The sequence below is a fragment of the Bacteroidota bacterium genome (assembly GCA_016706865.1).
Classification (GTDB): Bacteria; Bacteroidota; Bacteroidia; order Chitinophagales; family BACL12; genus UBA7236.
Window position 1 is genome coordinate 461,371 of record JADJIS010000002.1, and the last position, 57,671, is coordinate 519,041.

The following is a 57,671-nucleotide window of genomic DNA, read 5'->3' on the forward strand; positions in this document are numbered from 1 at the left end:
CAGTATGTATCTGGGTGGATCTGTTTACCATGTTAATGAACCCAACCAATCTATTGGTGCCGAGGATGATAAATTATATATGAAGTATTCCGGTCATGCCGGTGCCCAAATTCCAGTGGGAAAAATGACTTCGGTGGTGCCCGCTTTTATGATGAATGTTCAAGGACCTTATACCGAATATTTTGGGGGAGCAAATCTTAAATTTTATTTGGAAGGAATGGAGTGGAGTTCAACCGCAATATCATTCGGAGTTTGGCAAAGGGTTGTGGGTGATGTGGAAGCTGCTACAAAAGCCGAAGCAACTATACTTGCAGCGCGATTGGATTATGATAAAATTAGTTTAGGTGTGAGTTATGATGTAAATATTTCTTCTCTTGCAGAGGCAAGCAAAAATAATGGCGGTCCTGAAATTTCGCTTTCTTATATTACAGGTTTACCTCATCGGGAAAGAAGAATACCTTGCCCCAAGTTTTAATAAAAAGAATTGTATCCTAAAGGATTGGGATATATATTTTCTCTATAAAAATCGAACTATTTTATTGTTTTGGCATTTATATTAAGTGCACTTGCGTATGTTAAAATACTGTTTTATAATCGGATTATTTTTTTCTGCATTTATTGCACGGAGTCAAAATACTGCCCCAGTTTCACCAATAAGTAAATTGAATGCCGGTGAAATTTCGAATCTGGAGTTTAGTGTTTATAACGGAGATACAGTATATAAAAAATACACAAAAAAATTGCAGGTAATAGAACAAAATGATACTATTGTTTACGTTGAGATATTTGATGTTAATCGATATTGGTATCTGGAAAGATATCTTTTAAAAAACGGAAAAAGAATTAAAAGCGGCTGGCAACAGGAATTTAATATTGGAGGATTTAATACCTTCGACCGTTTTTGTTCTGAAGAAACCGGCAATTGTAATAAGGTTAATTCTTATACCTATTATCCCAATGGAAATATAATTGCCATTGTAAAAACGGTAAAAAATAAAAAAGAAGGTTTGAGTTCATTTTATCACAATAACGGACAATTAAAAAACACCATCGAATTTAAGAACGATAAACTTTGGAATGTAGTTGCCTACTTCGACCAAAATGGAAATATTTTGGATCCGGGTAATTTTTGTGATGGTAATGGTCAGGTGAACGTATATTCCGTAACAGGGAAGTTGATAAAGATCAAAACGTATAAGAATGGGAGGGAGAGATTATTTAAGATTCGAAGGTAGAAGTAATGGAAGATTCGAAGGTAGAAGATTCGAAGAATCGAAGGGAAGGTTCTAAGGAGCATCCTTCGCTAAAGCTACGAATGCTGAGAAAGGAAGGAAGGTTGGTAAGGTTGAAAAAAGGTTTTAGGTCTTATGCCGTTAGTGAGACCCTCGCTGGGAGCGAGAGCCTCACTATCATTTGAAGAAATTTTTGCAATTCTATCGTTTATTCATTGTCATGCCCTATTTCCCATGTCCTATGTCCCGTCATGTGTCCTTATCCTGTGTCCTATGTCCTATATAACTACCACGGACTAAAGTCCGTTGTTACAAGATGGACCGTCCTTTCAGGACTTTTGATTATTTACAGATTGAAAATTCATATCCAATTTTATAATTATATCCTACCAAATTTATCCTTTTTAAATCCGCCCGATCCAACGAAATTTTAAAATCCCACCTTTTGTTTTCCTGATACCTGATACTTGATACCCGCTACAATTTTGTCCTATGTCCCTTTTCCCATGTCCTACGTCAAGTCATATGTCCTATGTCATATGTCCTGTGTCCTAAAAAATGCATTGATCCCCATGCTTCCTCAACCAGCTTTCTGCTAATTCATAACCCGGCATTGCGCGTTCCACTTGTTTCCAGAAACGATGGCTGTGGTTGTGTTCTACGAGGTGGGCGAGTTCGTGAATTAAGATGTAATCAATTACTTCGGGAGGCGCGAATAATAAACGAATGGAGATATTAATATTTCCATCCCAGGAACAACTTCCCCAATTGGTAATACTATCGCGAAGCGTCAATTTTTTTATGGGTTTTTGAAAGTGCAGATCATTTAATATTTGTACGCGTTGTGCTATGGCAGGTTGAAAATGATTGCCAATTAATCTGCCAACCAAATATGTTTTGTGTTTTTGTTCTTGTGTGGGAGACATGCCTTCGGAGAGTAATAACATGATGATATTATTTTTTAATTCGCCATTGCTTGCATTTTTTTTCTTAGTGTAATTTATGCGGATTAAAAATTCTTGTCCCATTACTTTTAAAATATCACCATCATGATACTTGCGATATAAGGGTGGTTTTTTGTGTAATTCGTGTTTCGCGATATATTTTTTTGCCCAGTCGAGCAATTGCATTTCCTGGTCTAATTTTTCCGTATCATTAAGGTATTTTGATAAACGGATATGTATGCCTTTATTCCCAATACTCGCCCTGCAATCGTTGCGCATTTCGTGATAAACAAAAACCCGAAATTCTTTTTCTCCAACAAGGATGATCTCCTGTTTGAAGAGAATGGATTTTTTATTTTTTAGAAGAAGAGGCATAATAGAAAAAGCGCGTTTAATAAAAAGTAAAAAAAAGAGGCCACGAAGGCTCAAAGGGCGCAAAGTTTCGCGAAGGAAAAATGGATGGTGTATTTTTATTTATATACTGAATTAACACTTTTATTTTTTATTAAAGAAAATTTTTGTTATCTGAAATTTGCCTTAAGTTTAATTCTTTTTGCCACTAAGTCACGCAGGCTTCACAAAACAAAGCTTAGTGAATGCTTAGTGTCCCTGTCTGCCGGCAGGCAGATTAGCGCGTTGGTGACCCATTTATTTTAGTATTTTGATGAGTTAGTTTTTAATAACTCTCATACTTTTTTAACTCCGATTGAATCTCGTTTAATTTTTTTTGTTGAGAAGCAATTTCTTCCTTTTTAGCTTCCTGATTTTTTGCGTTGGTTTCTAATTCTGATTTTGCTTTTTTAATGGATTCTTCCCATTCTGTTATTTGGTCGTTTAATTGTTTGTTCTTTTTTTCCAAGGATGTTTGTTCATCATTTCTTTGTTCCAATATTTTTTGTTCAGCAGTTACCGTTTCCTGAATTGCGATCTTTTCGAGACGATAAACAAATTTTTGCATCAATGTTTCGCATGCTTTTACTTTATCGGGATTTGTTGTGGAAGAAACAAAAGCTCCGTTCACTTCAAAAAAACCTGTAACAATTAATTCGTCTTTTTCGGTAGTGAATAAAAAATAAATATTGGAGGGATTTTCACTCAAGGTTGGAGCGGTAATATTGGTGGCCTTAAATTCATGTTTACCCGTTTCATCCACTTCCACTTTTTTCTGAATATCGTTTATCCATATTTTTAAGGCTTTAACTACATCCTTTTCACTTCTGTCGCCAAGGCTTACAGAATAACCACTTCTCTCCCCCATACTTAAAGGGGATACAACTTCTTTTACTTCTACCGTTTTTTGGGCAAAAACAGAGGTAACTGTTGTTAATAAAAGGAATAAGGCAGAAAATTGTAAATATTTCATAATGGTTCTTTTTAAAGGGTTAAAAAAATTTCAACTTTTGTTTCAAATACTATACCTACTATAGTTTTAGAATAATTATGCTCAAAATTAATCAGTATTAAACAAATAAAAAGTCCTTATCTCCCAAAATAAAAACGGGCAAAAGTGGCTCAGGCTTGTAATTTATAGTTCAGTTGCAGCAAGGTTATGGTGCAATGTGAATAAAAAAATGCACTCATTCAGATATATTTCTATTTTTGGATTAGAATAGAAATAGTATGAGAAAAAATTTACTTTTCGTTTGTCTGCTGATCTCCATTGGCGCCAGTGCATTTGCACAGGTGGAAGGCTCTTCTTTTAGTGCTACGGGTAGGGGCGGAACTGCAACTTCCTTTGTAACCGACTATCAGGCGATTGGAATTAATCCCGCCAATTTGGGTTTCGACACCGATTTTCATATTGCTTTGGGAATTGGGGAGTTCGGATATGGATTTTACTCAGGTGCTCTGGCTAAAGACGATGTGCGGAATATTCTTTTTAATAATGAGGATACTATTGGAGTTGCCGAACAGGAATTTCTGGCAAGAGAATTTTTAAATGAAGGATTTACCATCAATGTTGATATTATGCCAGTTGGGGTGAGTTTCGAAATTCCCAAATTCGGAACTATCGGATTGAGTATAAAAGCAAATGTTGCTTACAGAACACAATTTGGTGGAGAGGCAGCAAATATTATTTTTGAGGGATATAATTACGAGGAATATTTTGATACTATCATTTTTGATGGTGAAACTATTTATGGTGTTGCCTACGAACCTTTGAGTTTATCGGAGTTATTTGAAGATACAGAATTGATGTTAAATGTAAATTCTGAATTTAATCTCGCTTATGGAAGAAAAATTTTGGGTGATGATGAAAAGTTTGCATTATATGGAGGTGCCGGAGTTAAATTTATTTTAGGATTCGCATATCTCGATATTTCATCGGAAGGGGGAAATTTAAATGGAGTAAGTGCTTTGGGATTGGATATTTTGGATGTGGAAGATCTAAATACTCCGTTTCCAATTACGAGTTCTGCTGCAGAACCTGTAGGAAAAGGTGTGGGATTTGATCTTGGATTAAGTGCAAAAGTTGCAAAAACTTTAACGCTGGGACTCGCAATTACCGATATCGGAAAAATGACCTACGATGCAAACGTGTTACAAGTAAATGATTTTGTTTTGGATACCGTTGCTTTCAGCGGAGTAAATACAACAGACCCAATTGAATTAATTAGTCAGATTTTTGAGGAAGAAAACCTAATTGAATATTCAGGTTTGTCGGAATTTGAAGTGAGTTTACCCACTAAAGTGCGTTTAGGTGGATCACTGCAAGTGAGTGATATTTTTAATGTTGGAATTGATGCGATATTTCCCGTAAATACCGTAGCCGGTTCTTTAGCTTCACCGGTTTTGGGTGTGGGGGGAGAGGTAAAAATGTTTAAAGTGCTAAAATTATCGGCAGGATTATCAACCGGTGGTGGGTACAACTATAATATTCCTGCAGGCATAGGTTTGGATCTCAAATTCTGGGAACTTGGAGTTGCAACACGCGATGTAATGACCTGGTTCGGCGAAGCAAGTCCCACAGTTTCTTTTGCTGCTGGATTTCTTCGTTTTAAGATCTGATCATTCCAAAATTGTATATAAAACTTTTGCTTGTTCACGCGAACAGGAATTATAATGCCACCACTCAGAAGGCAGCTGAACAAATCCTGCTTTCACCATAACCTCACGCAATATTTTTCTGTTTTGTATTTGTAATTCGCTAAGTGTTCCGTTTGCTAATAAAATATTTTCCAATTGTGGTTCCGCAGCCTCACCAAAAAAATCGTAGGGTGTTCCCATGTCCAGTGCTACACCATTTTTGGTTGCCACAGTAATATCAACTGCAGCTCCATAATTATGTAAAGATCCATTTTTCGGATTGGAAACATATTTACTTTTTTCGGGATAGTTTTCCTGCACAATATCCCACATTTTTTGTTGCACACTTACCGGCCTTGTTGCATCGTAAATAATAAATGTGAGTGTGCTGTCTTTATCAATTAAATATTGATATGCTTTTTGTAATTTAATTAATACATCAGGTTGCAAATAAGCATTTTCCAGTTCGCCGTAAACATCTGTATTTAAAAAATTATCGGTGGATGAATATTTAAGTTCAACTAAAATACCGGGTTCTTTTTCCTGAACATTTATTAATCCGGCAGAGATCATTTGTTGTTCGAGAGGGGAAATGGATTTTGTTTCGCTCACTTCTTTTACTTCAATATCCTTTGGTTTGTCTTTGTTTTGAGAAGAACAACCTACGGTGAAGAATAATAAGATACTGATACAATTCCATTTCATGAGGCTAAGGTAAATAAAAAGAGATTATTTCCACTTGATTTCCGCTTCCGGTTTTAATCACGGTGTATTTATCGCAACGGAATATTCACCAACAGATAAATTTGAAATATCAAAATTTTACAATGAAATATCAACTATAAATTTTTGCTTAATTTAATCACAAATTATTAAAATAAATTAACCGTATTCGGAATCAATACTTTTTTGTAATTTTCTACTAAATTTTGATATTGAAAAAGCCATTATATAGTTTTCTATTCTTGACCTTACTTTTCAATTATTATATTTCTACTTCTCAAGTTCCTGAAATTCAATGGGATATGAGTTATGGTGGGACAAATGTTGATGGCCCTTATGGTTATATACTTAGCCAAAATAAATTAATAGTAATAGCTGCTATCAGTTTGTCAAACGACGTAGATGTTACAGAATACATTGGTGATGGTGATTATTGGTTGTTAGCAACGGATTCAAATGGTATATTGAAATGGGAAAATAGTTTTGGTGGTACTTCTCCTGAAACTCTTTATAGTATAGAAGCATCTGCAGATAGCGGTTATATTTTATGTGGCTATACCTATTCTATTGATGGAGATATAACTTACAACCATGGAAATGCCGATATATGGATAGTAAAAGTAGATTCTACTGGAGTTTTACAATGGCAAAAAACCTATGGAGGGTCGGAATTTGACGACGGCAGAGCTTTAAAACAGACAAGCGATGGTGGGTATATAATCGTCGGATCAACTAAATCTGTTGATGGAGATATTACTTTTAACCACGGCTATATAGATGCATATGTGATAAAAATAAACAGTATTGGAGAAATCGAATGGCAAAAGACCTATGGAGGAAGTTTAGATGACAGGGCAAGATCCATTGAATTAACTACCGATGGAGGATATATTATCGGCGGATTTTCTGAATCTGATGATTATGATGTTGCTGAAAATAAAGGCGATCAGGATTATTGGTTGTTTAAAATTGATGCATCGGGTAACTTATTATGGGAAAATACATTTGGAGGTTCAGACTCTGACTTTGGCAGGTCTGTAATAAATGCAGTGGATGGTGGCTACCTATTGTCCGGATATGCATGTTCCTCCGATTTTGATATTACCGACTTTAAAGGCGGATATTCCGATTATTGGGTAGTAAAAACAGATAGTTCCGGGACACTTGAATGGCAAAAAACTTTTGGTGGAAGCGCTACAGACCAACCGTACTTTATTAAAACTTATAAGGACACAACTTATTTAATTGGTGGGAGTTCCGGTTCAGATGATGGAGACCTACCATTTCATTATGGGGTATATTATTCAATGGATATGTGGATTGTTAACATTGATACAATTGGAACGATTATTTGGTCTATGGTTCTTGGAGGAACAGGCAGTGACGGGACGGCATCTGTTGTTGAGTGGAGCGAGGAAGAAATATATATAATTGGGGGAACGACCTCTATTGATGGCGATGTAACTTCCCCAATTGGTGGTGGCGATGTTTGGTTATTAAAATTAGGTTATTGCAACACTCCCTATTTCGCCGATACAGACGGCGATGGGTACGGCGATTTATTAAATGATTCTCTTGCCTGTAATTTACCATTAGGATATGTTACCGACAGCACAGATTGCGACGATACAAATAATTTAATATATCCAACCGCAGAAGATATTTGCAATGCAATGGATGATAATTGCAATGGTTTAATTGATGAGGATGTAATGTTTTTTACCTGGTATTTTGATAGCGATGAGGATAATTTCGGAGATATAACAATTGATTCTGTTTCTTGTTTTGATTTAAGCGGATATGTATTGGATAATACCGATTGTAATGATGCTGATGCAGAAAATAATCCTGATGCAAGCGAAATTTGTAACGAACTGGATGATAATTGTAATATCGAGATAGATGAAGGTTTAACAATAAATACTTTTTATATGGATGGCGATGGTGATACTTTTGGTGATCCGATAATATTTATTAATTCTTGTTTAGATCTTATAACTGGATATGTTTTTGATTCTACTGATTGTGATGATTCAAATAATTTAATTTATCCCGGTGCAACGGAAATTTGTAATTATCTGGATGATGATTGCGATGGTTTTATTGATGATAATTTATTATACACTTGGTTATATGCGGATGCAGACGGAGATAATTATGGTAATGCACTTGTGGATACTCTCGCCTGTTTAAGTATTCCCGGATACATCCCCGATTCCACCGATTGCGATGATACCGATCCAAATATTTATCCCGGTGCGGAAGAATTATTAAATGGTGTGGATGATGATTGTAATCAATTAATTGATGAAGGGTTGGCTTTGGATAACATAGAAATTAATACTTTCAACATTTATCCAAATCCGGCAAAGGATATTTTATTTGTCGAATATAGTTATGAGGGTGAGGTGGAGCTGCAACTAATTAATATTACGGGGCAGGTGGTTTATTCATCGTCTACGGCCCTTCCACAGAGTTCCTTCGGTAACTCTGTGGGGACACACTTAACCCGGAATATTGATATAAGCAATTATGCTAGCGGTGTTTATTTGGTGAAAATGATTACGCAAGATGGATTTGAAGAGAAAGAGTTAATAAAGCAAGATTGAAATTTTTACCAACCCCAACCATTAAAAATTATTGAATAAAAAAACCGGCAAGTCGCCGGCTTTTTTATTAATTCTTTCATTCTTTAATTCTTTCATTCCTTAATTCTTTTTATTCCTTCACAAAAGTATGCGTAGAAACAATACTATTATCCGAAATAAACATCACATACATCCCCGCAGCCAAATCACTAATATTTAAAACATTATTTTCTCCATTAATATTTCCCGAAGAAATTAATTTTCCATCAGCAGCATAAATTTCAAATTGTGCGTTGCTGTCGTAATTTAATTGAACAGTAATATTTTCCGTTGCAGGATTTGGGAAAATACTAAATTCATTTGCAGGCATTTCAGAATCACGTAAAGGAAGCGTTTTAAAACTTTCCAATACTGCCGTGTAAGGTGAATTATCAATTGGAGTTACAGAACAATTGGAACGTACTTTCCATTTATATTTTGTGTCAGGAATTAATCCTGTAAGTATTAATGTTTCTGAAGCGGATGTTGCCGTAAGCCAAGTTGGAGATGAAGCAGGTCTGTAACTGATGGTATATGACTCAGCACAATTTACCGCACTCCAGGTTAACTGTGCACTGGTGGAAGAAAGTACCATATCGTTTGCCGTTGCAGGGGTAGGACAAGTTGTAATATCCCCCTGATTAGAACTTCCAATTGTTGGAGGATTAGAACTTGTAACACGAATGCGATAATCGCCGCCCGGAATCATATCACCGGGTAAAGTTGCTTCAATATCCTGCGCACCGCTTTTTTTGCTACTTACCGATGCAATTATCTGTGGTGTTGCAAAAGTTCCGTTTTCATCTGATAATTCCACGGAAAAAACATTTCCGGTTGTGTAAACACCATATGCAGCCATTGGAACTTCTATATCTGTTCCCGGACATAATGCCTCACCCGGGAAAGTATTAATAAAAATAGAGTTGGAAGGTGCATCATTGGCAATTTTTACCACCCATATATCGTGTTTTACACCATAGATACTATTAATATCTATACCATCATCGGCAATGGAACCTATAACAATAAAATTACCATCGGATGTTTCTTCCACGGCATAAGGATAATCCCAACTATTACCACCAACGCAGGTTTGCCATAAAATGCGACCCTGAGCATCGGTTTTAAATACCCAATAATTATCATAAACACCAAATTCGCACATCGCAACTCCTTCATTTTCATCGGCTTCCATCGTATAAATATATCCGCCATCAGAAGTGCGCGAAGCCGCCATCCAATAATCTCCCGATTCACCATAACAATATTGTTTGAGGATATTTCCGTTTCCGTCCACTCTTAAAGTCCATACTCCCGGATATTCACAGGCATTTACATCATAATCGGCCGAAGACGAATATCCAACCACCATATAATTTCCGGAGCCATCCTCAATCAGATTTTTTCCAAAATCGTAACCGCTTCCACCATAGGTTTTTTGCCACATCAGATCTCCCGAATTACTAATGCGTATCAACCATAGGTCAGATATTTTAGCTGCGTCATAATCGTAATATCCACCCCCACCGCCATCAACTGCAGGATGATAACCTGTAACATCGCCATCAGGAGAATTGGTCCAGCCTGTAACTATAAAGTCACCTTCGGGGGTTTCAATAATATCCTGCGCCTGATCTGCTTCGGTTCCACCAAAACAACGCTGCCATTCAATATTAAAATCGGTATCAAGTTTTACCACCCAAAAATCGAGTTCCTGGCGACCGGGACTTGTATGTAAACCACTTACATCGCCGTCGTTGGAGCGTGTTCCGGAGGCAAAGGCATAACCTCCATCACTGGTTTCAATAATATCATAAATATATTCTTCCCCGCTTCCACCAAAACTTCTTTCCTGCAATAAAGCGCCGGTTGGAGATATTCTTATCACCCAACTATCGTTTACACCGTGGTTGCCTGTAATATCGCCATCAGCCGAAGCGCTGTGACCGCATACAACATAATTTCCATCTTCATCCAAAATTATGGAACGGGCATGTTCTATACCTGTTCCACCGTAACATTTACTCCAGAGAATATTTCCCATATCATCCGTTTCCACCACCCAAAAATCGCCCAAAGCATGGTTTCCGGCAGTACTTAGGTCGTGTTCGTCGGAACGTGCCGTGCACAAATAAATAAGGTGCCCGTTTTCCAAGGCTAAAATGTCGCGACCCCAGTCGTACTGGTCGCCTCCGTAGTTTTTTTCCCACATAATGGACTGGGAAAAAGCTGTAGATGATAAACAAAATAGGGAAAGAGCAAAAAAGAGTGTTTGGATAGTTTTCATAATAGCAGTGTTTAGAAATCAAATCTAAAATTTTGACGGAATAAATACAAATAAAACCCCAGCTAATTTGGGGTTTTTCGAAAAATGAAGGTTTAGCTTTAATACTTTTCATTTTGCTTTTTTTTTTGGATTTCAAAGGCTACCTTTGCGGCGGATTTTAAAAACACCTGTAGTGAAGCTAGTAACCACCATTTTTCTTACCTTTTTAAGTATTGTTACCATTGGTATTTCTGATGTTTCGGCATCGGGCAGTGAAGGTGCATACGACCCGAAGGAATTTGCCATGCATCACGTTGCTGATGCGCATGAATGGCATATTGTTGGAAATGTGAGTATCCCGCTTCCTTGTATAGTGATTCATAAAGGCGTTAATTTCTTTATGAGCAATAAAATGCCGGAAGCTCACCATGGAACAGAAGAAATTCATGCAATTCAGCCAGTGGCAGATACACTTCATGGACATGATCACGACAGTTCACTTGGTTTAATTGGCGACGATCATCACACTCAGGAGACCTATAAAGGATTTTATTATAACGAAAGTGGAAAAATTGTTCATGAGGATGGTGCTTTTGTTTTAGATCTTTCCATCACTAAAAATGTTGCTACATTATTAATTGTGTCGCTTATCATGATATTTGTGTTTACCTCTGTTGCAAAAGCATATCGCAAAAGAGAAGGACAAGCACCAAAAGGGTTACAAAGTTTTATGGAACCACTTATCATTTTCGTTCGCGATGAAGTGGTAAAACCAAATCTTGGAAATAAAACAGATCGTTATCTTCCATTTATGTTAACGGTATTCTTTTTTATCTGGATATCGAATATGCTCGGATTGATTCCATTTATCTCCAATCCTAACCTTACAGGAAATATTGCAGTTACAGCAGCATTGGCGCTGATGGTATTTTTAATGACGAATTTACACGCAAATAAATATTATTGGGGACATATATTTAATCCACCTGGAGTTCCGGGTTGGGTGAAGATCATTTTAGTTCCTATCGAATTTTTAGGAATATTTATTAAACCGGTTGCATTGATGATTCGTCTTTTTGCAAACATAACTGCAGGACATATTATCATTATCAGTTTGGTTGGTTTGATATTTATTTTCGGAAAAGCAGGAGAGAGTTTAGGTGCAGGTTTAGGTGCATCCATTGTGGCAATTCCATTCGCAATTTTCATGAGTTTTCTGGAATTGTTGGTAGCATTTTTACAGGCATTTATTTTCACAATGTTAAGTGCATTATTTATTTCATTGGCGCAGGAAGAACATCACGATCATGCGGCCGATGCACATCATTAATTATTATTTAATCAATTATAAACAACAGTAACATGGATTTATTAACTATTATGCAAGCAGCTGAAGGCGGTGTTAAAGGTATCGCAGCTATCGGAGCAGGTTTAGCAGCTATCGGAGCTGGTATCGGCGTAGGTCGTATCGGTGGTAGCGCACTTGAATCAATGGCTCGTCAGCCTGAAATGTTAGGTGATATCAGAACCAACATGATCATTGCAGCGGCTTTGGTGGAAGGGGTTGCCCTTTTCGCTGTGGTTATTGCCCTTTTACAAGGGTGATCAAAAAATATTTTTCGGTGGCAACGGTTGGTTGCTGCCGAAAAAATTTTCATTTTCAATTTGGTAATTGACAATTTAATAATTGGGAGTTCAATTTTTAATCGGAGTAAAAAATTACCAAATTGACAATTAACAAATTAATAAATTAAAATAATTATCATATGTTAATACTAGGATCATTTGACATCGTAACACCGGATCCGGGTTTATTTATCTGGACGGTTGTTGTATTTCTTGTGGTTTTATGGGTGCTGAATAAATATGCTTTCGGTCCGATAAAAGCATCATTGAAAAAACGCGAAGATGGTATTACCGAATCTTTACATCAGGCACAAAAAGCGCGTGAGGAAATGAGTCACATGAAGGCTGATAACGAACGCATTTTAAATGAAGCGCGTGAGGAAAGAAGCAAAATGTTGCGCGAAGCAAAAGAAGCGAAAGATATGCTGATAACCGAAGCCCGTGAAAAAGCAAATGTGGAATACAATCGTATTGTAGATGAAGCAAAACAAGCTATCAACAATCAGAAAATGGCCGCTTTAATTGAGATCAAAAATAATGTGGGAAATATGGTGTTGGAAGTGAGTGAAAAGATCTTAAAAAGAGAATTGGATAATAAAGCAGATCAGGAAAAATATATCAAACAATTAGTTGACGAAATTAAAGTGAATTAATTACAATGTCATCAACAAAACTCGCATACCGTTACGCAAAATCTATCATAGACCTGGCTCTTGAAAAAGGGAAATTGGAAGAGGTTTCTAATGATATGCGTTTATTAAATGAAACCACCGATAAGGTGCGTGAATTTTATTTGATGCTGAAAAGTCCCATAGTTACAGGCGATAAAAAAATGGAAGTGACCAAACAAATATTCCATGGTAAAATAACCGATATCACGGAAAATTTTATGGATATTTTGATGCGCAAAAATCGCGAATCACATCTTCCTGAAATTATTGATTCTTTTATTCATCAATATAATGCATTAAAAGGAATTACACCTGTTATTATCACTTCAGCAACAGAACTTTCCAAAGATGCAATTGACGAAGTGCTCAACAAATTAAAACAAACAGCACATCTTCAAACAATTCAACTGGAAACAAAGATAGATGCTGATCTTGTGGGTGGATATATATTACAGTGGGAAGATAAATTAATTGACAACAGCATAAGAAGAGGATTGACAATATTGAAGGATGAGTTTGATAATAATGATTATGTGAGAAAATTCTGAAACATTTTCAATTTGTTAATTTTCAATTGGATAATTGGGGGCATAAACTTTAAAACGGAGCAATAAATTAACAAATTGACAATTAACAAACTAACAAATAGCTATAATTAACAAATTACTAAATAAACAATCATGGTAGACGTAAAACCTGATGAAATTTCCGCGATTCTTCGCCAGCAGTTAAGCAACTTTAAAACAAGTTCTGAATTAGAAGAAGTTGGAACAGTTTTGCAAGTTGGAGATGGTATTGCACGTATTTATGGATTAAATAATGCAAAATCCGGAGAACTTGTATCTTTTGAAAATGGCGTTCGCGCAATCGTTTTGAACCTTGAGGAAGATAATGTGGGTGTGGTATTAATGGGTGCAAGCGATAATATTAAAGAAGGAGATACTGTTCGACGCACAGGAAATATCGCGAGCATTAAAGTAGGCGAAAGCATGCTTGGCCGCGTGGTAAATGCATTGGGGGAACCTATCGACGGTAAGGGTCCGTTGGAGGGAGATCTTTATGAAATGCCTTTGGAAAGAAAAGCTCCGGGGGTAATTTATCGTCAGCCGGTAAACGAACCATTACAAACAGGTTTAAAACCAATTGATGCCATGATCCCGATCGGAAGAGGTCAGCGTGAGTTGATCATCGGCGATCGTCAGACAGGTAAAACGGCAATTGCAATTGATACTATTATCAATCAAAGAGAATTTTTTGAATCAGGAAATCCTGTTTATTGTATTTATGTTGCATGCGGACAAAAAAATTCGACCGTTGCACAGGTTGCAAAAACATTAACTGATCACGGTGCGATGGATTATACAGTAATTGTTGCAGCTTCAGCATCTGATCCTGCTCCTTTACAATTTTACGCTCCTTTCGCAGGTGCTGCTATCGGAGAATTTTTCAGAGATACAGGACGTCCTGCATTAATTATTTATGATGATCTTTCGAAACAAGCTGTTGCTTATCGTGAGGTGTCATTATTATTACGTCGCCCACCGGGACGTGAAGCATATCCGGGAGATGTATTTTATCTGCACAGTCGTTTATTGGAACGCGCAGCCAAGATCATCAACAACGATCTTATCGCATCACAAATGAACGATCTTCCTGATACTATTAAACATTTAGTAAAAGGTGGCGGATCATTAACAGCATTACCAATTATTGAAACGCAGGCTGGTGACGTTTCTGCATATATTCCTACCAACGTAATTTCCATTACCGATGGTCAGATATTTTTGGAAACCAATTTATTTAACTCCGGTGTTCGTCCCGCAATTAACGTAGGTATCTCTGTAAGTCGCGTGGGTGGAAATGCACAGATCAAATCGATGAAAAAAGTTGCCGGAACATTAAAATTAGATCAGGCACAATACCGCGAATTAGAGGCATTCTCTAAATTCGGTTCCGACTTAGATGCTGCAACAATGGCAGTATTAAATAAAGGAAAACGCAACGTGGAAATATTGAAACAAAAACAATATTCACCAATGTCGGTTGAAAAACAAATTGCAATTATTTATTTGGGAACAAGAGGTTTATTAACTGAAATTCCTGTTGAAAAAATAAAGCAATTTGAAGATGCTTATGTTACTTATTTAGAGGCGCATAACAAAGAATTATTAAACGACCTTAAAGCAGGTAAATTAACAGACGAAATGACGGCTACAATGGAAAAAATTGGTGCCGACATGAGTAAACAATATAAAACTGCATAACAATACATGTCAGGTAAATTAAAAGAAGTCCGCACCCGAATTACTTCGGTAATAAGCACCCAGCAGATCACAAAGGCCATGAAAATGGTGAGTGCTGCCAAGTTGCGCAGAGCACAGGATGCAGTGGTACAAATGCGTCCCTATGCCATGAAAATGGGGGAACTGCTAAGTAATATTGCAGGTGCTTCTCAGGGCGATGTAAAAATTGAATTTGCCAAAGAACGCGAGGTAAAAAATGTATTGATCGTTTTAATTACTTCTGATAAAGGATTATGCGGAGCATTTAACGGTAACGTTGTTAAAGCAGCAAAAAGATTAATTGAAGAACGTTATAGTCATTTAAATAATCAGCATATTAAATTGATGTTCATCGGAAAAAAGGCGCATGATGTCATGAAGCGCACAAATTATCCGCAGATACTTGAATTTAAAGAATTATTTCACAAAGTGAGTTTCGAAAATGTAACCCGTGCAACAGATTATATTAAAGAAGGTTTTGTGAAAAGAGAATTTGATGAAGTGATGGTAATTTACAACCGCTTTAAAAATGCCGCAACACAATTTTTAGAAACAGAACAATTTCTTCCAATCAAAAAAATTGAAAATAAAACGGAAAAGAAAACCAAAGCCGATTATATTTTCGATCCTGAAAAAGAAGCAATGATAGAAGAACTTGTTCCGAAAATATTGAATACTACATTCTACAGATATATTCTCGACAGCAACGCATCAGAACACGGTGCACGTATGACTGCCATGGACAAAGCTTCCGACAACGCAAATGAATTACTTAAAGAACTCAAAATCTCTTATAACCGTGCTCGTCAGGCTGCAATTACCACAGAATTGACCGAGATCGTGAGCGGTGCCGCCGCTCTCCAGGGCGCGTAAGCGGGCGCGAGGCGCGCGACAAGGGACACAAGACACAGGACTTGACAAAGGACAAGGTAATGTGGACATAGGAAAACAAAATGTGTTCATTTGTATGGTGGAAAAAGGGGAACCTGCCTGACGCGGTCAGCAGGCAGGCGCGGATGACGCGGATCTTGCGGATTTAAAGTGATAAATTTTTGGAATAAAAAAATTCCTAAAACCCCGGGTAGGGGTGACATTATTATAGTAAATCCAGAAATAAAAAAAAACCACAACCCCGGGTAGGGGTGGTATTATTATAGTAAATCCAGAAATAAAATAAACCACAACCCCGGGTAGGGGTGGTATTATTATAGTAAATCCAGAAATAAAAAAAACCACAACCCCGGGTAGGGGTGGTATTATATCTCACAGTTTAAACACGATATGTAAAATTGAGTAAATAATCTTCAGGATATCATATTTAATCAAACATCGGATTTAGAATAAATGAATGTTGAGTTAATTAGGTAATTGCGAATTATAGTATTCAAATTTGATTTACCTTGCACAATGGTTCGGTATGATGGGATATAATGGCATCCGCCGCGGCGGATTAAATCTCCTCTGCATTAAAGGTTTTTCTATAATGATGCCACCCCTATCCGGGGTTAAATCTCTTTTGGATTTAAATGATATTTTTTAATTGAACTTCTTCGTGGATTAATAGGGGGAGGTGATACAGGATAAAGGACACAAGACACTGGACAGACATGGATATTGGAATGTGACACAGGAAAACAAACAGTGGTTTTTGTAAAGTTCCTAACTCGGAGATAGTGAGGCTCTCGCTCTTCGCGAGGGTCTCACTAACGGTTTAGACCAAAAATTTCTCAAGAAATGTAAATTCCCTGATAATGTTCAAGTAGTTAAAATAGTTGAAATTGGTTAACTACCAAGCTATATTTATCAATGCTTTAATCTGCCTACTGCCCACTTTTTACTACTCTCTGCTCAAAGCTTAGTCCTCTCTTAATAAAGCTACAAAAAATTTTCTTCGCAACAGCTCCTGGTGGTAATGAAACAATAGGTTAAAATTTGTCAAGTTGGACAAGAAATTTTAGCGTTTTTTTTGAAATGGTATCATTTTTATATAGTTTTATACAAAATTAGTGGGAAAGCAGCTATAAAAAATATCCGAATTTTGTTCACAAAAGGATAAAGTTTGCGCCAAATGTAAATTATTAAGCGGTTGTTATTCCTTAATTTATTTAAGAAATATTATAATCTTTTTAGATATAAAAGTTAAGCAATTATTATTAAAATCAGACAAATCTAACACAAGTAACCAATAGAATAAATTGATTAGTTACTAATTGAACTGCAATGAAAAGGAAAATTCTCTGTGCCTTTATCGGATTATACACATTATTTTTTTCGTGGGAGTTGCCTGCACAGATTCAATTTTTAAATCAAAACAAGACGTATAATTTTACTAGTTTTAGTAAAATTCCTAAAGAGGTTAACATTGAATTAACCCAACTTACCCCTGAAAATTTTCAAACTCATCCTGAATTTGGGACCCTGCAATATGGAGCCCCATGTACCGACTGTTACGAATTAATTCAAAAAAGAACTCCTAATTCCAAATATTTTGTTGATAAAAACACGTCCGGTCAATTATTTTCGGTGGTTACTTCATATAACGACTTGCATTATAAAAATGAAAAAGGAGAAATGCTGACCATTGACCCTCGGTTAAAACCGTCTCCGGAAAACAATCACATTTTTTTTGCCAATCAGCAACTTAATCCTACACGATTAAATATTGAATCCCATTTTGCAGCAATACAAATTACACCAGAATTTGAATATCAATTCAATCAATTTCTTAGTTTAAAAACTTCTGATGGTAACGAAAAAATAAATAACACGCATGTAACGATAGGGGAAGATGGATGTATTTATGAGAATGCATGGGATGGAATTGAAATGAAAGAATTATTTGGCAAAGGATCTATTGAATCCATCTTTACAATTTATAATTTAAACAGTATTGATCCCGAAAGTGATTATACAATTATAGAAGAAATAATAAATATCCCTTCAAATTATTCATTAGAATATGATCAATATGAAGGAGAATTTATTAGTGATGATCTATGGAATGGTGAACTCGTAATTAATGATGAATTGGGCAGAGAAATTATTAGATACAGTGGTCTTACATTACATGATAATAGCTTAGATTCAAATCAATATTCAGGATTTGAATCTAAATTAATAGGTTACAAAATTATCAAGGAAGATGGTAAATGGTTGCTTCAAATTTATTTGAATAATGAATGGCTAACTTCAGAAAATCGAGTTTTCCCTGTTGTAATTGATCCATTAGTTACAGCTTCAACGGTTTGGGCAGGATCTAATGGAAGTGCATTCAACCCTAATTATTGTTCTTTGATTTTTGACATTACTTTGCCGGCAAATTCAACCTTTTCAAACTGCACTCTTTACCACACAATAAGAACCGGAACTGCTTGCGCAAATACTTGTTGGTTGAGTGATATATTTATAACCTACGTTACATCGTGTACTTCTAGTGGGTATTGGGGTTGTGTTGGTTGTGATGTTGGTGGTGTATGGACTCCAGCAGTTGGCCTAAGTATTCCTGCATTAGTAACTTGCTTTCCGCCTTCTTGCGCAGATCAGGTTGTGCCCTTTGAAGTGCAAATGTTAAGAGGTTATTGTGCAGGAGGTACACCTACTGCATGTACCACAAATTGCTTAAGAATAACTGATCAATCTGTAATAGTTGAGGGCAGAACTGTAGAAGTAACGGCACTTGCAGAAGGCGCTACCGCATATACCGTTGTAAATTGTGCTGATCAATCAGGTTATTTGTCAGCTTCAACACCAAATTATGGCGTGCCGGGCTATACTTATACGTGGACACCTGGGCCTTTAACCGGCAGTCCTGTGTTTGTGGTTTTTCCAATGGGTGTTACCGTTTATACCTTAACTATAACGGATGCATGCGGAAATACTGCAACAGATAATGTTACCGTTACCAATAACTGTTTATTATTGCCAATAGATCTACTCAGTTTCAGTGGTTATAATCAGGATAAGAAAAATTATCTCAACTGGGTTACTGCTTCAGAAAAAAACAATAGTGGTTTTATAATCGAACGATCACCTACCGGATTACAATTTGAACCTATAGGAAACGTTGAAGGTAATGGCACTACAAATCAAAATTCCGATTATAGATTTATCGACGTCAAACCTTTTGAAGGGGTAAATTACTACCGATTAAAACAACTGGATGAAAATGAGCAATTTACTTATTCCAGTATAATAGCAATTAATAGTGGTGTAGTATCGAATAATCAAGTGATAGTAAATAATGAAATAATAAAGGATAATAATTTAGATCTAACAATTTTTTCTACTTCTGTTGGTCAATCCGAAATCTTTATATATGATATGACCGGGGCAGCTGTTGCTTCCCATAAATTATATGTGGGGTCAGGTGCCAATACCGTAAGTTTTCAAATTCCATCATTGGCCAAGGGTGTCTATATCATATCATTTAGTAGAGACGGCGAAATTACAGAAACTAAATTTATCTACTAATCATTTTTTTCTATTCCCAGATTTTTATTACCCTCCAACTAATTGCTCTATGTCTCTGTTAAAAATTAACTATTTACCGTTTTGAATAAATTTTTATTGGTGATGATCTCCTATAATAAATGTAAAAATATTTGACGGGTTGGAAAAGGATGGCAAAACCAGTTGAATAATACAGGAAATATACAAAGTGTTTGGTGTACAATCATTATTGCCTATTTTTGGATATTAAAATTGAACACATGGAAATTTCAAATATTCTCGGAACAATAGGAGTTACTTTATTATTACTCGCGTATTTCTTGCATTTAAGAAATATAATATCGCATACCGGAATATTTTATATTGCACTTAATTTTTCAGGTGCTGTAATAGCATGTATTTCTTCACTCTTGTTGCAATTTTATCCCTTCGTTGTATTGGAGGGAATTTGGGCCATTGTTTCGCTTATGCCTTTGTGGAATAAAAAGAAAATTATTTCGTAATTATGAATTTAATTTTCACATTGTGTAAGCACTAAATTTGCCTCACTTACATTCATATTATTAGTTAGTCCGAGCTCCTTTGCTTTTATTGCAAATTCTTTGGCGTGAGTTTTATCCTTTGCTTTGAGATATAAATTTGCTGCTGCCAGAAAATTATAATATTCAGGACGCAAATCTGCGGCGCGTTCTGCAAATTTTACGGCTTTTTTTAATGCTTCTGGATCGCTTGCGTTTTTGTTAAAAACATCACATATTCTTCGCAACACATTAGCGTCGTTCCAAACGAATCTTTCAGCGCCCTTAAGGGAAACGAGCATATAATCATCCCACATTTTATTTTTTTCATACACATTAAGATCATTGATAAAAATGAGAGAATCTACAATTTGAAAATGTAATTGTTCTGCAGCTTTGCGATTTTTAAAATATACTAAAGTATCGTTTGCATTTGCTGGAGATTGTAAATTATATGCGGCAGTGAGATAGATCTTTCTGTCCACTTTTTTTTGTGTGACAATTGCTGCATAGGCGTCTTTATTTGCGATCATGTATTTAAATACTTCTGATCCCATATCGCTTACACTCATGCTAAAAATTTTCCAATTTGCAGGAGTTACTTCCGGATTTTTATCATGTGCATGGAAATACATATTAGCTACTGATTGCGTTTGTAATCTTCCTCTAGATAAAACCAATAAATAATTATAACACGCGGTGGAATCTTTTGTGTTTTTATCAAAGGCTGCTTTTACTGTTGGTATCTGATTTTTTGGATCTAATGCCAGCCTTCCCTGATTAATAAATTCCTCCGCTTTAAATTCTCCTACAAATTGATAGAGCAATTCGGCATTGCTGTTTAAAATAATAAATGTAGGAAAGGAAGTGATGTAAAATCGTTTTAAATAGGCTTTTGCTTTTTCGGTATCCTGAAGATCTTCTTTTACGCAGATGTAGGTTTTATTATAAAAGTTTGCAAGCGCAGTATCAATAAAAACTTCATTCAACATTTTTTCACAATGTCCGCAAGTTGCCTGATACGCCATGAATAAAACCGGTTTTTTTTCAATAGCGGATGTTTTTACTGCTTCTTCCAGGGTTAAAGGCCTGAAATTGATGGTTTGCGACTGAAGATTTGTATTTGAAAGAGCCAGCAGGAAGCAGAAAACTAAAATATATTTCATCGATCCAAAATTAAACATTTGATAGAAATGCTGCTGCCACATCACAAAAATCTCTCCAAAACTCCCCTTCAAACGGCACAATTGTTTAGCTTTGCGTCGTGATGAATGAATTGCATAAACTATTAGAAGCCCTTATTTTCAGCTCCGAACAGCCTATAACTGCAGCTGAATTGCAAACAATTTTATTTACCTATTCGGGTGAAGAGGTGAGTTTGGAAGCCATTCAGGAACATGTAGATGCGCTCCAAACTAAATATGAGAGCGACGATTATGTGTTTGAGATCGTTAAAACCGGCGGTGGATATCAGTTTTTGTCAAAACCATACTATCACAAACCCATCACCACTTTATTGCAACACCGGGCTAAAAGAAAATTATCGGTTGCGGCATTGGAGTGTCTATCAATGATCGCTTATTCTCAACCGATCACAAAAATTGAGATCGAACAGATACGCGGGGTAAACTGCGATCATACCATTCAAAAACTGATGGAACGCGATCTTATCAAAATAATAGGTAGAAGTGATACTGCGGGACGACCATTATTATATGGAACAACCCAGTATTTTATGGATTATTTCGGAATAAACGGTCTGGAAGAATTGCCGAGATTAAAAGAATTTGAGCAAAAAGATATGAGTATTGGCGCTCCTTCCGAGATCATGGAAACCATGAGCGAAGAAGATGCCTATAATCAGGTGACATTAAATAATGATCGCCGTATGGAAACGGAAATGGAAGTGGAAACTGACACCGTTTTGGAAGATAACAATCAGGAAGAGGTCCTGACTAACGAGCGTCGCGACGATGCCCAACAAGAAAATTATGAAGAGAACGAACAACAGGACGAACAGGAACTCGGATCGTCCGACGAAGAGAAAGAGCCAGACAACGAACAGCAGGAAGAGAACTGAAGAATCTCCCCGAACTACATCTGATCGTAAACGTCCTGAAATTAAAGGGGATGTCAACAAAAAAGACGCTGCACCTAAAAGCAATCCCAATCGCAAACAAGAGCGTTTGGAAAGGGCAAAAAAATATTCCAAAAAGCCCGATGAAAATGGCGTAAGACATACTCCGTCATTAAGCAAAAAAAATACAGATACTCGAAAGCCGGAAGTGGGCGAAATAAAAAAGCCATTCGATAAAAAACCTTTTCACAGCAAATTTTCTGAGCCTCAACGTTATGATCTAAAAAAAGAGGATATTAAAAATGCCAGAAGAGAGGAAAAGAAAAGCAGATACGGAGATAAAACCGAATCAAAAAGAACTTTTAAAGAAAACCGCAACCATTCCAAAGATACTGATCGAAAAAGATTTTCAACGCGCAATGAAGATAAAGAAAACAGATTCAGTCGCGATAAAAATGTAAGTGAAAATAAACGCGAAGAAAAAGAAAGCGGAAAAACAAAGTTTGTAAAAAATCTGCAAAAATTCAGCGAAAAAAGAAAGTTAAATAAAAAGCCGGGTTTTGTAAAAAATCCTTCCACATTAAATTTATCAAAACCAACTCCTTTATCAGAAGATGGAACTCGATTAAATAAATATCTCGCTAATTCAGGTGTTGCGGCGCGCAGAAAATGTGATGAAATAATTGAAAAAGGAGAAGTTACCGTTAATGGAAAAGTAGTGCGCGAAATGGGTTACAAAGTAAAACCCGGCGACTCCGTAAAATATAAAAATAAACCCATTAAACCTGTTAATTACGTTTATATTTTGTTGAATAAACCGAAAGATTATTTAACAACGGTAGATGATGATAAGGGTAGAAATACAGTAATGGAATTAATTTCCAATGCGACTACAGAACGTGTATTTCCTGTTGGAAGATTAGATAGAAATACCACAGGATTATTATTGTTGACCAACGATGGCGACCTCGCACAAAAATTAGCTCATCCTAGTTTTGGAGCTAAAAAGATCTACGAAGTTGAAGTGGATAAACCGGTAACACAAGCTGATATGCAAAAAATTTCTGATGGTGTTATGCTGGAAGATGGATTGGCCATTGTTGACGGAATAGATTACGCACATCATACCCAAAGAAATATTTTAGGTATTTCGTTGCACATCGGAAAAAACAGAATTGTCCGCCGCATATTTGAATCACTTGGTTATAAAGTTGAGCGTCTCGACAGAACTTTATATGCCGGATTAACAAAACGCGATCTTCCCAGAGGAAGATGGAGATATTTGACGGAACGTGAGATTATTAAGTTGAAGTACCTTAAATAGGATTTAGGACATAGGACATAGGAAGTAGGACTGACATAGGACATGGGAAAATGGACATAGGAAAACAAAATTGTATCAGGAATCAAGTATCAGGAAAACAAACAGTGGGATTTGGTAAAATTTCGCAAGAAATTTAAACTCCTTTCTCCTCTCTCCTTTCTCCTTTTTAGTATCGGGTATCAGGAATCAAGTATCAGGAAAACAAACAGTGGGATTTGGTAAAATTTCGCAAGAAATTTAAACTCCTTTCTCCTCTCTCCTTTCTCCTTTTTAGTATCGAGTATCAGGAATCAAGTATCAGGAAAACAAACGGTGAGATTTGCAAAAATTTCGCAAGAAAAATCCTTTTTCGAATTAAGAAATAGGACCTAGGAAGTAGGAAAACAAACGGTGGGATTTGGTAAAATTTCGCAAGAAATTTAAACTCCTTTCTCCTCTCTCCTTTCTCCTTTTTAGTATCAGGTATCAGGAATCAAGTATCAGGAAAACAAACGATGGGATTTGAAAAAATTTCGCAAGAAAAATCCTTTTTCGAATTAAGAAATAGGACCTAGGAAGTAGGAAAACAAACGGTGGGATTTGGTAAAATTTCGCCAGAAATTTAAACTCCTTTCTCCTCTCTCCTTTCTCCTTTTTAGTATCAGGTATCAAGAATCAAGTATCAAGAAAACAAACGGTAGAATCTGGTAAAATTTCGCAAGAAATTTAAACTCCTCTCTCCTCTCTCCCTCCCTCCTTTTCTTTTATAATATGATTCTGTAGAAATTATTCAACAAGAATAAGAATATAATGTAAAAAATTTCTTTTTATTCTACAATATTAATCATCCTGTTCCCTTGCATAAAGCATATTTTCTAATGGCATGATTTTGTTCTAAAAAAGTATAAAAACTTATATATGGAACATAATTTTCATGATGAAGAAAATAACATCAAAAATCTTAGTGGTCAGGAAGCAATTGATTTATTAAAAAAGATTGCAGAAGGTGCGCGTATTTGTATGTTCACTACCTTTTCCGAAAATCGTCCCCTGCCAAGCAGACCTATGGCACTTCAGGCAGTGGATAATGATGGAACCTTGCATTTTTTTAGCGCTGTAAATTCTGATAAGAATGCGCAGATAGTTGCAGATCCTTATGTTCAATTATTTTTCGAAAATTCCAGTGCAAGCGAATATCTGAGCATTTATGGCCAGGCAACAATTTCGCACGACAGAGAAAAGATCAAGGAATTATGGACATCCTGGGCAAAAGCATGGTTTCAGGAAGGCCCGGAAGATCCAATGCTTACCTTAATTAGCGTCCGACCTGATACAAGCAGTTATTGGGATACCAAACACAATAAAATGGTTTCACTTTTCAAGATAGTTGCATCTATGGTGAGTGGTAAGGTTATGGATGATGGGGTAGAGGGGAAACTGAATATATGACTGGGAAATAGGAAGTAGGACATAGGACACAGGACATAGGACTTGATATAGGACAATGTAAAATGATATAGGACGATGTAAAATGATTTATGACGGATGTTGTTTGCAATCTTGTGGCTCGGCAGAATTAACAAAAGAATTGAAGTGGATTCTAAGGATAATTCATGCTGTGGTGTCTCCACAGAGTTACGCGCAGCGAACTCTGTGGATGGGTAGGATAAAAATTAATGTTTATTCAAACTTTGAATTATTGTGGATTCAGATATTTCATGAAAGTATTTTAGTAAACAATTTTTTGAAATGTTACTGCGTTTTATTTTGTGTAATTAACATATCGTTAAAAGCCCTGAATATTAACCCTTCAACATGAAATTCCTGTTTACAGTATTCTGCTTATTGATGTCTGTAATGCTCATCGACTGCAGAAACCCAACTATAAGTCCTGAAGAAACAAAACCTGCTGTTAATGTTGATTCCACACGTATAAAGGCAGCTGAAGCACTTGAATATTGTAAATCGAAAAAATTTAATACTGATTTTTGTATTTTGATTGATATGAGTTTGCATTCCGGTGTTAAACGCTTTTTTGTTTGGGATTTTACAAAGGATACCATCAGTTACAGTTTTTTGGTGGGTCACGGATGTTGCAACAATGCCTGGAGCAGCGATCAATCAAAAGAAGACCCAACCTTCAGTAATGTGGATGGAAGTCATTGCTCCTCCCTTGGAAAATACAAGATAGGGGAAAGAGCTTATACTTATTGGGGAGTAAAAACAAAATATGTATTACATGGATTGGAAAGTACCAATAGTAATGCACTTTCCAGATATATCGTCTTCCATTCCTGGGAGGCAATTTCAGATGTGGAAGTGTATCCAAATGGCACACCTGAAGGCTGGGGCTGTCCTGTGATCTCCAACAACAGTTTCACTACTCTTGACCCAATATTAATGGCGGTAAAAAAACCTGTGCTTATGTGGATATATAATTAGATATAGGACACGGGACACGGGACACGAGACACGAGACACGGGACACGAGACACGAGACAAAAGACTTACTTTGATTGTAAATTTATGCTTCTAATTCAAATTATATTTGATTTAATTTAATAGGAGACTTGTATTATTTTATTCTTTAATTTTGAGATCATGAATTCAAAATGAAATTATGGAAAATTTGCCAATTTATATTTCAATTTTATTTGGTCTCATCACACTTTTGACGGTGGGATTATTTTATAAGGCAACAAACAGATCAATACTTTCTCTAGTAATTTTATTGACTTGGTTGGTTATTCAGGCAGTTATTGCTCTGACAAATTTTTATACTGTTACAGATACAATCCCACCACGATTTTTGTTATTGGTAATGCCACCAATACTATTTATCATTCTGCTATTTGCTACCAATAAAGGTCGAATATTTATTGATAGTTTGGATATAAAAGCATTAACATTATTGCATATCGTACGAGTACCGGTTGAAATTGTTTTATTCAGGTTATTTATATATATAATGATTCCTGAACTTATGACTTTTGAAGGAAGAAATTTTGATGTCATATCAGGAATTAGCGCACCTCTCATTTATTATTTTGGATTTGTGCAAAAACAATTAAGTAATAAAATAATAATAATTTGGAATGTTTTATGTTTGATGCTCCTTTTTAATATTGTTATAAATGCAGTATTTTCCGCACCATTTCCTTTTCAAAAGTTTGCATTCGACCAGCCCAATATCGCAATTTTATATTTCCCTTTTAACTGGTTGCCATCTTGTGTTGTGCCCATTGTTTTATTCTCCCATATTGTAGTAATTCGACAATTATTAAAAGTGAAAACTCTTTGATCTATAGCAGATATTTCGGTTCTAAAATCATCATTAATTAAAAACGCAAAAAAATCTAAAATAAAATATGCGAACTTTTACTCTGCGGTTAATGCCGAACGACGATCTTAAACTGGGTTTGCAGAAATTTATTGTAGAGAAAAATATTGCAGCCGCTGCCGTAATTACTTGTGTGGGAAGTTTAAAGCAAGTTGCACTGCGAATGGCAAATGAAAAAAATGCTACTACATATACCGAAAAATTCGAAATTGTTTCACTGGTTGGAACACTCTCTATTAATGGTTCTCACTTGCATATGGCAATTTCCGATCGCAATGGATTGGTGAGGGGAGGACATCTATTAAACGGTTGTTTAATTTTTACCACAGCAGAAATTGTTATAGCAGTTTTTGATGATGTAACTTATTTGCGGGAGTTTGACGATGTTACAGGATTTAAGGAATTGGTTGTGAAACCTTTAGATTAATTTTTGATTGTATTTATGACTATCTCAAATTTTTCAATTATTTTCGTAATTCATGACAAGAAATGCTAAATTGATCCTCGAAACTATTGCAGTTTTTCTTTTTAATAGTTGTCTGGCAATATTTATCAGTACTTTATCGGTAGCTGCAGGGATCAAAATGACCATATACATTCCTGTGTTATTATTTCAAGGTCTTTGGTTTTATCGGTTTTATATAGTAGGTCATGAAGCTGCACACAAAAAATTATTTCCTTCCAATGCTAAAATAAATGATTTTTGGGGATCTGTTATTTTGATTCCCCTGATGGTGCCCATCACTATTTACAGAAAAATTCATTATTTTCACCATGGTTTTAATAGAAAAAATGATCATACTTCTGCATTGGATACCTATGTGATACAAGGCAAACCAACCATGTTAAAAAAACTATATGTTTATATTCTCTGGTATCTGAGTGTGTTTTTGGGTGGATTTTTTTTACATTCCCTTATTTCGGTAATTTTATTTTTATTCATACCCCCAAAAATTTCGGTTAAAATTTCCCCCGCATTTAACAACTGGACGCCAAAGGATCAGTTGCGATCAATTGTACTATTTTTATTGGGAGTAGGTTTTCACCTTGCCGTTTTGTTTTTGTTCGGCAGAACAATTTATTTATATGTTTTAGGATATCCCATGCTTGCTTTTGCCTGGGTATTGTCGCTATTAGTGTATATTTTTCATTATGATACCACCAAAGGAGATGAAGTAAGATTTAACGTGCGATCTGTAAAACGTATTCCGGTATTTTCCTGGATACTTATGAATTTTAATGAACACGCGACACATCACCAATATCCGAATATCCCCTGGTATGAATTACCCATTAAAAGTAAACCGCTACCGGAAACCTTCGAAACAAAAAATCAAAACACACGAAATTTTTTTAAAGCAATTCTCAACCAATTCAAAGGCCCTGTAATAGTATATGAAAAGCAGGATTAGAATTGCCGAATTACAAGATGCTGCTGCCTTTGTTGCGATCAAAGATCAACTTCCTATTCAGAGGACAGATGGATCTACCACAACTGGAGGTTTTCTGCTTGGAACCGATTTAAATACCTACGAATATTATATTGAAAACGCATTTTGCCTCGTTGCAGAGGTGAATAATGTAATTGTAGGTTTCGGAATAATTTTCCCTGATGAAATGCTTCGAAGTTCTGATGTGTGGTTGCGCAGAAATCAAGCGAACTGGTTTATTGATCTGGCGTTTTGGGAGGATAAAAAACTTTGTTATTTCGAACAACTTGCTTTTTTGCCCGGTCATAAAAAACAAGTGATTCTGCTTGCTTACAACTTAGTTAAATGGGTTTTTGATCTCGGTTATGAAACATTGTTTACAACAACAGTGAAGGAACCGGTTTTAAACCTTGCAGCAATACCATTTATAAATGCTGTTGATGGGATCAAAGCAGGAAGTATACAGGAAGTTTATCCGAAAATAGGTCTTATAAATTCTGATATTTACTTAATCGACTCTAAAGCTTTTGACCGAAAAACCAAGATTCATAATTTATATCCTTTCTTCCAGAATAATTTAACATTATTGATCGAACAGTGATTCAAAAAATTCAAAAGACTTTGCTTAAGATAAATATTTTCTAATTTTGATTACCAAATATTTTGAAATGAAGATCCTTATTCTTGTATGGTTATTATTTAGCTCAAATTATATTTTTGCACAACAGTTTTATTCTGAACTTTCATTAAAGAATTCAGACATCGAAATTGCAAATATTCCATTAAAACACAATGACGATTCCGTTTCAAAATTTGTAGTTGACGATTATCCTGTTACCGATTCTATGTTTAAATTAAGCAATGATGTATTGATTGCTGCTGGTTTACGTAATATAGATAGAGTTTGGTATTCGAATGATTCACTTAATGAGACTTTAATTTTTGAAATTTATACCGATTATTTCAGGATGAATACCTTTCATTTTTATAATAATGATATACCATCTGGTTTATTGAAAAGGTTAGTGTTATATGATGAATCCGGAAATTATGCTACCGAAGAAAATAAAGCTAATGGAATTTTGAGTTTGCAAAAACTAGCAACTCTTATCTCACCAAAATATTTTATTACAAATAAAGGGTTTGTATTGGGAGATACTAAAGAAAAGGCAATTGATATTTATGGAAAACCCGATACCATATCGATTCTTGATGGTGTAGAAAAACTCCAATGGAAATTTATCGGAGATATTTACTACTATGATCATAAGAGGGACTTAAAAGGAAAGCCTTTTGCAGAACATAGTTTTGGGCATACAATTACTATGTTTTTCAGAGACGACAAATTGATCGGGTTGATTTTGGAAAATGAAATCCCATAAATTTTATAATTTGCTCACTCCCAAACCCGGTAAATCATTTGGAAACATTAATCCATCCTTGAGAATGAATCCTCCCATAAACGTTTTTTCCATAACATCTAAACTACCATCAAGATCAAGGTATTTGGTATTGATACACGAATAAGCTGCATGAAGTGCAGCAGTTATACTTATCAAACTTTCGTCATTACAGCCCCAAAATAATTTGCAATCGGATTCATATGCAATCCATTGAATTTTATTTGCAGCTTGTATACCACCGCATTTCATTAATTTAATATTATAAACGCCGTATGGGCTACCTATTTTTTTAAGATAAATTGCAGAATCTTCATCTATCAACGATTCATCTGCAACAAGTATTTTTCTAAATTTGTAGGGAATAGCTAATAATTCCTTTTCCATTCCGGTTGGCAAAGGTTGTTCAATTAATTCAATTTTTAATTTTTCTGCTGCATCCAGAAATTGAAATAATTCTTTAATGTTATAACCTTGATTAGCATCAACTCGAATGCGCATGGAATGTCCAAAAAAATTTGATAATTTCGACACACATTCAATATCCTGTTCTATATTTCGACCAGTTTTAATTTTTAAAGCTCTGAAACCCATTCCAAAGTATTCTTTAGCCTCCTCCAGCATTTCTGAGGCATCTTTAATTCCAATTGTGATAGAAGTGGGAAGTGGGCCTGTAGTTCGTTTATATATGTCAAGCACGGAAATTCCTGTAAATTTTCCAAACGCATCATGTAAAGCAATATCAATTGCAGCCTGTGTTCCAGGAAAACCTTTAAAATGAGAAATCACTTCCTCGATAATGATACTAAAATCATTAATGTCTCTTCCAATGAGTTGCTGAACAAAATCACTTTGTAAATGCAATAATGTCGATAACGGAGTTTCGCCAACAACCTCCACAAATGGATTTGCTGCACCTAATCCAATTATCCCATTTTCCAATTCAATTTCCAAATAAACAATTTCCGTGTCGCTAAAGGTCTGATACGAAATTGTATAGGGTTTTGTCAAAGGAATTTTTTCCAGATTGGTCCTTATTGCTTTGATCTTCATGGATTGTTTTTAATTAGATCTTTTATCAAAGGAATAATTTTTTCAACCCCTTGTAATATGGGCAATAGCACAGGAATTTTTAATTCGTTTTCATATTGTCTTTGATAAGATATTGCTTCTTCTTCACTGCATAATTCTGTATTTAATGCAAGTGCGATCACCTTGGAGCCATACATATTTATCAATGCAATTTCTGAGGATACATCAGGAATTTCTCCCCATGCAATATCATGTTCGTAATATTTTCTTTTTGGAGCATGTACTAATATTACGTTTTTCGCATTTCCCGATATTAATAATTCTGAACCGCAAGGTCCACTGGGATTCCGTAATGCGGATTGACCTTCTACTAATATTATTTCAGCCTTTGTTTCTTTCCAGCAGGAAACTATCGCATGTTCCAATTCGCCGGAAATAAAATCATTTAAGGTGGAATCAAAAATAAAACCGTATTTACCCCCCTGTAACCAACCTGTTTGACCGGTATAGATCATTTGTGCATTAATATTATCCGCCTCACAGGCCTGACGAATAAGTCTGCATGTTGTGCGTTTACCCATGGCACAATCTGTTCCTATCACCGCAATTATAGGTGCATCAACAGAATAAATTTCTCCGGTCCAAAAATGAAGGTCTTTTTTATTTTTTGGTTTTCGAACATCTATCAATTCCACCTGATATTGTCTTGCCAATAAAACCAATTCAGGTATATCAGAAAGATATTCATGAAGGCCGTTTACAATATTCATTTTCTTGCTTATACAATCCTCCATAATTGGGTTAAAACTTTTTGGCAAAATTCCTCCAACCGTGGCTATACCGATTATGCAATAACGGATATCCGGTATCGACTCAAATGCAGTTTTTACTTCACTAAATATTGGTATATTTCTTTTTTTGCCATCCAGCACCTCGCCTGCATCTTTTCCGGCATGAACGGCGTCAATTATTCCAACAATATCAAATCGTTCGCTGCCGCGAATTAAACCATGTGCAGTTTTCGCATCCGATTCGTGCAACATGCCGGCAGTTAATACTATGGCTTTGGGTTTGTTAATATTATTCAAAATATTATTTTAATGATATTTAAATATAAATTAAGACATTATCGAGTTACAAGATATTAAATTCTAATCCGCTATCACCCTATCATATTCACCGGTCCTGCTTAAAAACTTTCCTGGAAATACATTGGTAAATTCTTTATCGCGATAAACCATTTTTCCATTCACCCATACCATTAATATGCCATCAGAAAGCGCTTTTGGATCTTCAATGTTTGCTTTGTCAATAACAGTTGCGGCATCAAACAAAACAAGATCTGCATAATATCCCGCGGCAATTATTCCACGTTCTTTTATTCCCACATTTTCAGCAGTTAATGCCGTCATTTTGTTGATACAATTTTCCAGGCTCATAATTTTTTGTTCGCGCACATAATATCCCAAAACCCGGGTAAATGCTCCATAACCTCGCGGATGTCCGCCATTTGCTCCATCTGAACAAATATTCGTATGCGCCCAACTTAAAAATGGAATTATATCCGCATCGCTCATCGATTTACCCATGATAGTTTCTATTCCATCTTCCTCAGGGTGCAATTTTTCATATTCTTCTGAAGCAGCAACTAAATACAATAAAGTTTGAGCAGCAGTTTCGTTGCGCAGTTTCGCAATTTCGGAAACCGTTTTTCCAACATATTCCTTATTAGGTTTAAATCGCACCATAACAGAACCTGTTGGATCAAATAAATGTTCCACCGCAAAATTTGCACCTTCTATACTCGTGAAATCTTTTTTAGGAAAAAGCACCCGAACAGTGCTGTTCCAAAATGTATAGGGATAACAATCGGCAGTAATATTTATTCCTTCTGCACGTGCAGATTCTAATTTGGCGATAAGTGCCGGCGCAGTTCCCCAATCATCTTTTAATGCAATTTTAATATGAGAAATTTGAACGGGTAATTTTGCCTGTCGTCCTATTTCAATTATTTCGTCGATGGCATCTGCCATGCTAATGTCTTCACTTCTTAAATGGCTGATATATTTTCCATTATATTCTGCGGCAACTTTCGCCAATTGTATAATTTCATCTCTGTTGGAATAAAATGCTGATTCATATTCTAATCCCGTTGATAAACCGAGAGAACCATTCTTCATTTCAAGCCTTAGAACATCTTTCATTGTATTTATCTCCTTTTGTGTTGCAGGCCTATTTAATTGGTCTTTGCCCATCACACTTTCACGAAGTGTGGAATGTCCTGTATAAGTTGCATAATTAATAGCTGGTGAAAAATAACCTTTCATTGGATTAATATAATAACTATCTCCATCCTGCCCCGCTACAATAGTTGTTATACCCTGACTTAAAGCTGCAAGTGCATCCGGATGTTCTTTAAACGAACCTTCTAAATGACTATGACTATCGATAAATCCCGGTGCGAGAATTTTACCTCCGCCATCAATAACTTTTTCACCATCAAATTTTTTGAGATCGCCAACTGCCATTATTTTATCTTCTTCAATTCTTACAGAAGCATTTCGTGCAGGTGATCCTGTACCATCTATAACTTTTACATTTGTAATTAAAAACGTTTCCGGAATTGTAAATCGTTGTCCGTTAAATATATTTCTTGCAGTATAAGCACCTAAATGATTATCTCCACTACTCAATACAATAAGAGTGCGGTCGTTTTTAATATCTCTGCAGATCACATTTATAAATCCCGCCCAACCACCTGTATGTGAATATTGTTCGTTTGGTTTATCAATACCCCAACCAAATCCATAATTATATGTGGAACCATCCTTTAATTTAACAGGTTCAAATGCCTGTTGTAAGGTTTCTTTTTTTACGAGCTTTTCGGTCTTTAAACTTTGTTCCCATTTATACAGATCTTCTACGGAGGAATAAATATTTCCATCACCGGTAACACCATCTACATTGATCAGATCATTTAATTTCTTTACACCGTTAACTTCCGAAAATCCATATACATGATTGGTTGGCACTGCAGGCAATAATAAATGATAAACATAAGTGTCATTCAATCCTAACGGAGTCGCAATATTGTTTTTAAAAAAAATATTTAATGGTTGTTTTGTGATTCGTTCAATTATTGTAGCAAGAAAAACATAATTTGTATTACAATAACTCCAACTCGTTCCGGGAAGAAATTCTAATCGTGGAGAATAGGTGTTGTACGACTGAATCAATTTTTCATTGTTGAGTGTATCCAAAGTTTCCCGGTGGTTGTTATACAGATCAAAATATTCGGGAATGCCTGAGGTATGGGTTAAAAGATTTCTAATTGTGATATCAACATAAGGTAATTCCGGAAGGTATTTTTTTATATTATCATCTAACGTCAGTTTCCCCTCTTCAGAAAGTATCAAAATACACATTCCGATAAATTGTTTTGAAACTGAAGCGAGGTTAAATGAGGAAGAGGTTTGTAAACTCTCCCCGGTTTTAATATCAGTCACCCCAAATGCTTTTTTATACAATACTTTGCCCTTAGAGGCATACAGCACCGTCCCGTTAAATCGATCAGTATTGTATAATTGGGTAAGAACACTATCGAGTTGGTTTACATATGCGTTTCCCTGAGAAAAGCCTCGGGTAAAAATAAGGGTTAGAATAAATATGGAAAACAATTTTTTCATATACAGCTTGTTGTTCTGCGTTAAAGTTAGGATAATTTTTAATACCGGAAAATGAGCTTACCCAATACTTACCTGCTCATATCTTATTGGTTTTAAGTTTGTAGCTTTGATACAAAATGAAGTTCCCTGTCAAATGCTAATTATATGTATTTTTGACAAGCGCTTTATCTATAAAATATGGTTTCTTATTGAATTAAAAATCAAATATGGAAAATTCAAATAGATCAATTCAAATTGTTGTGTTCTTGGTAATTACGATATTTTTTTCAGCTTGTTCGCCAAAAAAGAGCTCGGAAGAAATTAAAAAAACTGATACCATTGTTCCGGCATCTCAGGCATCTGAGTCGGTAATAGGTTTTTTAACATGGTATAAAGTGCATATGATGGATCTAAATGCCTTTAAGCTGGTAACGAATAATGGCAATGAAACCCCGGAACCGGATAAACCATATTCCGTTAATTTTTCAGAAACTGAAAAATATATTGCTGCACTAAAGGCCAGCGGATTTATTTCTGAAAAATATGTAGAAAATACCAGAGCATATTTTAAAAAATGGAATGATACACTAAAAGTGGAAAAACAATATGATGGTCCTCCTATGGGTTTTGATGCAGATCTGATCATGTTGTCTCAGGATTTTGATCTAAATTTTCTGGATCAGGTGAAAATTAATACACATCCCGGCGGAACCTATAATGCACATGTAATGTTGGAATTTCCTTACGGTTTGAAACTTGCGTATGCAATGAGTTTGGAAAATGGAAAATGGTTAATCGACGATATTCAGAATGTTTCTGAAAGATAATTATACATGTTAAAAACAGAACAAAATTTAAGAAAAGTAAATGTTACAAGATATATCATGCCTTTGCGTGAAGGTGGTTCATTACCTGCATTGGCCGAGGCTGATGATGATTTTAAATACGTATTAAAATTCAGAGGTTCAGGTCACGGTGCTAAAGTGTTGATAGCAGAATTAATTGGTGGAGAAATTGCGCGATTACTTGGTTTGAAAGTTCCTGAATTGGTTTTTGCAAATTTAGATGAGGCTTTTGGGCAAACGGAAGGAGATGAGGAGATACAGGATATTTTACAATGGAGCAAAGGATTAAATCTCGCATTACATTTTTTATCCGGAGCAATAACTTTCGATCCTGTTGTAACACAGGTGGATGAAAAATTGGCTTCGCAAATTGTTTGGCTCGATGCATTTATCACCAATGTTGACAGAACATTTAAAAATACAAATATGTTGATCTGGCATAAGGAATTATGGCTGATAGATCACGGCGCATGTTTGTATTTTCATCATAATATTTCCAATTGGGAAAAACAGGCTTTGAGTCCTTTTAGTTTGATAAAGGACCATGTTTTATTATCAAGAGCATTTATGCTGGAGCAAATTAATGCGGATTTCAAATTAATTTTGACGGAAGAAAAATTGCGGTATATCACGATGTTGATTCCCGATGAATGGTTGTTTTGGGAAGGAACAGAAGAAACGCCCGACGATTTGCGTAACATGTATTTTCATTTTTTAATTTCGCGATTAAATAATTCTGATATCTTTATAAACGAAGCCATACATGCCAGAGAAATATCTATATGAGTATGCGATAATTCGTGTTTTGCCTGTTGTGGAACGGGAAGAATTTCTCAATGTGGGTATTATATTGTTTTCCAAAAAGGCAAATTATATTAAGGTACTTTATACAATCAATGAAAATAAATTAAAAGTTTTTTCCGGGGATGTTGATGTACAGCAAATCAAAATGAATCTGGAATCCCTTGTAAAAATTGCCAATGGTGAAAAAAATTCGGGTCCGATTGCTGAATTGGATGTCCCTTCTCGTTTTCGATGGTTAACTGCTGTTCGGAGTTCTGCGATACAGGTTTCCCGACCGCATCCCGGCATGTGCTACAATTTGGATGCAACTGCAGAGAGGTTGTTTCAAGAGTTGGTGTTATGATGATACATTCTGCAACTTTATTCATTTTGTGTAATTTTGATATTAAGGAATTTTTAAAATAATTTTTTAATGCAAAATAAATTCTCCAGAAAAAATTTTATCACACTAACTACACTTGCCGGAGCCGGATTAATTTTAGATGCATGTGGTGCAGGAGGGGGAAAGGAGAGAGGAGAAAGCAGTGAGGAGTATGCAGATTCTTTGAATCTGCCTGAAGAGGAAAACGAGTTTACATATTCCGTAAAATTAATTCGAAAAGAGGATATGGAATATGAAGAATTGCGTAAAGGATTTAATAAACGCATTAATAAATTTCCATTAATAATTGCGCTTTGTACATCAACACAAGATGTTTCAGAAGCCATTAAATATGCTAAAATAAATAAACTGGCAGTTACAATTAAAAGTGGCGGACATAGTATGGAGGGATTTTCATCTAATGATGGAGGGCTTGTTATTAATTTGTCGAAAATGAATTCCGTGGAATTTTTAGAAAACAATAATATAAAAGTTGGTCCCGGTTGCACTTTGTTTAATTTATATGATCAAATACTTCCTAAAAAAAGATTATTACCTGCAGGCTCTTGTGGAACCGTTGGCATCGGCGGTTTAACTATGGGAGGTGGATATGGTTTATTTTCCAGAAAATTTGGTTTGACTTGCGATCATTTGCTGGAAGCAACTTTTGTTGATGGTAACGGAAAAATACATTCTACAAAAGATGACCCTGAATTATTATGGGCGCTGCGTGGCGGTGGTGCAGGAAATTTTGGAGTAGTAACAGAAATGGTATTTCGCACACAGGAAGCTCCTTCTGTAATGAGGTCACATCATTTTAAAGCAAGAAAACTGGATGCACTACGTGCAAAAAACATTTTAGAAAAGTGGTTTGAATTTACAGCAAAATTATCGGACACCTGTTTTTCGGCATTTGTATTAAATGGCAGTACATTAAATATTCTGGTGACAAATTTTGGTGAACATAATTCCACTTTGGAAACAAATTTGAAGGAACTTGCTCAGCACACGGATGAATTCAGATCAGTTGCACCAATTGAACTATCTAAAAAATTAAAGAATTATTACGGATCATTGGCTCCGGTAAATTTCAAAAATTCATCTGCAGGATTGTATAAAAGTTATAAAGATATTTCAGGCTTCATTGCTGATGTATTTGAAAAAATAATTCATAATCCCGGAATGATATATCAATTAAATACTTTGGCAGGAAAAATTAATGATGCTGAATTTGAAAAAGTTTCCTGTTACCCTCATCGTGCTTACAATTATATTTCCGAATTACAAGCCTATTGGGAAGATGTTTCCCGTGAAGAAAAATTAAAAACAGTTTCCGTAGAAATATTGGATATATTTAAAAGTAACGGAATTACCTCACAATACATCAATTATTGCAGCACCGAATTCGCCAATTGGGAAAATTCGTATTATGGAAACAATTATCCGAGGTTGCAGGAGGTGAAGAAAAAATATGATGCAAGTGATGTTGTGAGGTATGCACAGAGTGTGAGGGTGGGGTGAATTTATATTTTGATATTTTAATAGAATGTTTTGCAAAAGTGGATATAAAACACAAAAAAATCCCGAATAGAATTCACTTCCATCCGGGATTGGTTTAATAATGATCAGTATTTATTTTTCTTTCACCTCTGCAATCACAGGTGCATTCATTGCAAGTTTTGCTTTGATCTTTTTTTCGATCTCTGCTGCTAATTCCGGATTGTCTTTTAATAATTCTTTAACACCTTCACGGCCTTGTCCGAGTTTGGTGCCTTCGTAACTATACCAAGCTCCGCTTTTTTGAACAACTCCGCATTCGGCTCCAAGATCTACAATTTCACCTATTTTGGAAATTCCTTCTCCATACATAATATCAAATTCTGCCTGACGGAAAGGAGGTGCAACTTTGTTCTTCACAATTTTTACGCGAACACGGTTACCAACCATATCTTCCTTGTCTTTAATTTGTCCGATACGACGAATGTCAATTCTTACCGAAGCATAAAATTTAAGTGCATTACCACCGGTGGTTGTTTCCGGATTTCCGAACATAACTCCGATCTTTTCACGCAACTGATTGATGAAAATACAGCAACATCCTGTGCGGCTGATAGTTCCGGTCAATTTACGAAGTGCCTGACTCATCAAACGGGCCTGAAGTCCCATTTTGCTTTCGCCCATTTCGCCTTCTAATTCGGCTTTTGGTACTAATGCGGCAACGGAGTCGATTACCACCACATCCAATGCGCCGGAGCGAATTAAATGATCGGCAATTTCCAATCCCTGCTCACCATAATCTGGTTGGGAGATCAATAGATTCTCCACATCCACACCCAATTTTTCGGCATATCCTTTGTCGAAAGCGTGTTCCGCGTCAATAATTGCGCAAACTCCACCCTTTTTTTGAGCTTCTGCTATAATATGTATCGCTAAAGTCGTTTTTCCGGATGCTTCCGGGCCATAGATCTCAATCACACGTCCACGGGGAATTCCGCCAATACCCAATGCAAGATCCACGCCTATGGATCCCGATGGAATAACATCTTCCGCAACTACGGGCGAATCGCCCAATTTCATTACGGTGCCTTTACCGTACAATTTATTAAGGCTGTCTACTGCAAGTCCTAAGGCCTTTGCTTTGTCATCGTTTTTGTCTGCTGCCATTTTTTTAAGTTTTTAAGGTTTATAAAGTAAATTAGTTGCATTTTCGGGCCTTTTGTTTTTTCCCCGTCAATGCATCTGCGAAGCTAAATAATTACACTGCCAATAAAAATTATTTTTAACGATTGTAAACAGAATGTTGACAAAATCTGAAATTGTAAGGTTTGTTAAGGAATTGGGAACTCCGCAACATAATGCCTTAACTTCGTGCTCAAAACTCAACCAAAATGAAAAAATCACTCTTTTTATTATTTACTGCTTCTGTTGTTTTGATGGCTTGTAAGTCGAAAAAAACAGAAGATAACAGTGTTTTACAGCAAGAGGTGCAAACCTACCTCGACCAATACAATGCAGAATATCAAAAATTGGTAACTGCAGCTTCCGAAGGACAATGGGTGCTTAACACGCATATTGTGGAAGGCGATACCATGGCAAAACACAATGCAGCAATTTCTGATGAAGCCTATTCAAAATTTACAGGAAGTAAGGTTAACATCGAAACTGCACAAAAATATTTAAAGGAAAAAGATAAACTCACCGATCTGCAAGTGAAGCAATTGGATTATATTTTATTTTTTGCAGGAAATAATCCGGAAACAGCAGGAGATGTTGTTAAAAAAAGAATTGATGCAACCAACGCACAAACAGAGGCGCTATTCGGATTTAAATATACTATGAAAGATAAACCCGTAACACCAAATGCACTTGATGGTATTTTACGTGAATCAACCGATCTTAAAGAGAGATTAGCTGCATGGGAATCAAGTAAAGAAGTTGGAAAAACTTTAAAAGATGGATTATCAAATTTGCAGCAATTACGAAATGCAAGTGTTACTCCACTCGGATATAAAGATTTTTTCGCATATCAGGCAAGTGAATACGGAATGACAAGCGAAGAAATGTTGGAACTTACACATAGTATGATAAATGATGTTTGGCCGCTTTATCGCGAATTACATACCTGGGCACGTTACGAACTTGCAAAAAAATATGGTCAGGAAGTACCTGAATATTTACCTGCAGAATGGTTGCCAAATCGTTGGGGACAAGACTGGACAGCGATGGTAAATGTGGAAGGATTGGATATTGATCCGGTTTTAAAAACGCATGATGCCGAATGGGTTGTGAAACAAGGAGAAGCATTTTGGATGAGCATGGGATTTCCTGCGCTTCCAACTTCTTTTTATGAAAAATCATCTTTATATCCCGCACCGGAAGGAGCAGGTTATTCAAAAAATAATCATGCAAGTGCATGGCATATTGATCTTGATAAAGATCTTCGTTCATTAATGAGCGTGGAAACAAATACAGAATGGTGGGGAACAGTTTTACATGAACTCGGACATATTTATTATTACAGTTCTTATTCCACACCTGAAGTTCCTTATGTTTTAAGAACAGGTGCTAATCGCGGATATCATGAAGCATTTGGTTCCATGATTGGTATGGCGAGTTTACAAAAACCTTTGTTGGAAAGTCAGGGTTTAATTACCGCAGGTGTTAAAACTGACGACACTCAAAAATTATTAAGTGAAGCGTTGGATTTTATTGTACATATTCCTTGGGGAAGTGGGGTAATGACAGAATTTGAATATGCATTATACGCACAAAATTTACCCAAAGATCAATACAATGCAAAATGGTGGGAATTAGTTAAAAAATATCAGGGAATTGTTCCACCTTATGTACGCGGAGAAGAATATTGTGATGCTGCAACTAAAACACATATTAATGATGATGCTGCACAATATTATGATTATTCCATCAGCAACGTTTTATTATTTCAGTTCCACGATTATATTGCAAAAAATATTTTAAAACAAGATCCGCATGCTACCAATTATTGGGGAAGCACTGCAACAGGTGATTTCCTTAAAAAAGTGATGGCTCCCGGCGCAACAGTGGACTGGCGTGAACATTTAAAGGCATCCATCGGCAGCGATATGAGCGCAAAACCCATGTTGGATTATTTTCTTCCTTTAATGGATTATCTTAAAAAACAAAACGAAGGAAGAGTTTATACCTTACCTGAAAAACCGGTTTTTTAAGGATTTAAATTTTTGGAATAGTATTAAAAATGTCCGAAGAGTTTTAATGAACTCTTCGGACATTTTTAATTTAAAATTTGGGTCAGTAGTAAAATTTGGGGAATGAATAATTATAGTTGATCTTTTTGTATGAAATTAAGACTTATTACCTTTATTTTTATTTGCACTCACTAACTCTCAATTTATTAATTGAATTAATTCATATTGTAGAGCTCAAATTAAAATAAAGAATTTTGATCCTCAAAATTAGTTTACGGAGCAGAGGGCGGGCATCAGCAGGTGGCTTTAATGTCCCTTATGCGCCGCCACATCATAACAAAAGCACCAATGTTAGCAGGATTTGAGCGAAAATAAGCGCCATCATATTGTAAAGTACTATTTTGATCTTAAATTAGATTTTAAATCGAATGATAAATCACCAAATGAAAAGGCGCCTTTTTCGCTCCGGGTGGCAAGCATTAGGGACATTTAAGCCGCATGGTGAAGCCCTTGACTTTTGGCGCCACCTTTTGGTCAAACAAAAGGTGGCAAAACTGATGTAATTGCAATTAATCACTCGGAGCTGAATCTTGATTTCTTAATATTATAATGACCTTTATATGTCTAAAAATAATAATGAAATTAATGTTACTCCCCAGAAATGAAGATGTCCCTAAATTATTCAAGATCAACACATTAGAATTTAGGTTATATTTATGAAACAAATCTCTACTGCATCCCAATATTTTTTACGCATCCAATAACGAAAATAGTTGCGCATTTTACAATTCAACCGATATAACTTATTCTTTCTTTTGTAATAAGATTTTTCACAGCAGGATAATAACCAATTTTCCTCAAAGCCATCCCAAACACCAGCAGGACTTAATAAATTAGCTTGTAATACAGGAAATACTTCGTACAGATCAATTTGTTTTAGAATTTTTAGGTCTAAATTGGAACTTTTAAGAATGGATGTTATACGACTAATATCTGATTCTGATAATTCCGTATCGAGGTAAAACTCAGAAATAGCTATCCAAATATGTTTTCTGGTTTCAATTTCAGATGTATGGGTCTCTATTTTTACCGTTTCCATCTCCTTAAAAAATCGTGATTACGACATTCCCAACCTTCTCTCCACTCTCCACATATTTTGTTGCTTCTACAATTTTTTCAAGTGGATATTTTCTGTCAATTATCGCTCTAAAGTTTCCTCCTTCTATTAATTCCTTAAAAAATAAAATGTCCTTTTTATTATCGGTTGGAATAGGAAATTTTACCTTCTTATTTCTGAACGAATTAAAAAGTGGTAAAAAAACATTTTGTGCCCAATCTCCGAGTTCCGTGGAATAATATACTCCATTAGGCTTGAGAATATTTTTACATTTTCCGAAGGAACTTTTTCCAACGGCATCTAAAACAGTATCATAGGTGTCATCCGTTTTTGTAAAATCTTCTTTGGTATAATCAATTAATTTATTTGCACCCAATGATCTGATCAATTCAAAATGTTCTGCACGACATACTGCTGTAATCTCTGCACCATAATATTTGGCAAGTTGAACCGCAGCAGAGCCTATAGATCCGGATGCACCATTAATAAGTATTTTGGGGGTTGATTTGAAATCTATTTTTCGGATATAATTTATTGCTAGCATTAAACCATCACAAATTGCAGCAGCTTCTTCAAACGACATATTTTCCGGTTTAAGCGCAATTGATCTATGCTCCGGAATACAAACGTATTCTGCATGTGTGCCGAATTTAAAGGTATTTAATCCAAAAACAGAATCTCCGACCTTAAATAATGTTACATTTTTTCCTATTGCTTCTACCGTTCCGGCAAATTCAGTTCCAAGAATATTAATTTTTGGTTTGAATACACCGCTGAAAAATCGCACAAAAAAATATTCCGGTTGCCGAAAACCACAATCTGTCCGGTTAACGGTGGTAGCATGAATTTTAATTAATACTTCATCGTCTTTAGGAATTGGTTTGTTTACTTCCACAATTTGAAGAACTTCTGGAGGACCGTATTTTGTATGAAAACTTGCTTTCAATTTATTGGATTTTTAGGATGAAATTAGAATGCGTGATATAAATTAAATCTGAATAAATATTAATTACTATCCCAAATTGTTATTATGTTTTCGCTGGTTAAACTTTTAAAAACATAAAATACGGTATCATATTCACTGCTCTCCTCGTAATTATTAATTTCATCTTGCGGTAAAACTTCATCCCATAAATATTCTACATCGGAATCTTCCTTAAGATCCTTATAAATGGAACCTTTGAATAACAGTTCGCCTGACGATTTAATGGCTAATTTATTGTATAAGGATTTTGAACCATACCCAATAAATTTACAATAATCGCCATTGGAAACCGGCCATAACCAATCCTGCCAGGTTATTAGGTGCGGAGTTTCTTTTTCTAATTCTTTGGTCTTTTTTTCTGCAATGGAATCAATTTCCTGAGCTGATAATTCAGGTTGGAGGGATTTTAGTTGCAGTTTGAGTTCTTCTATATCGCCTGAACAGGAAAATATATCCAGCGTATTTAGTTTACCGCCTTTTAAACATTCGGGGCAAATATTCTCAAAACTATCTTCGCCGAAAAAGGAACTTCCATCGAAACACTTCTTTTCCTTGTTACAGAAATCACACGTAATTAATTCATCACTAAGTCCGATAATTTCTTCCGGATCTTCAAAATATTTAAATGCCATATCGTAAGGTTTAATTATTTCTCAAGTTTGAGGATATTCTGAAGATTTGATTTTATTCTGAGTTCCTCCTTTTCAAGATAGGATTCAGAAAATGGGGCTCCGCAATCTTCACTATTTATTTGGTGAATTAATTTCTCTTTTTCAAAATAACTTCTGTTTTCTGAATATATGGATTTTTCCACATCAAAAACCTCTGTATCATTTAACTCAATCATTGTTAAAGAATCATAATATAAAGGACGATTGTATTTGCACGATCTTTCCACTACAAAGGATAGTGCTTCATTAAGAAAATAATATTCGTACAATTCCTGATAGGTTTCACCATAATTTCGATTTATTATTTTTTCTAATACATTATGGGTGTAATAAAAAACCACTTCTCCTCCCTCAGTACTTTCAAAAATATCTTTAGATACTACAGAGGTCCATGCCTCAATTGAATTTATTTTCTTATAATTTGAACGGATAGGGGATAATGTTTCGAGTAAATATTCATTTATTACCATATCTACTTCATTATTCGACTCTGTTAGTTTTCTGATTGCCGTAAAACAAGTATCAGAAATTGTATTACTTCCTTCATAGATTTGTGGTTCTGCAAATTTGGTAGTGTAAGTATTATTGTGACCAGCAATATCCACAAAAGTTGCAACTACAATTGAAATGATTATTGGATTAAACATGGCGAGTAGTTTAAGGTTTAAAAGTGTGGTAAAACTTATGTAGCATACGAAGGTATATAAAACATCTTAATTGTTCTAAACTGATTTGCCCCGCACCTTGTATTCTTCCATATCGATCAGGAATTGATATTTCCGGATAATGTCTTCATCGTATTCCGAATGCTGATTGATATCATTCAATAATTTGCGTTGTTGATCCAACAGATCGAGATATATCTTATTAAACTCCTTTCTTACATTTTGATTGGTATCGCCTGTTTCATCCAATTCGCGATTGAAAAAAACCATTTCTGTTTTAAGTTTGGCTTGCAGGTTGGATAAATGTTCGTTTTGAAATCCTTGTTTGTTTAATATTTTTTCTATTTGATTTATAGAATATTGTGTTATTTTTTTCTGAAGAATTTTTTCCTGGTCAAGTTCAGAATTGGCCTGATCGCTCTTCACACTTAATTTTCTTATTAACCAGGGTAATGTTAAACCTTGTAAAACAAGTGTTACCAGAATTACTACAAATGTTATAAATAGAATGAGATTTCTATGAGGAAATGCTTCTCCATCACTCAAAAGCAATGGAATTGATAATGCTGCAGCTAAAGAAACAACTCCCCGAATACCTGCCCAACCAAATACCAATGGCATTCTCCATCCGGGATTTGATTCTGCAACTGTAATAAAACGACTTATAAATATTGTAAAGGCTGATGATCCTAAAGTAGTGGCTATTCGGGTAATTATCAATACAAATGATATAATTAATCCATACCAAATTGCCGTCATCAAACTTACATCACCCAATTGTTGAACTATTGATGGCAATTGTAGTCCAATAAGTAAAAACACAAATCCATTTAAAACGAATACAATACTGTTCCAAACATTTACTCCTTGTATTCGGCTCATATAATTGAGCATGCTCAATCGTTTACTGGATAAAAATAATCCACCGCTAACAACAGCCAGCACTCCAGAAAAATGAAAATGTTCCGCCGAATAATACATGCAGTAGGGTGTTACAATTGTGAGCACAATTTCTATACTTGCAGTAACCGGCAACCAGCGATGAATGCAATAAAATATAAAACCTACCAGAAGACCAATTGCAATGCCCATCAACACAACAATAAAAAAACTGAAGGATGCTTCCTTCAAATCAAATTGACCTGTGATAATTGCAGCCAATGCAAAACGAAAAACAATGAGCGATGATGCATCATTAAGTAAACTTTCACCTTCGGCAATGCTTAATAATGTTTTTGGCGCTTTCGCCTGACGCATTATTGTTGTTGCAGCTATTGCATCCGGAGGCGAAACTATTCCTCCCAATAAAAAACCCAGCGCCAATGTAAATCCCGGAATAATAGCATTCGATACCACTGCTACCACACAAGAGGTAATTATTACAATTGGAAAGGCAAAACTTGAAATTACACGTCTGAATTTCCAAAATTCTTTCCAGGATATTTGCCAGGAAGCTTCATATAATAAAGGAGGCAGAAAAATAAAGAAAACCAGCTCAGGACTAATAGTAATATCGCTGAAAATCGGTATAAAACTGACTGCCAGGCCTCCAACTACCAATAATATGGGAGAGGCTATATTGAGTTTATTAGCCAGCATTACTAAACCCAAAATGATCAGGATCAGATATACATATTCTATAAATTCGCTTTGCATATTATTACAAAGAAAATGAATAATACGTAAAATTTACTTGTACATGAAAATTATTGTTCAGGTGTGAAACCTAAACTGTTACCATCCTTTATTTTTTTTCAAAGTTGTTACATGCGCAAGATGGTGATCACAATGCCAGGCATATAGTGCAGTTGCTACAGCTAATGTAAATTGTTTTCCATTTTGAGGATTAACAAATGCTCTTAGAAAATCGGATTCCGACATATTATTTAATAATACCACCCATCTTTCGTGTATACCTTCCAACATCTTAAACGCGGGAGCAATTGGAATTGAAGTACTATCCGCTAATTTAGCCCACTCCGCTTCGAGATAGGGTTTAACTATCGGATTATCTTCCGTTAAAGCAAGTTTAAACCTTATAAGGCTGTTTGCATGACTATCAGCACAATGATTAATTAACTGCCTGATGGTCCATCCTTCAGGTCGGTATTCCGTATTTAACTGATCATCGTTTAGATAAGATACTTCTTGTTTGAGTTTTTCAGGAAATAAGGAAATAGTATTGATATATTGATTTAATAACTCTGATGTAATTATTTCGGGTCTTTTAAATTTTCCGACCGGGTATTTTAATATTTCATCTATCATTTGATAATTATTTATTGTTTTATTAAATATTTTTTAAAACACAGGCTGTTTTCAATATTAGCATATTGCCCGTAATTCGGAATTTTGAAATAATTATTTTTTTCGTACAAACGTATGGCTTCTGGTTGCTTTATTCCTGTTTCTAAGATACAAGTTTGGTGGTTGAGTTCCAGACTCCAGTTTTCTAAAGCGGTTAATATCAAAGATGCAATACCCTTACCTCGGTATTGAGGAAGCACGAACATTCTTTTAATTTCCATGGTATCGGAAGAAAATTCTTTGATAGCTCCACAACCCACTGCGGTTGATGATTCGTAAGCAACAATTACATGTTGAAGGGAATTAATTTTATTGAATTGATGATAAAATGCATGATCGTCTCCATCTCGAATTGCTAAATCAATATCAAGTTCCTTCACCAGATTTTGAAAGTCTTTATTATCGGAATTGCAACGGATAAGGTTATTCATAATGAAAGAAGCATCATCAGAAAAATTTATTTTATTTAGGTGTCATTATGTAACCTGTAAGTTGCTTTATTTTATCACCCTCAAAATGGAACACATCACAAAACATAGCATCCATCATTGGACCGTTTTTTACTTTAAATTTTACATTTCCCTCTGCTACAACTATATTCCCTTCTTCCACCATCCTGATTAATGTAATGGTGGGTCTTCCTTCAAAGGCTTCGTTTTCAATTTCCTTGTCGAATGCTTCTTTCCCAACATGAGAAAATAATCCGTGCATTTCCCAAATAACATTGTCAGTAAGACAGGATAAAATTTTAGCGTGGTCACCTTCGTTGAAACCTTCCATGTAGGTTTTTATAACTTTTTTGTTGCTCATAGTTATATTTTTATGTTACATTATGCTCTGACCAAATGTAAGTAAGTTATTGTCCGGATCGAGCATAGAAAATTCCCTCTGCATCCAGTGTTTCATTTCTAAATGACCGGCTTCAGGCATATTAATGTTTTTATCCAAAGCTAACTGATACCAATTTTCAATATCATCAGTACGAATATAAACCTGACCATAATTTTCTGCCGGATCAAGTTCCTTAAATTCGAAAAAATGAATTTGGATATTATCTTTTTCTACCATTAGATACCCATCAAAATCAGCACTGCCAAATTCTTGAAAGCCTAATTTGTTTAAATAGAAATCCCTGGTTGTTGCCTTATCGCGCATTGGGAGTTTTGGGTTGATAGATGTTAACATATAAAAATCAATTTTAGCTTATTTAAAGCCAAAAATAAGGGATTATTATTAAAGTCTAAATACGGAGTTTAATTGTCTTGATTTGAAAAGACGAGTGATTTTTATTCCGCACCAGGTTGAAAGTCTATAAATATCATTTCTCCATCCTTCAATTCATAAATTGTGCAATCGCTGCGTTCAGAACTTTGACTTTTTTGCCGGCAAACTCTCCTTTTTGTAACTATAATATTTCCATCCATATATTCGTAAGTATCAAATTGTTGTGTCAGATCATCTATTCTGATGCTCCGGCTACCAATAAATTTGTTTGTTTCCCAATCAAAATATGCATTTTGCATTGAACTCAATAAAGTGTCTATTTGATACGCATTGGAAAGTTTGTCGAAAAGATAATAATTCCATTCAATATCATACTCGGTCGACTGAATTCGAAAATCTTCCTTACCATCAAAATTATAATCTCCAAACTCCTTTTTCAGGATTGGAATAATGGGCCCTTTGTTTGGATTTTCTATATTTTTCAAATATCCCCGTTTATTTAAGAAAAGGTATTCATTTGCAATGAATGGTTTATAGAGCGTTTGTTGAAACCTGATAAGAGTATCAAAATACACACCTTTTAATGTATAGGTGGTTTCATAATAACCATCATAAAATTTTCCTACTAATTGATTTTTATTTTCATCACGGGTAAAATCTTTTATGCTGCTCAATAAGTTTTCCTGATAAAATACTATTCTCTCTTCCTCATTTTTTGCTGACAATATATAGGTGTAAGTTTGATTAAGGTGAGTAAATTTTACATCAGCAATACCATCAAAATTGATCTGGACCAATTCAAAACTGTCCCGTTGCGTATGGGTTTCATTTAATGCATTTCCATAAATAATTTCTTCATAAATCAAATCGTTGTTGCGCTGATCATATATACGAAGCTTCTTGGCATAACTCCCCTTTTCCTGCGGAATCGGAATATCGCCAATGTCAAAAGTAAGTTCATATTTGAAGCCCGAAACTGTATTGGTGATTTGTTGGGCCTGTAATAATTTGGATCCGGCAAAAAGAATAATCCCGAAGAGTAAAGTTAATTTAATGGTCATCCCGTTTTGTTTGTTATTTTGAGATGCCTGAATAGTAGCAATTGCATATTATCAACAAAAAAAAGGTATCAATTTTTATTATCTTGTTGAATTTCCGCTTTTTGTGATTTTGTTCAAAGAAATTATGCAGATCAAGACATTTATGATCAAAGTAGTAATGTTAAATATTCTGGCAAAAGGAGGTGCCCCTGCAGGCCAAATTTGTCCTAATAATACAATGGAGTTGATTATTAACAAAAAAAACAAAATGGATTTATTCGAAATGTTCATAATTGTATTTATTAGTTTATTGGTAAAAATAATGAATCTCACTTAATTACACCAGTTGAACAATATAAATTGCTTCTAGTGATTAATTATATTCAGTATTGCCTTCCTGTTCTACTAGGTTCATTCAGATCTATCCAATATATATGAATAGGTTCTGAATCTTCCAGTTGCCCGTTTTGGTTTTCATCCAATTTGGCAAACACATACATAAAATCATTTTCCGGATCGTATTCCGATTTTAATACAGAATAATTTTCCGGGAGCAGGGGATTTAACCTGTCTCCATTTATATCGAACAAATACAACCTTCTGAGATCTTTTAAATTGATAAATCCATCTTTATTAGTATCATCATTATAAACCGATACCATAAAATAATTTCTGCTTATTGGCTTGAAGTTTAATGTATCTTTAGAATAAGCAGGATAATACAGAGTTTTTATTAATACAGGTTTCTCAAAAAAGTTTTTTTGTTTGGTTGTTGTTATATCATAAAGGGAAATGTTTACCATATTGTAACCATAAACCGCTTCGATTCCAGGCATGAAATTGTAATTCCATTCATTACCTTCTGTATTCTCATGATCAGTATAATTTCCGTAAAAACTATTTGAACCAATAAAGGTGGAGTTTTTGTCTTTATTGAAATTTACTTTGTAAATGGTAGTCAAACGAATATTGGGTGCCGTAGTTAATAAGACATTGCTTGGCCTTGTTTCAAATTTTAGAGAGTCCTGGTTTATCCACGTTCCCCTGTCTTCTTCCGTAGCTTCAGATGTTGGACCAACCTGAAATCCCTTTTCTTCTAAACGTTCTTCTTTGCAAGAGAATAAACAAGCAATACCTATGATAATTAAAATGAAATGTATGTTTTTCATAGAAATAAACTTAAGGTGAAATTATTTAAAAATGTATAATATTATTTTTGTTGAAATGGAAATCTTTGATATTCAATTCCTTGTAAAATTAACTTCTATTTTTCATTTATAACCTCCATCGCCTTTTCCAAAACTTCATCTTTACCTGCTCTAATTCCTTCAATTGTTGGTTTAACTTTAATATCGGGTATTATCCCTATTCTTTGGGTTTCAGTTCCATCGGGATAATATACACCGATGCCTGTCATAACAGTTTTATAACCTCCGGGTAATGGAATATAAGATACATTTCCATCCGCACCGGAAGTTTGGCTTCCTATCCCTATAACATTCGGCGCAGTTTTTAATGCCATTAAGGTAAATTCTGCATGACTTTGTGTTGTTTCGTTAAATAATAGGACAACTTTTCCTTTGTAAGGATTTTTATTATTCCCACCACAAAAATATGGTTCAGTAAAACGATAAGCTCCAGGAAATGAAATATCAGGATTCGAAAACATAACAAATTGTTTTTTTTCAGGAAGTAAATGATATGCGATATTATACATAGTCCCATTTGGATAATTTCTTACATCAAATATTATTGCCTTGGTATCATCTAGCTTTTCAAAAACATTATCAACTTCGTTTTTCGTTAATTGGCCTAAATCAACATATCCAATATTCCCATCTAAAATTTTATAGTGCTCATTTTTGGATTCATGCTGCCAATTGTAATTAAATTCGTAAAAATTATACCTCGCGATGGTCTTTTGAAGTGTTTTTCCTTCTCTTTCATATGTTACTGTAACTGAATCGGTGCTCCCGGTAAAAATTCCATAATATAACTTACGCATTTTAATTGCTTGATTGGAAGCACATATATATTTGGATTGTTCATTTATTATTTCTTCAATGGTTCTGCCATTCACCGTTAAAAATACATCTCCATATTTAATATCATTCCTTAAGCACAAAGAGTCATTATAACAACCGGTTACTATTGCCTTGCTATCAATTATATTATATATAAATGGTGTCCACTTAATACCAAAATATTGTTGGGTGTATTTTGTAACAAACCCGGCGTGACTATCATTAATTTTTACAGTTAATTCCAATATGGCGAGATGATATGCTACAGTATCATCAGCATATTTAAATTTGGAGATCATTTCTACCAGTACACTATCCCAGTTTTCACCAATAACATATTTGTACGGGAAAAAATAATTTATAATATTCCAATATCTCGAGAGAGTAAGTAAACGTAATTCTGGTGATGGGAAAACAGAATCTGTATATAATTTTTCATTTTTAAAACCCGTGTTTCCAACGAATTTCGTTTGTTGCACATAATAATTTTTACCCTGGTTTCTTTTTTGCTGAATATATTGAAGTTGCTCGATCATATTATTTGAGAAAACAGAAGTATCACTCAGCCAGTTGAGTTCAAGATTGAATTTCAAACTATCGGGCAAAATATTATTACATTTTTTACAATGTTTAACTTCACCTAAACTTTTTATCCATTCAGAATAATAATTATTTAATTCCTGTTTGGTTTTTAAATTATTGATCGATTTAACTCCATTCATAAATTCGGAGTCCCAGTCAAGATTACCTTTTGCAACTTCTGGATGATAATATTTGAGAAATCCCCAAAGCTTACAGAAGGTAGAGATCTTTTCCGTTTCAGTTGGGATAGTTTTGGAAAATGAGGTAAGGGGAATTAAAAGAAAAATTGTGATGAATATCAGAGTTTTCATATTGTGAAAAAGTGAATTTTATAGGTAAATACTCAACAAATTTATCGTGTTTAAAGTACTTTATTCTTATCCTCTCTGTAAGGGATGGTTGACACCTGATGATCATCCTCATATACAATATAACCGGGTCTGGTTCTTTTAATTATATCAACCCGCATTTCATATCTTTCTAATATTTCTTTTAATGCATGCATCTGATTTAAATGTGCGGTTGCGCTACTTTTAAACCATGATAAAGAAACATTTGCCGGATTTTTACGTGTTGCATTTGAAAGTCTGTCCGGCTTTTTTAAATTTAGGCTAAACCATTTTATTATTTGTTCTAAATTTTTTTTATCATATTCAAATAAAAGATCGCCAACCCTTAAAAATTCGGCGGCGCTAAACATACCGGTTTCTATTTGGTCTTTTTCATTTCTGAACTGAGTTATGAATCTAATATACATACCAATTTTCCATTTTCCTGTTTGATCGCACAGGAAAATGGAAAATTACCCCCTTTTTTTCAAATACAGGAATACTACATTATTTATTTTTTGTGACCGGTATATCTGAAATTATCTGCCATTTGCCTTCAGAATTCAATATGTAGGTTTGATATGTAGTAAAAATCATTTTATCCGATTCAAATACCACCTTGGCAGTTGCAACATATTCGCTGATATCCAGGTTAATGATCTCCACGCTGCGTTTTTCGCCACCTATTTTTCCTGCTGATAAAAGGAAGATATACTTTTCTTTTGACAAAACAGTTGTTTTGTCAGGTGTTGGAAAACGTAAAGCAACTACCCTGAAATTTTCATTCAGTAAAGGGTCTAATAAAAGGGTATCTCTATTTTCAACTGCCGATGAAAAATTAGTTACAAGAGTACTGATCTCTTCTTTTGCCTTATTTGTGTTTTGTCCGAATAGGGTAAGGCTTACAAGTGTTAGCATAATTGTTAGATTTAAAGATCTCATAAAATTGGTTTTTATAGTATCAGTTTATTCTGATACAATGCAAAATTGTTGCGTTCCATAAAATTGTACCTGAGACAATTGTCACAAAATATTATACTTACTTTTTCCTTCTAATTCTTGTAAGCGTTTCCCTTGTTACACCAAGATAAGATGCGAGTTGTGATAAACTTACCCTTTGAAGAAAGTTTGGATTGTGTTGGAGGAGATAATGATATCTTTCAGTAGGAGAATAAATTTTAAAAAGATTACTGTGCTCTTCCTGCGAAATTAAGAGTTGTTCCAAGAGTTTTCTTCCAAATGATTCAATTTCAGGTGAGACTTTATAAAGATCAAGTAATTTGTCTTTGTCGAATTCGAATATGGTAGAATCTTCACCTGTTACTATATTGCTATCTGATATTGAATTGGAGCGTAAACTTTTTAAATTGGTTATAAAATTATTTTCAAAGGTAAAATCCGTATTTATTTCTATTCCGTCTTTGTTTACATAAGTCCTCAGATACCCTTTTTCAACAAATACAATAGTTTTACAAACCGTGCCTTCTTTTAATATAAGTTTTCCTTTTTTGAGATCCGCGGTAGAGGTTATCTCAAATAGTTTATTAATGCTATCCGCAGAGATCTCTGTAAATCTGTTTATTTTCTTATACAGGAGAGTTTGGCTATGATCTGTCATACTTAATTCGTTTTAATAAAAGTTATCTTTTAAAACAAATTGTATTCACTTTATGGATATAAATACGGCTCCTTATTGGCCGCCATTTTCCGAATATTTTCGATTACCCTTTTCATATAGGTTTTCCAAAATGTTTTTGTAAATAACCAATTTAATGGATAAAGCAAACCGATATCTGATTTCAAATGGTAGGTATATTCTACCAATATTTTATTCGGTTCGATTTCGGTAGTTTTCCATTCGCCTGTAAACTTTGAAAATCCCAGCATCCAAGATTGAAAATCGCTCACTTCAATTTTCCAATATTTATTTTCTTCGCGTTCAATAACTTTGTCAACTGATGCAAATCCTCCCTTTTGAGAAATGGATTTAGCTACAAACACCTTTTTTGTGGATCCCGGTTTACCCCAATTTTCATCTTCTGTTGCGTGCGTTACCTTTGGCATAATACCGAAGCCTGTGTGCACTTTTGCCACATTGCATAACATGGGAGTTTTAAATGCTCTTTCTAATGAGCAGTTATAAATAGTTTCAATTTTAACTGTTGTTACCATATAGTTGAATTTTGTTGTTTCCCCAGAATTTTACGCATTTACAATTTTACCTGATTCATGCACTGCTCTTTTTTAAAATTCCTATTTTCAGAAATTTAAAACTTTTGCGTTTTCCAATAATTTTTTCCCCTCCTTCCATGTAGGTAAAACATTTGCATCATAGGTGTATGTTCTGATCTCCTTTGCGATCTCCTTACTTTTTTTCATCGCATCCAGGTGCGGACCACTCCTTGCAAATTCTTTTAATTCTGCTTCGTTGTTCCAGAGCGTCATAGTATAATGTTTTGTCCAGAAGCCTGTGCTTTTAAAATCTTTGAAATTGGTTGTTTTTAACTGCTTAATAACTTTTAAGGCGCGTGAGGATAAAAGGAAGAATTTCATTGGTCCTTTTAGTTCAATGGATGTAATTGTTACTTTCATATACTAATATATTTTTCGGAGGGGAAAAATCATCCTTTTGTAATTATGGATTTACATGCATTTTTTTTCATTACATGGTATTTACAAATTTAATTTTTAAGTTGTTGCACTAATTATCGCATGATAAGAATTTTTTGTTTGTAAATATCCCCTCCTGTTTGTAATACTATAAAATATACTCCAACCGAAAGATTTGAATTTATTTGCAGAGAGTTAAGAATATTTCCTGCTTGAACATACACATTTTGACCTGATGAATTATAAATATATAATTCATAATCGGCATTGTTCATTGATTGTTCAAATGCAAGCACAAAATCCCCATTTGATGGGTTTGGATATAGCATTAATTCATTATTTGGTATTGATGCATTGAGTTCATTTTCGCCGAAATTGTTTTCTTCACCATCTTTGAGAGGTAATGTAGTGAAATTTACAACGGGGGTAAAGGGACCGCCAATTACTCCGCAAATTCCTTGAACTTTAATTTCATAAGTAGTATTCGGGAATAAATTTTTAATTACCTTTTGTACTGTTGATGCCGTTACTTTTTTCCAAACAGTTGTCCCAGTTGCGCGGTACCAGACCTTATATTTTGTTGCTCCTTCCACTGCGCCATACTTTGCTTTGGCTGATGTAGTGGTTATATTACTGATAGTTAAGTAAGAAGGCGCATTTACACATGCAGGGCAAAGTGTCTGAAAATTATATATACTTGAATAATCTCCACTATCCGTAGCACAAATTGCACGTATTTTAAAATCATAGAATGTGCATCCTGATAATAGAGAAATATCGAAGATTGCATCTGCATTTATTAATGTATCCCAGATAACGGAGGTTGTGGGTTTAAATAAAATTTCATATACCACTGCATCCGGTGAATCATCCCATGTTACATGAGCTGCGGATTCTGTGATGCCTGAAATTATAACGCCATTTATAATTATGGAAGAACACGGAATTATACAACCGGAAGTTTGTACAACTAAAGTATCACTCCATGCAGATGCCCCGCTTTCACAATTTTTCTGAATAAGAAATAAATAATCAGTGCAAGGTACCAATGATTCAAAATTGACTTCCGGATTTAAAAGTAAGGTATCATTCCAATCAGTATCGCCTGCACTTTTCCATTTTATGATATAATTAAAATCAAATTTATTACCTGTCCAACTTAAATAAATAGAATTGGAAAGAGCCGATGAAGTTAGTGATGGTATTGTTGTGCAGGATGAAGCAGCACTATTAAAATATAAAATTTCCAGTGTTTCCTCGTTATCATTAACTGATAATGCGCCTATCTCATCTATGCCATCGCCTGTAAAATCCGGCTCGAAAAATAATCGTCGCCCTAATTTCTGATGTTCTTTGGATGTGTCGGCTTCAATCAATTTAGAGGGCAATTTTACCCCCGTATAGCTCCCATAAAATATATAAATACCGCCTTCCGTATAAGTGTTATAATCATCAACTGATCCCGTATATCCCAATGCGCCAACTACAAGATCATCATAACCGTCATTATTAATGTCATTGGGTCCTGCAAAGGAACCTCCTAAATGAGCTTCCAATTGACCACCCTTAAAAACCCATTTATTATTATCAGAAATTCCGGAGCTGCTCCCATAATATAATCTTATCTGACCTTCGTAAGTAAAATTTTCCGGAGTAGAACGGTCTTTTATAAGTATATCATCAAACCCATCCGCATTTACATCACCGGCAGCATATGCGGGGTCACCAAGATATTCATTATCTACTGTGCCGATTATATTTGAAATTGGAGTTGTTGAAAGGCCGGATGCTGAACCTAAAAATAATTTAATTCCACCCCAACTATCAGGAGCCATATATAGATTATATGCATAAGTTGAAGTAACAACCAGATCATTATATCCGTCACCATTTACATCACCTGCATTTGCAATATCATAACCAAAATCTTCTTTCGATACAGACCCTTTTAAAATATTAGCCGGTGGGGTTTGATAACCATCTACAGTTCCTAAAAATACATAAACTGCACCCTGGCGTGAACCAATCTCATTATAAGAATCATCCCCAACTACCAGATCTTTAATTCCATCTCCATTAAAATCTTCAGCTATTATTTTTTTTCCAAAGGCTAAAACATTAGGATTATCAGTATAAGTAAAAATAGTTGGTGTTGTATTAATTCCAGTTGCATTACCATTATAAATATATACTGCTCCATTAACACCATAATCTTTTGAAGCTACAGCTACATCATCAAATCCATCATTATTGTAATCACCCAGATTTGCCACACCGGCACCTAAATGTTGGCTAAGTTCAATTCCAGTGACAATAGTAGAAGGCGTGGTTTCTATTCCTAAACCGGGACCATGATTCAAGTATATACCAAATCCTCCAGGAGCTTGATAATATCCGGGATAAGTTTGTGCTCCGATTACAACATCGTTGTAACCATTATTATCCAGATCAATATCCAATACCACATCTCTTTCATAATAAATAGAACTTTCATATAAAGTATGTTGAAGCATTACAGATGAGTCGGCAACATCATTAATATAATTAAGATTTGGAGATCCATAATATATAAATATACCTCCAGCGCCAGTAAAAGGCGCATTAAACCCGGGAATTCCAACAATATAATCATCAAATCCGTCCTGATTAAAATCAGCGTCTCCGGCTAATGACTTTCCATAACTGGTATAGGAATATTCATATAATCGATTTGCCCATGCAGCTCCGCTTTTTAATCCGGTAGCTGAACCAAAATATAATGCCGACCCCTCCGATCCTGTTCCACATTCAGGTGCGAACACTGATCC

Annotated in this window: 53 protein-coding genes (2 of these 53 only partly in view); 26 read left to right on the plus strand and 27 right to left on the minus strand. The window is 35.1% G+C overall.

Features of this window, described 5'->3' with window-relative positions; all coding sequences use genetic code 11:
- Positions 1 to 475, plus strand: the final stretch of a protein-coding gene (locus tag IPI31_05045; GenBank protein ID MBK7567173.1) for a PorP/SprF family type IX secretion system membrane protein. 560 nt of this gene lie to the left of the window's left edge; the window shows 475 of its 1,035 coding nt (coding positions 561–1,035); its start codon lies off the left edge, out of view; its stop codon occupies positions 473 to 475.
- Between the two features lie 97 nt (positions 476 to 572).
- The gene (locus IPI31_05050) at positions 573 to 1,235 is read left to right on the plus strand and encodes a hypothetical protein (protein ID MBK7567174.1); all 663 of its coding nucleotides are present in this window, start codon (positions 573 to 575) and stop codon (positions 1,233 to 1,235) included.
- 548 nt (positions 1,236 to 1,783) lie between these two features.
- On the opposite strand, the gene IPI31_05055 is transcribed toward IPI31_05050, so the two are convergent.
- Together IPI31_05055 and IPI31_05060 are read right to left on the minus strand one after the other, a co-directional pair.
- Positions 1,784 to 2,551 (minus strand): M48 family metallopeptidase, encoded by a 768-nt coding sequence (locus IPI31_05055; protein MBK7567175.1) that lies wholly within the window; start codon positions 2,549 to 2,551, stop codon positions 1,784 to 1,786.
- 301 nt (positions 2,552 to 2,852) lie between these two features.
- Positions 2,853 to 3,539, minus strand: coding sequence for a hypothetical protein (locus tag IPI31_05060; GenBank protein MBK7567176.1), 687 nt, complete (start codon positions 3,537 to 3,539; stop codon positions 2,853 to 2,855).
- A gap of 257 nt (positions 3,540 to 3,796) precedes the next feature.
- Here IPI31_05060 and IPI31_05065 point away from each other — a divergent pair, with 257 nt between their 5' ends.
- Positions 3,797 to 5,185: a hypothetical protein gene (locus IPI31_05065; GenBank protein MBK7567177.1), complete on the plus strand. Its 1,389-nt coding sequence runs from the start codon at positions 3,797 to 3,799 to the stop codon at positions 5,183 to 5,185.
- Here the strand turns inward: IPI31_05065 and IPI31_05070 are convergent, their stop codons facing one another.
- Positions 5,186 to 5,908, minus strand: a complete 723-nt coding sequence (locus tag IPI31_05070) for a M15 family metallopeptidase (GenBank protein MBK7567178.1) — start codon at positions 5,906 to 5,908, stop codon at positions 5,186 to 5,188. It lies immediately after the preceding gene.
- 230 nt (positions 5,909 to 6,138) lie between these two features.
- Between IPI31_05070 and IPI31_05075 the strand changes: the two genes are divergently transcribed.
- Positions 6,139 to 8,535, plus strand: coding sequence for a T9SS type A sorting domain-containing protein (locus tag IPI31_05075; protein MBK7567179.1), 2,397 nt, complete (start codon positions 6,139 to 6,141; stop codon positions 8,533 to 8,535).
- 109 nt (positions 8,536 to 8,644) lie between these two features.
- Here IPI31_05075 and IPI31_05080 read toward each other — a convergent pair whose 3' ends face one another.
- Positions 8,645 to 10,840: a T9SS type A sorting domain-containing protein gene (locus tag IPI31_05080; protein ID MBK7567180.1), complete on the minus strand. Its 2,196-nt coding sequence runs from the start codon at positions 10,838 to 10,840 to the stop codon at positions 8,645 to 8,647.
- Positions 10,841 to 11,123: 283 nt separating this feature from the next.
- Here IPI31_05080 and atpB point away from each other — a divergent pair, with 283 nt between their 5' ends.
- The 8 genes from atpB (at position 11,124) to IPI31_05120 (ending at position 20,350) form a co-directional block, all read left to right on the plus strand.
- Positions 11,124 to 12,149, plus strand: a complete 1,026-nt coding sequence (gene atpB, locus IPI31_05085) for a F0F1 ATP synthase subunit A (protein ID MBK7567181.1) — start codon at positions 11,124 to 11,126, stop codon at positions 12,147 to 12,149.
- Between the two features lie 32 nt (positions 12,150 to 12,181).
- Positions 12,182 to 12,424: an ATP synthase F0 subunit C gene (gene atpE, locus IPI31_05090; protein MBK7567182.1), complete on the plus strand. Its 243-nt coding sequence runs from the start codon at positions 12,182 to 12,184 to the stop codon at positions 12,422 to 12,424.
- Between the two features lie 161 nt (positions 12,425 to 12,585).
- Positions 12,586 to 13,098 (plus strand): F0F1 ATP synthase subunit B, encoded by a 513-nt coding sequence (gene atpF / locus IPI31_05095; GenBank protein ID MBK7567183.1) that lies wholly within the window; start codon positions 12,586 to 12,588, stop codon positions 13,096 to 13,098.
- Between the two features lie 5 nt (positions 13,099 to 13,103).
- Positions 13,104 to 13,664, plus strand: a complete 561-nt coding sequence (gene atpH / locus IPI31_05100) for an ATP synthase F1 subunit delta (protein ID MBK7567184.1) — start codon at positions 13,104 to 13,106, stop codon at positions 13,662 to 13,664.
- A gap of 132 nt (positions 13,665 to 13,796) precedes the next feature.
- Entirely contained in the window at positions 13,797 to 15,380 is a 1,584-nt protein-coding gene (locus IPI31_05105; protein MBK7567185.1) for a F0F1 ATP synthase subunit alpha, read from the plus strand.
- Between the two features lie 6 nt (positions 15,381 to 15,386).
- Complete coding sequence (gene atpG, locus IPI31_05110) at positions 15,387 to 16,271, plus strand: ATP synthase F1 subunit gamma (GenBank protein ID MBK7567186.1); 885 nt, start codon at positions 15,387 to 15,389, stop codon at positions 16,269 to 16,271.
- 1,347 nt (positions 16,272 to 17,618) lie between these two features.
- Positions 17,619 to 19,868, plus strand: a complete 2,250-nt coding sequence (locus IPI31_05115; GenBank protein MBK7567187.1) for a T9SS type A sorting domain-containing protein — start codon at positions 17,619 to 17,621, stop codon at positions 19,866 to 19,868.
- Between the two features lie 239 nt (positions 19,869 to 20,107).
- Positions 20,108 to 20,350: a hypothetical protein gene (locus tag IPI31_05120; protein ID MBK7567188.1), complete on the plus strand. Its 243-nt coding sequence runs from the start codon at positions 20,108 to 20,110 to the stop codon at positions 20,348 to 20,350.
- Positions 20,351 to 20,358: 8 nt separating this feature from the next.
- On the opposite strand, the gene IPI31_05125 is transcribed toward IPI31_05120, so the two are convergent.
- Complete coding sequence (locus IPI31_05125; GenBank protein ID MBK7567189.1) at positions 20,359 to 21,531, minus strand: thioredoxin fold domain-containing protein; 1,173 nt, start codon at positions 21,529 to 21,531, stop codon at positions 20,359 to 20,361.
- A gap of 101 nt (positions 21,532 to 21,632) precedes the next feature.
- Between IPI31_05125 and scpB the strand changes: the two genes are divergently transcribed.
- The 9 genes from scpB to IPI31_05170 all read left to right on the plus strand — a co-directional run bounded on the left by scpB (position 21,633) and on the right by IPI31_05170 (position 29,897).
- A complete protein-coding gene (gene scpB, locus IPI31_05130; GenBank protein ID MBK7567190.1) occupies positions 21,633 to 22,445 on the plus strand; it encodes an SMC-Scp complex subunit ScpB in 813 nt (270 codons plus the stop codon).
- Positions 22,339 to 23,766, plus strand: coding sequence for a pseudouridine synthase (locus tag IPI31_05135; protein ID MBK7567191.1), 1,428 nt, complete (start codon positions 22,339 to 22,341; stop codon positions 23,764 to 23,766). The genes scpB and IPI31_05135 overlap by 107 nt, the downstream gene beginning before the upstream one ends.
- A gap of 897 nt (positions 23,767 to 24,663) precedes the next feature.
- Positions 24,664 to 25,194 (plus strand): pyridoxamine 5'-phosphate oxidase family protein, encoded by a 531-nt coding sequence (locus tag IPI31_05140; GenBank protein ID MBK7567192.1) that lies wholly within the window; start codon positions 24,664 to 24,666, stop codon positions 25,192 to 25,194.
- Between the two features lie 366 nt (positions 25,195 to 25,560).
- Positions 25,561 to 26,187: a murein L,D-transpeptidase catalytic domain family protein gene (locus IPI31_05145; protein MBK7567193.1), complete on the plus strand. Its 627-nt coding sequence runs from the start codon at positions 25,561 to 25,563 to the stop codon at positions 26,185 to 26,187.
- 178 nt (positions 26,188 to 26,365) lie between these two features.
- Positions 26,366 to 27,046: a hypothetical protein gene (locus IPI31_05150; protein ID MBK7567194.1), complete on the plus strand. Its 681-nt coding sequence runs from the start codon at positions 26,366 to 26,368 to the stop codon at positions 27,044 to 27,046.
- A 67-nt stretch (positions 27,047 to 27,113) separates the two neighbouring features.
- Positions 27,114 to 27,512 (plus strand): DNA-binding protein, encoded by a 399-nt coding sequence (locus tag IPI31_05155; GenBank protein MBK7567195.1) that lies wholly within the window; start codon positions 27,114 to 27,116, stop codon positions 27,510 to 27,512.
- A 52-nt stretch (positions 27,513 to 27,564) separates the two neighbouring features.
- The gene (locus IPI31_05160; protein ID MBK7567196.1) at positions 27,565 to 28,497 is read left to right on the plus strand and encodes a fatty acid desaturase; all 933 of its coding nucleotides are present in this window, start codon (positions 27,565 to 27,567) and stop codon (positions 28,495 to 28,497) included.
- On the plus strand, positions 28,481 to 29,116 hold the full coding sequence (locus tag IPI31_05165) for a GNAT family N-acetyltransferase (GenBank protein MBK7567197.1): 636 nt from the start codon (positions 28,481 to 28,483) through the stop codon (positions 29,114 to 29,116). Before IPI31_05160 ends, IPI31_05165 begins: the two co-directional genes overlap by 17 nt.
- Before the next feature lie 67 nt (positions 29,117 to 29,183).
- Entirely contained in the window at positions 29,184 to 29,897 is a 714-nt protein-coding gene (locus IPI31_05170) for a hypothetical protein (GenBank protein ID MBK7567198.1), read from the plus strand.
- 3 nt (positions 29,898 to 29,900) lie between these two features.
- On the opposite strand, the gene IPI31_05175 is transcribed toward IPI31_05170, so the two are convergent.
- The 3 genes from IPI31_05175 to IPI31_05185 all read right to left on the minus strand — a co-directional run bounded on the left by IPI31_05175 (position 29,901) and on the right by IPI31_05185 (position 34,633).
- A complete protein-coding gene (locus IPI31_05175) occupies positions 29,901 to 30,968 on the minus strand; it encodes a dipeptide epimerase (protein MBK7567199.1) in 1,068 nt (355 codons plus the stop codon).
- Positions 30,965 to 31,990 carry a DUF1611 domain-containing protein gene (locus IPI31_05180; protein MBK7567200.1) on the minus strand — a complete coding sequence of 342 codons (1,026 nt, stop codon included), beginning with the start codon at positions 31,988 to 31,990 and terminating at the stop codon, positions 30,965 to 30,967. The genes IPI31_05175 and IPI31_05180 overlap by 4 nt, the downstream gene beginning before the upstream one ends.
- Positions 31,991 to 32,098: 108 nt before the next feature.
- Positions 32,099 to 34,633, minus strand: a complete 2,535-nt coding sequence (locus tag IPI31_05185; protein ID MBK7567201.1) for a serine hydrolase — start codon at positions 34,631 to 34,633, stop codon at positions 32,099 to 32,101.
- A gap of 206 nt (positions 34,634 to 34,839) precedes the next feature.
- Here IPI31_05185 and IPI31_05190 point away from each other — a divergent pair, with 206 nt between their 5' ends.
- The 4 genes from IPI31_05190 (at position 34,840) to IPI31_05205 (ending at position 38,143) form a co-directional block, all read left to right on the plus strand.
- On the plus strand, positions 34,840 to 35,439 hold the full coding sequence (locus IPI31_05190; GenBank protein ID MBK7567202.1) for a hypothetical protein: 600 nt from the start codon (positions 34,840 to 34,842) through the stop codon (positions 35,437 to 35,439).
- 6 nt (positions 35,440 to 35,445) lie between these two features.
- Positions 35,446 to 36,243: an aminotransferase class I and II gene (locus IPI31_05195; protein MBK7567203.1), complete on the plus strand. Its 798-nt coding sequence runs from the start codon at positions 35,446 to 35,448 to the stop codon at positions 36,241 to 36,243.
- Complete coding sequence (locus IPI31_05200; GenBank protein ID MBK7567204.1) at positions 36,221 to 36,604, plus strand: DUF3037 domain-containing protein; 384 nt, start codon at positions 36,221 to 36,223, stop codon at positions 36,602 to 36,604. Before IPI31_05195 ends, IPI31_05200 begins: the two co-directional genes overlap by 23 nt.
- A gap of 69 nt (positions 36,605 to 36,673) precedes the next feature.
- Positions 36,674 to 38,143 (plus strand): FAD-binding protein, encoded by a 1,470-nt coding sequence (locus IPI31_05205; GenBank protein ID MBK7567205.1) that lies wholly within the window; start codon positions 36,674 to 36,676, stop codon positions 38,141 to 38,143.
- A 111-nt stretch (positions 38,144 to 38,254) separates the two neighbouring features.
- Here IPI31_05205 and recA read toward each other — a convergent pair whose 3' ends face one another.
- Positions 38,255 to 39,286, minus strand: a complete 1,032-nt coding sequence (recA, locus tag IPI31_05210) for a recombinase RecA (GenBank protein ID MBK7567206.1) — start codon at positions 39,284 to 39,286, stop codon at positions 38,255 to 38,257.
- A 224-nt stretch (positions 39,287 to 39,510) separates the two neighbouring features.
- Here recA and IPI31_05215 point away from each other — a divergent pair, with 224 nt between their 5' ends.
- Positions 39,511 to 41,331, plus strand: a complete 1,821-nt coding sequence (locus IPI31_05215) for a M2 family metallopeptidase (protein MBK7567207.1) — start codon at positions 39,511 to 39,513, stop codon at positions 41,329 to 41,331.
- Positions 41,332 to 42,013: 682 nt separating this feature from the next.
- Here the strand turns inward: IPI31_05215 and IPI31_05220 are convergent.
- From IPI31_05220 to IPI31_05305, 18 genes are all read right to left on the minus strand, one after another.
- The gene (locus IPI31_05220) at positions 42,014 to 42,409 is read right to left on the minus strand and encodes a hypothetical protein (protein ID MBK7567208.1); all 396 of its coding nucleotides are present in this window, start codon (positions 42,407 to 42,409) and stop codon (positions 42,014 to 42,016) included.
- A 4-nt stretch (positions 42,410 to 42,413) separates the two neighbouring features.
- Positions 42,414 to 43,373, minus strand: coding sequence for an NAD(P)-dependent alcohol dehydrogenase (locus IPI31_05225; GenBank protein MBK7567209.1), 960 nt, complete (start codon positions 43,371 to 43,373; stop codon positions 42,414 to 42,416).
- A 59-nt stretch (positions 43,374 to 43,432) separates the two neighbouring features.
- Positions 43,433 to 44,044 carry a CbrC family protein gene (locus IPI31_05230; GenBank protein ID MBK7567210.1) on the minus strand — a complete coding sequence of 204 codons (612 nt, stop codon included), beginning with the start codon at positions 44,042 to 44,044 and terminating at the stop codon, positions 43,433 to 43,435.
- 14 nt (positions 44,045 to 44,058) lie between these two features.
- Positions 44,059 to 44,730, minus strand: a complete 672-nt coding sequence (locus IPI31_05235; GenBank protein MBK7567211.1) for a hypothetical protein — start codon at positions 44,728 to 44,730, stop codon at positions 44,059 to 44,061.
- Between the two features lie 75 nt (positions 44,731 to 44,805).
- Positions 44,806 to 46,404 (minus strand): Na+/H+ antiporter, encoded by a 1,599-nt coding sequence (locus IPI31_05240; GenBank protein MBK7567212.1) that lies wholly within the window; start codon positions 46,402 to 46,404, stop codon positions 44,806 to 44,808.
- A gap of 78 nt (positions 46,405 to 46,482) precedes the next feature.
- On the minus strand, positions 46,483 to 47,016 hold the full coding sequence (locus IPI31_05245; GenBank protein MBK7567213.1) for a putative metal-dependent hydrolase: 534 nt from the start codon (positions 47,014 to 47,016) through the stop codon (positions 46,483 to 46,485).
- Positions 47,017 to 47,027: 11 nt separating this feature from the next.
- Entirely contained in the window at positions 47,028 to 47,486 is a 459-nt protein-coding gene (locus IPI31_05250; protein ID MBK7567214.1) for a GNAT family N-acetyltransferase, read from the minus strand.
- 31 nt (positions 47,487 to 47,517) lie between these two features.
- Positions 47,518 to 47,865, minus strand: coding sequence for a nuclear transport factor 2 family protein (locus IPI31_05255; protein ID MBK7567215.1), 348 nt, complete (start codon positions 47,863 to 47,865; stop codon positions 47,518 to 47,520).
- Between the two features lie 15 nt (positions 47,866 to 47,880).
- A complete protein-coding gene (locus tag IPI31_05260; GenBank protein MBK7567216.1) occupies positions 47,881 to 48,240 on the minus strand; it encodes a VOC family protein in 360 nt (119 codons plus the stop codon).
- A 101-nt stretch (positions 48,241 to 48,341) separates the two neighbouring features.
- On the minus strand, positions 48,342 to 49,340 hold the full coding sequence (locus IPI31_05265; GenBank protein MBK7567217.1) for a hypothetical protein: 999 nt from the start codon (positions 49,338 to 49,340) through the stop codon (positions 48,342 to 48,344).
- A gap of 362 nt (positions 49,341 to 49,702) precedes the next feature.
- Positions 49,703 to 50,488 carry a hypothetical protein gene (locus tag IPI31_05270; protein MBK7567218.1) on the minus strand — a complete coding sequence of 262 codons (786 nt, stop codon included), beginning with the start codon at positions 50,486 to 50,488 and terminating at the stop codon, positions 49,703 to 49,705.
- 95 nt (positions 50,489 to 50,583) lie between these two features.
- Complete coding sequence (locus IPI31_05275) at positions 50,584 to 52,236, minus strand: peptidase S41 (protein ID MBK7567219.1); 1,653 nt, start codon at positions 52,234 to 52,236, stop codon at positions 50,584 to 50,586.
- A gap of 50 nt (positions 52,237 to 52,286) precedes the next feature.
- Complete coding sequence (locus IPI31_05280) at positions 52,287 to 52,682, minus strand: hypothetical protein (protein MBK7567220.1); 396 nt, start codon at positions 52,680 to 52,682, stop codon at positions 52,287 to 52,289.
- 79 nt (positions 52,683 to 52,761) lie between these two features.
- Positions 52,762 to 53,196: a nuclear transport factor 2 family protein gene (locus tag IPI31_05285; protein MBK7567221.1), complete on the minus strand. Its 435-nt coding sequence runs from the start codon at positions 53,194 to 53,196 to the stop codon at positions 52,762 to 52,764.
- Between the two features lie 97 nt (positions 53,197 to 53,293).
- On the minus strand, positions 53,294 to 53,872 hold the full coding sequence (locus IPI31_05290) for a Crp/Fnr family transcriptional regulator (protein ID MBK7567222.1): 579 nt from the start codon (positions 53,870 to 53,872) through the stop codon (positions 53,294 to 53,296).
- Positions 53,873 to 53,922: 50 nt separating this feature from the next.
- A complete protein-coding gene (locus IPI31_05295) occupies positions 53,923 to 54,426 on the minus strand; it encodes a hypothetical protein (protein ID MBK7567223.1) in 504 nt (167 codons plus the stop codon).
- Between the two features lie 87 nt (positions 54,427 to 54,513).
- The gene (locus IPI31_05300) at positions 54,514 to 54,846 is read right to left on the minus strand and encodes a DUF3291 domain-containing protein (GenBank protein ID MBK7567224.1); all 333 of its coding nucleotides are present in this window, start codon (positions 54,844 to 54,846) and stop codon (positions 54,514 to 54,516) included.
- A gap of 113 nt (positions 54,847 to 54,959) precedes the next feature.
- Positions 54,960 to 57,671 carry the 3' portion of an FG-GAP repeat protein gene (locus IPI31_05305; GenBank protein ID MBK7567225.1) on the minus strand. Its footprint extends 1,674 nt past the window's final position, so only the last 2,712 of its 4,386 coding nucleotides appear in the window; the start codon falls outside the window, past its right edge; its stop codon occupies positions 54,960 to 54,962.

What these genes read in the sequence shown, in the direction of transcription:
- IPI31_05050 (MBK7567174.1), top strand. Translation starts at nt 573, where the DNA reads ATGTTAAAATACTGTTTTATAATCGGATTATTTTTTTCTGCATTTATT.
- IPI31_05055 (MBK7567175.1), bottom strand. Translation starts at nt 2,551, where the DNA reads ATGCCTCTTCTTCTAAAAAATAAAAAATCCATTCTCTTCAAACAGGAG.
- IPI31_05060 (MBK7567176.1), bottom strand. Translation starts at nt 3,539, where the DNA reads ATGAAATATTTACAATTTTCTGCCTTATTCCTTTTATTAACAACAGTT.
- IPI31_05065 (MBK7567177.1), top strand. Translation starts at nt 3,797, where the DNA reads ATGAGAAAAAATTTACTTTTCGTTTGTCTGCTGATCTCCATTGGCGCC.
- IPI31_05070 (MBK7567178.1), bottom strand. Translation starts at nt 5,908, where the DNA reads ATGAAATGGAATTGTATCAGTATCTTATTATTCTTCACCGTAGGTTGT.
- IPI31_05080 (MBK7567180.1), bottom strand. Translation starts at nt 10,840, where the DNA reads ATGAAAACTATCCAAACACTCTTTTTTGCTCTTTCCCTATTTTGTTTA.
- atpB (MBK7567181.1), top strand. Translation starts at nt 11,124, where the DNA reads ATGCATCACGTTGCTGATGCGCATGAATGGCATATTGTTGGAAATGTG.
- atpE (MBK7567182.1), top strand. Translation starts at nt 12,182, where the DNA reads ATGGATTTATTAACTATTATGCAAGCAGCTGAAGGCGGTGTTAAAGGT.
- atpF (MBK7567183.1), top strand. Translation starts at nt 12,586, where the DNA reads ATGTTAATACTAGGATCATTTGACATCGTAACACCGGATCCGGGTTTA.
- atpH (MBK7567184.1), top strand. Translation starts at nt 13,104, where the DNA reads ATGTCATCAACAAAACTCGCATACCGTTACGCAAAATCTATCATAGAC.
- IPI31_05105 (MBK7567185.1), top strand. Translation starts at nt 13,797, where the DNA reads ATGGTAGACGTAAAACCTGATGAAATTTCCGCGATTCTTCGCCAGCAG.
- atpG (MBK7567186.1), top strand. Translation starts at nt 15,387, where the DNA reads ATGTCAGGTAAATTAAAAGAAGTCCGCACCCGAATTACTTCGGTAATA.
- IPI31_05115 (MBK7567187.1), top strand. Translation starts at nt 17,619, where the DNA reads ATGAAAAGGAAAATTCTCTGTGCCTTTATCGGATTATACACATTATTT.
- IPI31_05120 (MBK7567188.1), top strand. Translation starts at nt 20,108, where the DNA reads ATGGAAATTTCAAATATTCTCGGAACAATAGGAGTTACTTTATTATTA.
- IPI31_05125 (MBK7567189.1), bottom strand. Translation starts at nt 21,531, where the DNA reads ATGAAATATATTTTAGTTTTCTGCTTCCTGCTGGCTCTTTCAAATACA.
- scpB (MBK7567190.1), top strand. Translation starts at nt 21,633, where the DNA reads ATGAATGAATTGCATAAACTATTAGAAGCCCTTATTTTCAGCTCCGAA.
- IPI31_05135 (MBK7567191.1), top strand. Translation starts at nt 22,339, where the DNA reads ATGCCCAACAAGAAAATTATGAAGAGAACGAACAACAGGACGAACAGG.
- IPI31_05140 (MBK7567192.1), top strand. Translation starts at nt 24,664, where the DNA reads ATGGAACATAATTTTCATGATGAAGAAAATAACATCAAAAATCTTAGT.
- IPI31_05145 (MBK7567193.1), top strand. Translation starts at nt 25,561, where the DNA reads ATGAAATTCCTGTTTACAGTATTCTGCTTATTGATGTCTGTAATGCTC.
- IPI31_05150 (MBK7567194.1), top strand. Translation starts at nt 26,366, where the DNA reads ATGGAAAATTTGCCAATTTATATTTCAATTTTATTTGGTCTCATCACA.
- IPI31_05155 (MBK7567195.1), top strand. Translation starts at nt 27,114, where the DNA reads ATGCGAACTTTTACTCTGCGGTTAATGCCGAACGACGATCTTAAACTG.
- IPI31_05160 (MBK7567196.1), top strand. Translation starts at nt 27,565, where the DNA reads ATGACAAGAAATGCTAAATTGATCCTCGAAACTATTGCAGTTTTTCTT.
- IPI31_05165 (MBK7567197.1), top strand. Translation starts at nt 28,481, where the DNA reads ATGAAAAGCAGGATTAGAATTGCCGAATTACAAGATGCTGCTGCCTTT.
- IPI31_05170 (MBK7567198.1), top strand. Translation starts at nt 29,184, where the DNA reads ATGAAGATCCTTATTCTTGTATGGTTATTATTTAGCTCAAATTATATT.
- IPI31_05175 (MBK7567199.1), bottom strand. Translation starts at nt 30,968, where the DNA reads ATGAAGATCAAAGCAATAAGGACCAATCTGGAAAAAATTCCTTTGACA.
- IPI31_05180 (MBK7567200.1), bottom strand. Translation starts at nt 31,990, where the DNA reads ATGTTGCACGAATCGGATGCGAAAACTGCACATGGTTTAATTCGCGGC.
- IPI31_05185 (MBK7567201.1), bottom strand. Translation starts at nt 34,633, where the DNA reads ATGAAAAAATTGTTTTCCATATTTATTCTAACCCTTATTTTTACCCGA.
- IPI31_05190 (MBK7567202.1), top strand. Translation starts at nt 34,840, where the DNA reads ATGGAAAATTCAAATAGATCAATTCAAATTGTTGTGTTCTTGGTAATT.
- IPI31_05195 (MBK7567203.1), top strand. Translation starts at nt 35,446, where the DNA reads ATGTTAAAAACAGAACAAAATTTAAGAAAAGTAAATGTTACAAGATAT.
- IPI31_05200 (MBK7567204.1), top strand. Translation starts at nt 36,221, where the DNA reads ATGCCAGAGAAATATCTATATGAGTATGCGATAATTCGTGTTTTGCCT.
- IPI31_05205 (MBK7567205.1), top strand. Translation starts at nt 36,674, where the DNA reads ATGCAAAATAAATTCTCCAGAAAAAATTTTATCACACTAACTACACTT.
- recA (MBK7567206.1), bottom strand. Translation starts at nt 39,286, where the DNA reads ATGGCAGCAGACAAAAACGATGACAAAGCAAAGGCCTTAGGACTTGCA.
- IPI31_05215 (MBK7567207.1), top strand. Translation starts at nt 39,511, where the DNA reads ATGAAAAAATCACTCTTTTTATTATTTACTGCTTCTGTTGTTTTGATG.
- IPI31_05220 (MBK7567208.1), bottom strand. Translation starts at nt 42,409, where the DNA reads ATGGAAACGGTAAAAATAGAGACCCATACATCTGAAATTGAAACCAGA.
- IPI31_05230 (MBK7567210.1), bottom strand. Translation starts at nt 44,044, where the DNA reads ATGGCATTTAAATATTTTGAAGATCCGGAAGAAATTATCGGACTTAGT.
- IPI31_05235 (MBK7567211.1), bottom strand. Translation starts at nt 44,730, where the DNA reads ATGTTTAATCCAATAATCATTTCAATTGTAGTTGCAACTTTTGTGGAT.
- IPI31_05240 (MBK7567212.1), bottom strand. Translation starts at nt 46,404, where the DNA reads ATGCAAAGCGAATTTATAGAATATGTATATCTGATCCTGATCATTTTG.
- IPI31_05245 (MBK7567213.1), bottom strand. Translation starts at nt 47,016, where the DNA reads ATGATAGATGAAATATTAAAATACCCGGTCGGAAAATTTAAAAGACCC.
- IPI31_05250 (MBK7567214.1), bottom strand. Translation starts at nt 47,486, where the DNA reads ATGAATAACCTTATCCGTTGCAATTCCGATAATAAAGACTTTCAAAAT.
- IPI31_05255 (MBK7567215.1), bottom strand. Translation starts at nt 47,865, where the DNA reads ATGAGCAACAAAAAAGTTATAAAAACCTACATGGAAGGTTTCAACGAA.
- IPI31_05260 (MBK7567216.1), bottom strand. Translation starts at nt 48,240, where the DNA reads ATGTTAACATCTATCAACCCAAAACTCCCAATGCGCGATAAGGCAACA.
- IPI31_05265 (MBK7567217.1), bottom strand. Translation starts at nt 49,340, where the DNA reads ATGACCATTAAATTAACTTTACTCTTCGGGATTATTCTTTTTGCCGGA.
- IPI31_05270 (MBK7567218.1), bottom strand. Translation starts at nt 50,488, where the DNA reads ATGAAAAACATACATTTCATTTTAATTATCATAGGTATTGCTTGTTTA.
- IPI31_05275 (MBK7567219.1), bottom strand. Translation starts at nt 52,236, where the DNA reads ATGAAAACTCTGATATTCATCACAATTTTTCTTTTAATTCCCCTTACC.
- IPI31_05280 (MBK7567220.1), bottom strand. Translation starts at nt 52,682, where the DNA reads ATGTATATTAGATTCATAACTCAGTTCAGAAATGAAAAAGACCAAATA.
- IPI31_05285 (MBK7567221.1), bottom strand. Translation starts at nt 53,196, where the DNA reads ATGAGATCTTTAAATCTAACAATTATGCTAACACTTGTAAGCCTTACC.
- IPI31_05290 (MBK7567222.1), bottom strand. Translation starts at nt 53,872, where the DNA reads ATGACAGATCATAGCCAAACTCTCCTGTATAAGAAAATAAACAGATTT.
- IPI31_05295 (MBK7567223.1), bottom strand. Translation starts at nt 54,426, where the DNA reads ATGGTAACAACAGTTAAAATTGAAACTATTTATAACTGCTCATTAGAA.
- IPI31_05300 (MBK7567224.1), bottom strand. Translation starts at nt 54,846, where the DNA reads ATGAAAGTAACAATTACATCCATTGAACTAAAAGGACCAATGAAATTC.